At 37.6% G+C, this 40,804-nt stretch carries 32 protein-coding genes; 24 read left to right on the top strand and 8 right to left on the bottom strand.

Going from position 1 to position 40,804, the window contains the following annotated elements:
- Window positions 1–245: 245 nt before the first annotated feature.
- Window positions 246–2,621, bottom strand: coding sequence for a phosphoenolpyruvate synthase (gene ppsA, locus DC53_RS09070; RefSeq protein WP_033030106.1), 2,376 nt, complete (start codon window positions 2,619–2,621; stop codon window positions 246–248).
- A 157-nt stretch (window positions 2,622–2,778) separates the two neighbouring features.
- Between ppsA and ppsR the strand changes: the two genes are divergently transcribed.
- Window positions 2,779–3,588 carry a posphoenolpyruvate synthetase regulatory kinase/phosphorylase PpsR gene (gene ppsR / locus DC53_RS09075; protein WP_007583184.1) on the top strand — a complete coding sequence of 270 codons (810 nt, stop codon included), beginning with the start codon at window positions 2,779–2,781 and terminating at the stop codon, window positions 3,586–3,588.
- Window positions 3,589–3,651: 63 nt separating this feature from the next.
- Here the strand turns inward: ppsR and DC53_RS09080 are convergent, their stop codons facing one another.
- Complete coding sequence (locus DC53_RS09080; RefSeq protein ID WP_008134407.1) at window positions 3,652–5,001, bottom strand: class II 3-deoxy-7-phosphoheptulonate synthase; 1,350 nt, start codon at window positions 4,999–5,001, stop codon at window positions 3,652–3,654.
- A gap of 860 nt (window positions 5,002–5,861) precedes the next feature.
- On the opposite strand from DC53_RS09080, the gene DC53_RS09085 reads away from it, so the two are divergent.
- Window positions 5,862–6,737, top strand: a complete 876-nt coding sequence (locus DC53_RS09085; protein WP_007378806.1) for a DNA replication terminus site-binding protein — start codon at window positions 5,862–5,864, stop codon at window positions 6,735–6,737.
- A gap of 75 nt (window positions 6,738–6,812) precedes the next feature.
- Here the strand turns inward: DC53_RS09085 and DC53_RS09090 are convergent, their stop codons facing one another.
- Window positions 6,813–8,027: a hypothetical protein gene (locus tag DC53_RS09090; protein ID WP_008134405.1), complete on the bottom strand. Its 1,215-nt coding sequence runs from the start codon at window positions 8,025–8,027 to the stop codon at window positions 6,813–6,815.
- A gap of 774 nt (window positions 8,028–8,801) precedes the next feature.
- Between DC53_RS09090 and DC53_RS09095 the strand changes: the two genes are divergently transcribed.
- The 5 genes from DC53_RS09095 to DC53_RS09115 all read left to right on the top strand — a co-directional run bounded on the left by DC53_RS09095 (window position 8,802) and on the right by DC53_RS09115 (window position 17,296).
- Window positions 8,802–10,040: an AAA family ATPase gene (locus DC53_RS09095; RefSeq protein WP_007378808.1), complete on the top strand. Its 1,239-nt coding sequence runs from the start codon at window positions 8,802–8,804 to the stop codon at window positions 10,038–10,040.
- Between the two features lie 15 nt (window positions 10,041–10,055).
- A complete protein-coding gene (locus DC53_RS09100) occupies window positions 10,056–11,018 on the top strand; it encodes a transcriptional regulator (RefSeq protein ID WP_033030104.1) in 963 nt (320 codons plus the stop codon).
- 423 nt (window positions 11,019–11,441) lie between these two features.
- Window positions 11,442–14,588, top strand: coding sequence for a DEAD/DEAH box helicase (locus tag DC53_RS09105; protein ID WP_033030102.1), 3,147 nt, complete (start codon window positions 11,442–11,444; stop codon window positions 14,586–14,588).
- 946 nt (window positions 14,589–15,534) lie between these two features.
- On the top strand, window positions 15,535–17,001 hold the full coding sequence (locus DC53_RS09110; RefSeq protein WP_033030100.1) for a DNA recombination protein RmuC: 1,467 nt from the start codon (window positions 15,535–15,537) through the stop codon (window positions 16,999–17,001).
- Window positions 17,002–17,104: 103 nt separating this feature from the next.
- Entirely contained in the window at window positions 17,105–17,296 is a 192-nt protein-coding gene (locus DC53_RS09115; RefSeq protein ID WP_033030098.1) for a DUF3185 family protein, read from the top strand.
- 36 nt (window positions 17,297–17,332) lie between these two features.
- Here DC53_RS09115 and DC53_RS09120 read toward each other — a convergent pair whose 3' ends face one another.
- Entirely contained in the window at window positions 17,333–17,740 is a 408-nt protein-coding gene (locus DC53_RS09120; RefSeq protein ID WP_033030111.1) for a MerR family transcriptional regulator, read from the bottom strand.
- 100 nt (window positions 17,741–17,840) lie between these two features.
- Between DC53_RS09120 and DC53_RS09125 the strand changes: the two genes are divergently transcribed.
- Window positions 17,841–19,091, top strand: coding sequence for an NADH:flavin oxidoreductase/NADH oxidase family protein (locus tag DC53_RS09125; RefSeq protein ID WP_033030095.1), 1,251 nt, complete (start codon window positions 17,841–17,843; stop codon window positions 19,089–19,091).
- Window positions 19,092–19,177: 86 nt separating this feature from the next.
- Complete coding sequence (locus tag DC53_RS09130) at window positions 19,178–19,753, top strand: DJ-1/PfpI family protein (protein ID WP_033030093.1); 576 nt, start codon at window positions 19,178–19,180, stop codon at window positions 19,751–19,753.
- Window positions 19,754–19,798: 45 nt separating this feature from the next.
- Here DC53_RS09130 and DC53_RS09135 read toward each other — a convergent pair whose 3' ends face one another.
- On the bottom strand, window positions 19,799–20,704 hold the full coding sequence (locus DC53_RS09135) for a LysR family transcriptional regulator (RefSeq protein ID WP_033030090.1): 906 nt from the start codon (window positions 20,702–20,704) through the stop codon (window positions 19,799–19,801).
- Window positions 20,705–20,810: 106 nt separating this feature from the next.
- Here DC53_RS09135 and DC53_RS09140 point away from each other — a divergent pair, with 106 nt between their 5' ends.
- The 9 genes from DC53_RS09140 to DC53_RS09180 all read left to right on the top strand — a co-directional run bounded on the left by DC53_RS09140 (window position 20,811) and on the right by DC53_RS09180 (window position 31,495).
- Window positions 20,811–21,587 carry a DODA-type extradiol aromatic ring-opening family dioxygenase gene (locus DC53_RS09140; RefSeq protein ID WP_008134397.1) on the top strand — a complete coding sequence of 259 codons (777 nt, stop codon included), beginning with the start codon at window positions 20,811–20,813 and terminating at the stop codon, window positions 21,585–21,587.
- Between the two features lie 80 nt (window positions 21,588–21,667).
- On the top strand, window positions 21,668–22,345 hold the full coding sequence (locus DC53_RS09145; protein WP_033030088.1) for a haloacid dehalogenase type II: 678 nt from the start codon (window positions 21,668–21,670) through the stop codon (window positions 22,343–22,345).
- 526 nt (window positions 22,346–22,871) lie between these two features.
- The gene (locus DC53_RS09150) at window positions 22,872–23,729 is read left to right on the top strand and encodes a hypothetical protein (RefSeq protein ID WP_007378776.1); all 858 of its coding nucleotides are present in this window, start codon (window positions 22,872–22,874) and stop codon (window positions 23,727–23,729) included.
- Window positions 23,730–23,732: 3 nt separating this feature from the next.
- Window positions 23,733–25,241: a glycosyltransferase gene (locus DC53_RS09155; protein ID WP_007378777.1), complete on the top strand. Its 1,509-nt coding sequence runs from the start codon at window positions 23,733–23,735 to the stop codon at window positions 25,239–25,241.
- Between the two features lies 1 nt (window position 25,242).
- Window positions 25,243–26,637 carry an MptA/MptB family glycosyltransferase gene (locus DC53_RS09160; protein ID WP_007378778.1) on the top strand — a complete coding sequence of 465 codons (1,395 nt, stop codon included), beginning with the start codon at window positions 25,243–25,245 and terminating at the stop codon, window positions 26,635–26,637.
- A gap of 29 nt (window positions 26,638–26,666) precedes the next feature.
- A complete protein-coding gene (locus DC53_RS09165; RefSeq protein WP_033030086.1) occupies window positions 26,667–29,021 on the top strand; it encodes an NAD(P)-binding domain-containing protein in 2,355 nt (784 codons plus the stop codon).
- Window positions 29,014–29,766: a glycosyltransferase family 2 protein gene (locus DC53_RS09170; protein WP_033030085.1), complete on the top strand. Its 753-nt coding sequence runs from the start codon at window positions 29,014–29,016 to the stop codon at window positions 29,764–29,766. Before DC53_RS09165 ends, DC53_RS09170 begins: the two co-directional genes overlap by 8 nt.
- 241 nt (window positions 29,767–30,007) lie before the next feature.
- The gene (locus DC53_RS09175) at window positions 30,008–30,754 is read left to right on the top strand and encodes a TIGR04282 family arsenosugar biosynthesis glycosyltransferase (protein WP_007378781.1); all 747 of its coding nucleotides are present in this window, start codon (window positions 30,008–30,010) and stop codon (window positions 30,752–30,754) included.
- 27 nt (window positions 30,755–30,781) lie between these two features.
- A complete protein-coding gene (locus DC53_RS09180; RefSeq protein WP_007378782.1) occupies window positions 30,782–31,495 on the top strand; it encodes a glycosyltransferase in 714 nt (237 codons plus the stop codon).
- Window positions 31,496–31,505: 10 nt separating this feature from the next.
- On the opposite strand, the gene DC53_RS09185 is transcribed toward DC53_RS09180, so the two are convergent.
- Window positions 31,506–32,372, bottom strand: a complete 867-nt coding sequence (locus DC53_RS09185) for a LysR family transcriptional regulator (RefSeq protein WP_007378783.1) — start codon at window positions 32,370–32,372, stop codon at window positions 31,506–31,508.
- A 114-nt stretch (window positions 32,373–32,486) separates the two neighbouring features.
- Between DC53_RS09185 and DC53_RS09190 the strand changes: the two genes are divergently transcribed.
- On the top strand, window positions 32,487–32,987 hold the full coding sequence (locus tag DC53_RS09190) for a lactoylglutathione lyase family protein (protein ID WP_007583656.1): 501 nt from the start codon (window positions 32,487–32,489) through the stop codon (window positions 32,985–32,987).
- A 78-nt stretch (window positions 32,988–33,065) separates the two neighbouring features.
- On the opposite strand, the gene DC53_RS09195 is transcribed toward DC53_RS09190, so the two are convergent.
- Window positions 33,066–34,037 carry a hypothetical protein gene (locus tag DC53_RS09195; protein ID WP_131649246.1) on the bottom strand — a complete coding sequence of 324 codons (972 nt, stop codon included), beginning with the start codon at window positions 34,035–34,037 and terminating at the stop codon, window positions 33,066–33,068.
- Between the two features lie 186 nt (window positions 34,038–34,223).
- Window positions 34,224–34,829, bottom strand: a complete 606-nt coding sequence (locus tag DC53_RS09200; protein ID WP_204247259.1) for an RES family NAD+ phosphorylase — start codon at window positions 34,827–34,829, stop codon at window positions 34,224–34,226.
- Window positions 34,830–35,596: 767 nt separating this feature from the next.
- Between DC53_RS09200 and DC53_RS09205 the strand changes: the two genes are divergently transcribed.
- From DC53_RS09205 to DC53_RS09225, 5 genes are all read left to right on the top strand, one after another.
- Window positions 35,597–36,220: a fused MFS/spermidine synthase gene (locus tag DC53_RS09205; protein ID WP_033015969.1), complete on the top strand. Its 624-nt coding sequence runs from the start codon at window positions 35,597–35,599 to the stop codon at window positions 36,218–36,220.
- The gene (locus DC53_RS09210) at window positions 36,213–37,097 is read left to right on the top strand and encodes a spermidine synthase (RefSeq protein WP_033030079.1); all 885 of its coding nucleotides are present in this window, start codon (window positions 36,213–36,215) and stop codon (window positions 37,095–37,097) included. Before DC53_RS09205 ends, DC53_RS09210 begins: the two co-directional genes overlap by 8 nt.
- 808 nt (window positions 37,098–37,905) lie before the next feature.
- On the top strand, window positions 37,906–38,391 hold the full coding sequence (locus DC53_RS09215; protein ID WP_007378789.1) for a MarR family transcriptional regulator: 486 nt from the start codon (window positions 37,906–37,908) through the stop codon (window positions 38,389–38,391).
- Window positions 38,381–39,445 carry an HlyD family secretion protein gene (locus tag DC53_RS09220; RefSeq protein ID WP_033030077.1) on the top strand — a complete coding sequence of 355 codons (1,065 nt, stop codon included), beginning with the start codon at window positions 38,381–38,383 and terminating at the stop codon, window positions 39,443–39,445. The genes DC53_RS09215 and DC53_RS09220 overlap by 11 nt, the downstream gene beginning before the upstream one ends.
- Before the next feature lie 10 nt (window positions 39,446–39,455).
- Window positions 39,456–40,505 carry a DUF2955 domain-containing protein gene (locus tag DC53_RS09225; protein WP_033030109.1) on the top strand — a complete coding sequence of 350 codons (1,050 nt, stop codon included), beginning with the start codon at window positions 39,456–39,458 and terminating at the stop codon, window positions 40,503–40,505.
- The last annotated feature ends 299 nt before the right edge of the window (window positions 40,506–40,804 follow it).

Below are 40,804 nucleotides of genomic sequence, written 5' to 3'. Positions count from 1 at the left end.
TCCACAAAGATCAACACGCCCTTAGCCTTCACTTATATTTTTTATGGTGGGTTTATTATGCTTTTCGTTTTACTATCCTAAAGCGCGACATTACTTATCATTTTGTCAAAAGGCGTTAACTAAATCATGTGCCTATTTAGATAAAAAATTAGCCCGTTAACTTACTTTTAATTGGGTATAAAAAAATGCCAGCAATACATTGCTGGCATATTTTATAGCTTACCTATTTATAGCTTACATATTTATTACTTTGCTAATTTTTTAGCTAGGTATAACCATGTTTCTATTACTGTATCTGGATTTAGTGAAACAGAGTCAATGCCCTGCTCTACTAACCATGCTGCAAAGTCTTCGTGATCTGAAGGACCTTGACCACAAATACCTACGTACTTGCCTTTTTCTTTAGCTGTTTTAATTGCCATAGAAAGTAGTTTTTTAATTGCTGGGTTACGCTCATCAAATAAATGTGCGATTAAACCTGAATCACGATCAAGACCAAGCGTTAACTGTGTTAAATCGTTAGAGCCGATAGAAAAACCATCAAACATTTCTAAAAATTCATCAGCAAGTAATGCATTTGAAGGCAGCTCACACATCATGATTACTTTAAGACCATTTTCACCACGTTTAAGGCCATGCTCTTCTAGTAATTCAATTACGCGTTTACCTTCTTCAAGGGTACGTACGAATGGGATCATGATTTCAATGTTTGCCATATCCATGTCGTTTCTTACGCGTTTTATAGCTTCACATTCTAGTGCAAAACAATCGCGGAAGTCTTCAGAGATATAACGTGCGGCGCCACGAAAACCAATCATTGGGTTTTCTTCTTCTGGCTCGTATTGCTGGCCACCAACTAGGTTTGCGTATTCGTTTGATTTAAAATCAGACATACGCACAATTACACGCTCCGGTGCAAAAGCACAACCGAGCGTTGAAATACCTTCAACCAGTTTTGTTATGTAAAACTCTACTGGTGATTCGTAACCGGCAATCATGTCAGTAATTTCTGCTTTTAATGCATCGGTTTGCGCATCAAAATTTAATAACGCTTTAGGGTGAACGCCAATCATACGGTTGATAATAAATTCAACTCGCGCAAGGCCAACACCTGCATGCGGTAAGCGTGCAAAGTCAAAGGCGCGATCGGGGTTACCCACGTTCATCATGACTTTCATTGGTAGTTCTGGCATTTTATCAACGCGTGACGTTAGTATTTCAAAATCTAAAATACCTTCGTAAATAAAGCCGGTATCGCCTTCGGCGCACGATACTGTTACTTCTTGGCCCGCTTTAATTAAATCAGTTGCATTACCACAACCAACAACTGCCGGAATACCAAGTTCGCGTGCAATGATTGCAGCGTGACACGTACGGCCACCACGATTTGTAACAATCGCTGCTGCACGTTTCATGATTGGTTCCCAATCAGGGTCGGTCATATCGGTAACTAAAATATCGCCTACTTGTACCTGATCCATTTCTTTGATTGAATCAAGAACACGTACAACACCGCTACCAATTTTGTGACCAATTGCACGGCCTTCAACAAGTACATTACTTGTGCCATTTAATTGAAAACGTTCCATTACGTTTGAGTCTTCGTTTGAGCGGACAGTTTCTGGACGTGCTTGAACTATATATAGTTTGCCGTCGTTTCCGTCTTTTGCCCATTCGATGTCCATAGGACGACCGTAATGTTTTTCAATGATTACAGCTTGTTTGGCAAGATCTTGCACTTCTTCATCTGTAATCGAAAATTTATTAGAAAGTTCAGGGTCAACATCTACGATGTCTACTTGCTTACCGTGTGATTTGTCTTCTGAGTAAATCATTTGAATGGCTTTAGAGCCAATATTACGACGTACTACTGAAGGTTTGTTTTTAAGGAGTGTTGGTTTATGAACATAAAATTCATCAGGGTTAACCGCGCCCTGTACAACCATTTCACCTAAGCCATAGCTTGATGTAATAAATACAACGTCTTCAAAACCAGACTCTGTATCAATACTAAACATTACGCCAGATGCTGATTTATCTGAACGTACCATGCGCTGTATACCTGCTGATAACGCTACACCACGGTGATCGTAACCTTGGTGAACACGATATGAGATTGCGCGGTCGTTAAATAATGAAGAAAATACGTGTTTAATAGCGACCATGACTGAATCGATACCGACAACGTTAAGGAAAGTTTCTTGTTGGCCTGCGAATGATGCATCTGGCATATCTTCAGCGGTAGCTGATGAACGTACTGCAAATGAAACATCTGCTGCAGTATCGCCATGGAGCTGGCTATATGCGTCGCGAATGGCTTGCTCTAGGTTTGGTTGGAATGGTGTGTCGATTATCCATTGGCGGATATCGGCACCGACTTTAGCGAGTGTATTTACATCATCAACATCAAGTGTATCTAGGATGTCATGAATTTTGGCGGTGAGTCCTGATTGATCTAGAAACTCATTAAAAGCATCTGCGGTAGTTGCAAAACCACCCGGTACTTGTACACCTGCGTTTGCGAGGTTTGAAATCATTTCGCCAAGTGAAGCGTTTTTACCGCCAACTCGAGGAACATCTTGCATACCAAGCTCTTGATACCAGAGAACGTATTCTTGCACGGATCTTTCTCCAAAAAAAACAAATTGTAGGTCTAACTGTGAGAGTTAAGAAAGAAAACCTTTTATAAAGGTCGTCATCATTCTACACTGGCAACAGTCCTCACGTAAACCGTGGGAAACCCATTTTAGGGATTTAAACGCAATAAAAAGGTTAATTATGAGAACTGCTTTTTATATATCAGATGGAACAGCAATTACTTCAGAGGTATTTGGGCATGCGACTTTGTCGTTGTTTCCTATCGATTTTAATCATAAAACAATTCCATTTGTAGAAACTGAAGAAAAAGCGCACGAAATTAAAGCTTTAATTAATGCAACCGCTGCAAAAACAGGTGAAAAGCCTTTCGTGTTTTTTACTTTTGTGAATCACAATTTAAGTGAAATTATAAAATCGGCTGATGCAGTTACGTATGATTTTTTAACTACGTATAGCGAAAAAATAGAAAAAGAACTCAATGTAGCCCCTGTTCCAAAAATGCATCGTACGCATTCTATCCACGAAAAAAGTTATGATTTTAGAATTGATGCGGTTAACTATGCTCTTATGAATGATGATGGCGGAAATATTAAAAACTTTTCCGAAGCAGACATCATTTTAATTGGCGTTAGCAGAAGTGGTAAAACACCAACAAGCTTATACTTAGCACTGCAGTACGGCATTAAAGCGGCTAACTACCCTATTACAGAAGAAGATTTAGATAATGAAGGTTTGCCTAAATGTTTAGTCCCTTATAAACATAAGTTATTTGGACTCACGATTGACCCTGAGAGGCTTGCGGCTATAAGGCATCGACGTATGGCTAACTCTAAGTATGCGTCTATTAAACAGTGCCGTATTGAGGTGCGCGAAGTGGAAATGTTGTATAAGCGGCACAAAATAGCTTACTTTAATTCTACGCATCATTCTGTTGAAGAAATTTCTGCAAAAATACTGATAGAAACAGATTTAGAGCGACGTAAGTACTAACTCACTCATCAAAATTGAAATAAAAAAACCGCAATTAAGCGGTTTTTTTAGTATTAACAAATATTATTTACGTGCGTCTTTTAGTAAATCTGCGACTAAAAAGCCTAACTCTAATACTTGGTCGGCGTTAAGGCGTGGATCACACTGCGTTTTGTAACGCTGTGCTAGGTCATCGTCAGATAAACCGTAAGCACCGCCGGTACACTCTGTTACGTGCTGGCCTGTCATTTCTAGGTGAACACCACCTGCATATGAACCTTCTGATTTGTGTACAGCGAAGAACTGACTGATCTCACGCATGATATTATCGAAGTTACGCGTTTTGTAACCTGATGTCGCTTTTTCAGTATTGCCGTGCATTGGATCTGAGCTCCAAATTACTTTACGGCCTTCTTGTTGAACTCTTCTTACTAGCGCTGGGAGTTTTTCAGGAAGTACGTCTGCACCCATACGCGTAATTAGCGTTAAACGACCAGGAATGTTATCTGGGTTTAATGCATCAATTAAACGAATTAGGTCATCTGGGTCCATACCTGGGCCAACTTTAACACCAATTGGGTTTTTAATGCCTTTAAAAAATTCAATATGTGCATGGTCTAGTTGACGAGTACGTTCACCAATCCAAACAAAGTGAGCAGAACAATCGTACCAATCACCCGATAAATGGTCGCGACGAGTAAGCGCCTCTTCGTAACCAAGTAATAAAGCTTCGTGAGAAGTGTATAAATCGGTTTCTTTTAAGCTTGGCGCAATTGTAGAGTTAATTCCGCACACTTCCATAAACTCTAGTGCGTCTTGAATTTTATCTGCAAGTTGTTGGTATTTTTCTTTAAGTGGATTTGCAGCAACAAAGCCCATGTTCCAGCGGTTAACCTGGTGAAGATCGGCTAGGCCACCTTGTGCAAATGCACGTAATAAGTTTAACGTAGCGGCACTGTGATGATAAGCCGTCATTAAACGTTGTGGATCCGGTATACGTGCTTCTTCTGTAAACTCAATATTATTAATGATGTCGCCACGGTAAGATGGTAAAGACACGCCATTAATTGTTTCTAAGTCTGCTGAACGAGGTTTAGCGTATTGACCAGCCATACGCGCTATTTTAACTACAGGGCATTTACCGCCGTATGTTAATACAACTGCCATCTGTAAAATTGTTTTGAATGTATCGCGAATGTTAGCTGCATTAAAATCGCTAAACGACTCTGCACAGTCACCACCTTGAAGTAAAAATGCACGGCCTTCGCACACATCTTCAAGTTGTTTAAATAAGCTTCTTGTTTCTTCAGCAAAAACTAAAGGCGGAGCCGTCTTTAATTGGCCTTCTACTGATTTAAGTATTTCTTGATCTGGGTACTGTGGTTGCTGCAGTATTGGCAGCTCTCTCCAGCTATTTGGGTTCCACGATTGCATGTTCTTTCCTCATTCCTACATTACCTGATAAGAAGAAATTACCGTATGCAGGCCCCTATGTTCAAGGACTAAATTCACTATTTACCAATTATTTAGTTATGAGTTAAGTATAATAGTAATCTTATTTAATCCATGTGGTTATATAACATACACTTTAGTTTTATCTTTAATAAACTAAAGTGTTTAAATACAAGCAATTATAGAGCGCTAATTGCAATTTTAGCGCATTGAGAATAAATAGAGCATAAGGGTTTATTATATGTAACTTAATAAAGAACACATCATACTTAAATGGTAAGTAATGTAGCCTTAACTTTACAGTGAAATTTAATTAATAGTTAGCAACTACTATGTGCAGGCCTTAATGTATGATAAGGCGGATGTGTTAATCATTTATTTGCATGGTAAAGTATTCACAAAAAGAACTAGATTCACAAGCGCCAAAACGTAAAGGTGTGGTACGCAATTTACGTTTTCTCTACCAACACGATAGTGTTTATCATGATTAAAAACCCAAATGGTAGAGATATTTTTAGAATGATGCTGAAGTTAAAAACTTTTATATTTACTCTCATTACCGTGTTACTAATTACGATATAAGTTCGTTTAACTCATTTTCCCTACTCTTAGTTAATCAGCCAATTCAGAACTAAGCGCATTAACTGGTTGATGTAATACAAAGATCAAATATGTAAAAGTTTAATTCTTAGTTTAGGGATTTCACTTTAGACAAAGAACACATCATACTAAATTTAATTAATAAATATATGTAGAGCTGAGTGAATTTGATTATTTATTTAGACAAAGCAAAGTGCATGTAATAATATTTACCTAGTAAGATGTGTTCTTTGAGGTGGGTAATGGTAACTAAGGTACAAATTAGAAGTCAGTTTGATTTAATGAACGAGTTAACTTTAAGGTTAATTGAAGAACTGAAAGAGTGTGAATTTTCCAAAGCAGAGTACTATCAGTTACCTGATGTTAGTAGTATAGATGAAAGTAAAGTTCCAGAATCTATAATCGTTTCTAAAATATCGGGCGCTCCGGCTCAAAAAGCAATCCTTCACTCCTTTTCTGACATTTATAAAAAATCGGGCTTAAGCAGTCGTGTTTTAAAAAGGCACCCAGGCTTGCTTGTTATTAAAAATGCAGATAAACATGCTTTAAATAATCGTATAGCCCAAGTGAATAAAGCTAAAGCTACATTTAAAGAATGTATTTTAGCTATTGATAGCAACGATGCGCGATTTGAAGCTGTTCACAATGCTATACCAAATTTAATAACGCTTGCTGCATATCGTAAAATTCATAGTGAGAGTGAATCCCCATTTTCAGTTAGGTTTACCTGGATGCACAAACATGCAACAAAAACACTTACTAAAAAAATGGCACTAGAGATGCTCGATAAATCGGCCGGTTATCGAAACCCAAGAATGATCGATCAGCAAAAGTGGCAATTACTTGTAGCTCAAGAACAAGCACGAGTTGCTAGTTTAGGTGAAAAAGAAAAACTACGAATACGCCGCCCTACTCGCGTAAGTCCCCAAGTAAATGTAAGATACACGGCACAAAATAGGTATCACGTTAGTGCAGCATTGCCATTTATCTTAATTAATCCGGAACCCGATGTAAAACTTGGCATATTACAAAACTATGAAAAACCATTAAGCCATCCACGCAAACGAGATTATGACTTTTTAGTCAACAGACTTTACTTAGAACAAGTAGATAAATGATTATGTTAAAAAGGCCACATTAAGTGGCCTTTTAGGTAGTTATGGTAGTTATTGGATAATAAAATAAATTCGTTGCTATTTTTCTACTATCTCTTCAATTTTATCTTCATCTATCAAAACCGCATTTTCAACAATGCGTTTACCACCTTGAATCTCAATACGTTTGTTATGCTTATTTAATGTCAGTATTTCGTCACAAAACTGATCAGACGGGTGCATTTCGTATGTGTAATCAATAATGTTACCAGTTTTGTCATCTTTGACGTTTGTAATGCTGTATTCTGATATCGCACCTTTTTCAATCAAATCTTTCATTGTTGTTGTCATATCACGGCGTAATGCTTTTAATTTATTCTCAGTAATATTGTCAGTTGAATAAATAGAACCGTACTTTTCCATAATAGAAAGCAATCTAAAATGATATGTTTTACCTGGAGCAGCATATCGCCAAAGATGGTACAAACGAAGCATCATCCAACGCGACAATCCCCGTTTTAATTCTTGTGCGCTATTAAAGTAATACCCTTTGTATTCAAGGTTATCAATCATGTTATGAACAAATGCATTTAAACAAGCTACACATTTAACATTGCCGCCTTGACCTTTTTTCCCACTAAAATGTAGTGACGATAAAAAGTTCATGTTTGATTCGTAAAAGGAATCATCAATGTCAGAGTTTTTTGTATCTGTTGCCGAATATTTAAACGAAAGTTTAGAGCCTTGTAATGCTTCAAGTGATTCTTTAATTGCAGGATACGGCATTGATTGCCCTACCGCTTTGAGTTCTTGCGCTAACTCGTTCATAGAAAAAACCACGGCATATTGAATACCGGACTTAAAATTAATTTTTACTATTTTACCTTTTGAAGCCAAACGAATTAAGGCTCGCTCTACTTTTTCTTCTCTATCTGATGGCCAAACCAAATATTCTACGTCTTCGCCATCTTTACGAGTACTCACAACAGCAGGTGTTATTTTTATTTCGCCATCGTATAAAATACCGTCCACTTTTTCTGATATTTTACGTGTAATGATTGTTTTTTTCGGTGCTTCTTCAAGCGGCAATTTCTTATGGCCAGAACGAACAAAGCGTCCCCATAAATCATAGTGATTAAACGTATTTGAATAAGCACGTAATCCATGAGCAGCATTTTCAATAGAAATGCGAACATCTTTATTATCTGTAAATAGTGCTAAACTCTCGTTATCAATTGCACTTTCCACCCCGTGAATTTGGCCTCTTAGTGTATCAGGCAAGTTATCTACCGAGATGTTGACCTTTCGGCTCATTGTTCTTATTTCCATTTTTATTGCGACAGTTAATAACAACACATAAAACAAGAAAAGTTAAATGTTTAAGTTAGTATAAAAGTGATCTGACTTTAAATAAAACATTCAGATCACTTTTATACTAACTGTTGTCAATTTTTGGTGTTTTCAGATCATTATTATACTAACAAGTGAGTTATAAATCTCTTTTTTACTAACTCAGCTATTATTTTGTCCAGTGTAATTGATATTTTATTAAATTAAACACGACAAATTACGCTTTTAAGTAATTCTCCTGTGGATAAAGCAATATCGAGTTAGAATAGATCTGATCTGTACTTACTACAGATCAGATCTATACTAATTCAATGCCCCTTTTATCTAGTAGACCCGTGCATAACTTTATAATTTACTTAGTAAAAATCGGATCTCAAGAGGTGTTTTTGTTCATAACTTAATGAGTAAGCTGTGCATAACTATATATCTCAATTAGTCCTTAGTAAAAAGCTGATCTGAGTGTTAATAAAGATCTGATCTTAACCAAGTATAAAGGTGATCTGCTTTTTTTAATATTATTCATATTTATCATCAAGTTATATGCTAATTATACACCCTTAACCTTTATTACCTTATATATTTAACCACCTTTAAACTTCTTTATTTATACTAAGCAATATTAATGATGTAAAAATATTATTAGATGTCTTCTTTTTAAAATGCATGTCGCCATAAATAGTTGTTTACAGCAAATTGAATGGACATTATACTTACTGCCTAACTTTGAGGAAGGAAAGTATGTCTATCAACAATAATGCGCTAAATACCTATCGACTCTTAAAAGCGACTGCTGAAGTTGCAGAAAAGTCATTAGAAGGACGTATTCAACATTATCGCGCTCATCTTAAATCCGAAGAAAAAGAGTTAAGAACATACACCCAAAAAGCAGCAGCCGATTTACTAGGTTGTAATAATCGTACCTTAAAAAGACGCCATGATAATGGTGATTTTGATGATTTAAACATAAAACGCGGTGCAAATGGCCATTATGCTTACACACTTGTAAATATTTTTGCAATGGCTGATATTATGGATATCAAGCCTGATCACCGCACTAGCGACGACAAACTTCAAGTTATTGTTATAAACTCCCTCAAAGGCGGTTGTGGTAAAACAACCAGTATGGTTAATATTGCAGCGGCACTTGCTACAACCAATATTAAACGTTATCGCATTGGTATTATTGATTTAGATCCACAAGGTTCATCATCTAGCTTCTTCCCCTCTAGCGAACATGATCCAATTACTGTTGGTGATTTAATGCGCGATTGCATAGATCTAGACGAAGGCGAAACATGGCCTGAATTTGTATCAAACTCATTTTTACCTACGCATATTCCAAATATTCGCGTTTTACCATCGGGTATGGATGACTTTTATTTTGAGCACGAAACTGCCACTTTATTAAAAGATACTTCAAATTATGAGCAAACTCGCCATTATCATAAGTTATTAGAAAAAGTAATCGAGCCGGTTCAAGATGAGTTTGATATTTTACTTATTGATACAGCTCCAACTCTTAACTTTATGTTTTATAATGCATTAATGGCATCTACAGCGATGCTTATTCCTGTTCATCCTGAAGCTGTCGATTTTGATGCAAACAATAAATATCTAAAAAGGTTAGGCGAGATTTATCATACTGTTGCTGCGCTTGGACATGAAGGTTGGGACTTTATGCAGTTTCTTGTGACCAATTATGTAAAAGGTAACCATTCACAACGCGATATTGTTAAAGATGTTCGAAGTGCATTTGGCCGCCAAGTTATGAGTTACCCAATTAACCACAGTTCTGCAATTACAGCGAGCTCTTCATCTTTTAATACTATTTTTGATCAAAAAGCGTCTGATAGTTTAGCCAGTCGTGAATCGCTTATGCGTGCACAAGAAAACATTAAAGATGTTGTTGACGAACTTGAAATGCTAATTCGATCTAATTGGCAATCCACACAATCAAAATTAAATACGCCTAAGTAAGGATGTTAAATAAAAATGGCTAAAAAACGTAAAAATGACACCCGCTTAGATCCATTTGCAACAGCTGTGGGCAGCAGTAGTCTTGATGCATTACTAGAACAAGCGAATGCTGGCGATGTAATTAGAATGCCTGCACCGAGCGACCCTGCTCGTCAAATTACGCTTGTTTGTAAAGTGATCGCACATGCTGATATTGAATCTACCACTGGTGTATATGGCAAAAATCGTCGCGTACAGGCACTTCTTAACGAAAAGTCAGTATCAGATATTCTTCCTACAATTAGCGATGATGGTCGAAATCAGCACCCTGCTTTGCTTTGGGATCAAGGTGACAAAAGTTTAGTTCTTGCAGGTTCACGTCGTCGTATGGCCTGTATTCTAGGTAACGCTGATTATTTAGTGCTTAGCTCAAGTGACTTTACTGAACAAGATGCAAAAATTTTAGCTGTTTCATCTGATCAATACATAGCACCAAGTTTATGGGAGTTAGGACAAGCTTATCAACAAACTAAAAATGAATTAATTGAACAAGGTAAAAAAGGATCTTACCGAGAAATAGCTGCTCTTGAAGGTGTTTCGCATACTGCCATTGCAGATGCAATTAAAGCCTATGAACAAATACCAGCTGAGGTTATTGCGCTTTATCCTACGGCTAATCATGTTGGTAGAGAAGTTGCTAAAAAGCTTGTTATTGCAAAGGAGCGTGATCCTGAGAGCTTTAATCGGTTGGTTCAAGAGCTAGCAAGTAACAATGACATTAACGCGATTACAAGCGACGACAAGCGTGCAATGGCTGTTACTAAATGCTTAACAGCTGAACCGCAAACTACAGTAAAACGCGAAGCTGTTCTCGAAAATGATTTTGTTTCACTTCAACGAAATCTTAAAAGTGGCGATGTTTCTATAAAAATAAACAACAAAGTGATGACAGACAAGCGCTTAGAGCAACTTACAAAGCTATTAAGTGCTTTTAATTAGTTAGTAAAATAGCGATCTATCCAGTTTGTTTTGTTAGTTAAATATTGATCTGCAATATTGTTTAGTTAGTATAAATCTGATCTGTACACGCCGTTAATGTGCTTATTTAGCCTGTTTTATTGCGTAGATCATTTTTTTACTAACTATTCGCCTCTTTTTTATCTATTCACCATATGTTTTAAAAAGTGTTAGTAAAATTCTGATCTAAAAGCGCTCTAACTATTGTTTAAGTTGTTTTTATTTTTTGAATCAGCAACATTTTGCAATTTATTCAACAAAATCCATTCTAAATTTAGTTATAAACCAATTTTTTACTAACCAATCAACTCCAACCAGTTTATATTGCGTTAATATAGCTTTAGCTCAGAGCACATAAGGCATATACTGGCAGAATTATTTTTAAAAACTAATCCTTAGAGTGACATGTCTGCTAACTTATCAAAAAATGATTTACTGGCTATTTTTGAAGAAATTAAAAATGAGCAGGCTACTCAGTTTCCTCTTTCAGAACGCTTTATAAATAAGCTGTTTCGACCCAATGTGCTAGCCAAAGGTAAAGAGTATTACAAAAACGGAAAAATCAGTTGGTTAGAGCATACTTCTAACTTTTCTGTTGTTGATTCAACTGTGCAAGGTGATAACGGTACACCGTTCAATCAGCGTATAGAGATCAGTAAAATACCAACTGGTTATTCGGTTGATACACATTGTACGTGTAATATAAAAACTAAATGCCGTCACCTAGCAGCAATTTTATTAAAACTAAAAATAGAGCACTCTGGTGAATACGGAGAAGATTACTTTATTAATGATTGGTTTAGTGAGTTAAGCGCACTCAAAAGCGCCGAGCAAACAATACCGTCGCAAGTTTTACTCTTTGTATTAGATATTGAAAATAACAAAGTATTTTTATCACCTAAAATAGCTAATTATGATAAAGATCAAAATTACACATTAGGTCGTAACCTTACCGATCAGCAACTTAATAGCTTTATAACCCCGAATGATTTACTCGAAAGTGATTTTAGACTTTATAGTTGGATCCGTTCACAAAATGCTGTAGGTAATATTGAACTCAAAGGTTTATGGGGTTTTAATGCGTTGCAACAACTTATTGCTACAGAACGATTATTTTTACAACGCTCTCGTGTTGCAATTAAGCCACAAAGTGCCCAAGCGCTGAACTTTAATTGGAAACAAGAAAAAGATTTAACGCAGTTGGGTATTAATTTGGAGCAAAGCAAAAATTGGGCACTGATTAAAACAACGCCACCTACATACATAGATTTAGATTATTTAAAAATAGGGCGTATACGTACGCCATTAAGCGCTGATGAAATCTCACATTTGCAAACAATACCCGCTTTACATAGTGCTAACTTCGATCGAATTTATAAGCAGTTAGCAGATAATTTTGGTGCGGGCGTTATACCACATCCAACAAATTCACAAACAACGCTACCTAAAGCAGCTAGTAATGCTGTTTTAAAAGTAACTACGGGTGAACAAGGCTTAACGCTTTCATTGTTATTTAAGTATAAAAACAAGAATTATTTAGCAGGTGCAGCGCCTGCTAGCTTAATAAACAATGCGTTTGAAAATACCGTTAAAAATGAATTAGTGAATTTAGGTTTTGAGTTTTGTAAAGGGGGTTTACAAAGTGAGTTTGTTTTTACCAAGCAGTCCCCTATTCATCTACATTGGCTTACCTATGAAGTATTTCCAAGTTTTAAAGAGCGCGGTTGGAAAGTAGCGATTAGCAAAATGACAGTTGCTAATCCACAAAGCGAAGTTACACTTTATGCGAATAGAGCCGCAGGGCATCAAATGCATTGTAAAGTATTACTTAGTGGTGCAAAAGCTGCGCTACTTTTTAATAATGAAGATTTAACTTATCAATCATTAAATCGTCAAAGTGAGCTATTTCATTACTATCCAATGGGTCGTCAATTTGGCGTTATCAATAAATCAGCTATTAATTTACTAACTGAATTTAAGCAACGCTTTGAGTTTGTAAAAACAAGAGATGAATTTAATATTCCGCTTTCGTACTTGCCTGAGCTTGTAAAACACACCGCAATAAATGTTGAGCTTCATGACGACTCTTTAGAGCTTTACTTACAAGAACTAAATAATACCGACCACGCTATGCCAAAGGTATCTTTACATGGCTTAAATGAGTCGGTAGAGCTTAGAGAATACCAACAACAGGGCGTTGATTGGTTAAGCTTTTTAAAACGTCATAAGCTTGGTGGTATTTTAGCTGACGATATGGGTTTAGGGAAAACACTGCAAGTGATTGCTTTTTTAACTAGCACGTATAATCGTCCGCAAGCTGGCCCTACTTTAATCGTGTGTCCGACAAGTTTGGTAAGTAATTGGGAAAATGAAATAACTAAGTTTGCTAAAGGCTTAAAAGTGACAACTATTTTTGGTTCTCATCGAAACGAGTCACTACAGCACCTTGCTCAATCGCAATGCATACTGACAACTTATCCGCTGTTAAAACGTGATATAGCATATTACTCGCCATTATATTTCGAAAATATAATTCTCGATGAAGCGCAATACATTAAGAATGACACAGCACAAGTATCGCGCTTAGTTAAACGACTTAATGCTGATTTTAAGTTATGTTTAAGTGGTACGCCAATCGAAAATAATTTACTTGAGCTTAAATCTTTACTCGATTTTGCTATGCCATCATTACTTGGTTCACAAGCCCATTTTAAGCAACATTTTCAAACTCCAATTGAACGTGAAGCTGACATGGAACGTGCTGAACAGTTAAAAGCGTTGATTATGCCTTTTATATTGCGCCGTACTAAAGCGCAAGTAGCTCAAGAGTTACCTGAAAAAACAGAGATAACAAAAGAGTTTGAGTTTGAACCTAAACAAAAAGAAATGTATCAGGGGATTACACGCTCTCTTGAAGAAAAGTTAATAGACTTATTTGCAGAGCAAGGTGTTCAAAAAAGTAAACTAGCCTTTTTAGAAGCATTATTAAAGCTTAGGCAAATTTGTTGTCACCCTAAATTAATAGAGCCTGATACGCAAGCTGGCTCTGCTAAATTAGAATGGCTCACGACCCATTTACCATTGATGCTGAGCCTTGGTCGTAAAGTAATTATATTCAGCCAGTTTACTTCGGCACTCGACTTAATTGCTAAGCGCCTAGATGAAATAAATATAGATTTTAGTCTACTTACAGGACAAACTCGCCATCGAGATAAAGTAATTGATGAATTTACTAGCGGTAAAACATCGGTATTTTTAATTAGTTTAAAGGCCGGCGGCACAGGTCTTAACCTTACACAAGCCGATACAGTTATTCACTTTGATCCATGGTGGAACCCTGCTGTAGAAAAACAAGCGACTGATAGAGCTTACCGTATTGGCCAAACTAACCCTGTGTTTGTATATAAACTCATAATGAGTAACTCAATTGAGCAAAAAGTATTTAAAATGCAAGAAGATAAGCAAGCTTTAGTTGATGCATTATTTACTGATAAATCAATGAGTTTTACCCAGTTTGATGAACAGCAAATGTTGTCATTAATAAAAAACTAGAATCTTTTTTGAACTTAATTAATTAAAGTGCGTCTACTACTTTGCTTGTTGTTAAATTGCAGTTTACACAAGCGATAATGTTGATTTCCCTATTTAGTTACTAATTTTAGTAATGATTGAGCCAGCCCATTTTGAGTTGGCTTTTTTTATGTCTAAAATTTAGCGTTAAGCACTTATTTTAAAATTTTTTATTTTTTTATGAACTTAATTTAAAAGCAGGCGTCTACTATTATGCTTGTTGATTAATTGCAGTTAATACAAGTTTTATGTTGATTTCCCCCTATTTAATTACTAACTTTAGTAATAATTAAGCCACTTCATTTTGAACTGGCTTTTTTTATGGTCAAAATTCATCATTTAAATATTATTTAAATTTTTTTGAGTTTTTACTGAACTTAATTTAAAAACAGGCGTCTACTATTATGCTTGTTGATTAATTGCAGTTAATACAAGTTTTCATGTTGATTCCCCCCTATTTAATTACTAATTTTAGTAATAATTAAGCCACTTCATTTTGAACTGGCTTTTTTTATGCCTAAAATTTGCCAATTCCAATCAAACACTACTCAGATAAACGAATTTGTACCAATCTGCTTTGGTATGAAGTGATTTAATTCGTTCAGTTGTTCAAATACTTATGCTGATTGGTATCACTGAAAGTTATTAAATTATTTTTGAATTAATTACTTCATTTACCGGTCTACTGTAATACCTGTTGTTATACAACTTAGCCAAATAATGTAATTTATTTTGGCAAATGCGTATTTAAGTTGCAGCTTGCTCGGGTACATGTTGATTTTCCCTTTGATTACTTAATTTAGTAATATTTAGCCAGCTTATTTGAGCTGGTTTTTTTATGCCTGTAATTTCTTTGCTCCTCTACTCTACTTCTATTGCTTGTTATTGGTTATGATGGCATGTCTCTAAATTTTATAAGTTTATTTTTATGCTCACTCAAATACTCACTAACATCGATTGGTTAAGTGCAGGCGCTGGTGCTATTTTAGGTATTGTATTTTATGGTGTTATATCTGCGCAGCTTAGCAAAAAGCTACACCTAAAAATAAGCGAACAACAACAACAGCTTTCACTCTTACAAAATCAGTTTGATAATAAAGAGCTACAATACAGCACCTTACTTGAGGATCACGAACTACTCGAACATACTCACCAAGAGCAGCGCGATGAGGCGCAGCATTTTAAAACGCGTTTTAGCGAACAAGAAAAACAAAGCATTCAATACAACCATTTTTGGCGCAAAGCCGAAGACGAGCTTGCAGCGCTTCGTGAGCAATATAATCAACGCGATGTTGAGTATAATAATATGCGCACCACCCTTGAGCAGAAACAGCAAAGCTTTAGCGAGCAACTCGCGCAAATTGAGCAAAGTAAAAATATGCTCAAAAAAGAGTTTGAAAATCTAGCCAATAAAATTCTAGAAGAAAAATCACAAAGCTTTAAAACCTTAAATCAAGAAAGCATTGAGCAATTATTAAAACCAGTTCAAGGCGAGCTAAAAGGCTTTAGAGAAAAAATGGAATCAATACACGTTGAAGATATAAAGCAACGCACCGCGCTAAAAACTGAGCTACTGCATTTACAAGCCAAAAGCCAAGCTATAACAGATCAAGCCGACAAGCTCAGTAACGCGCTACAAGGGCAAAAGAAGACTCAAGGTAATTGGGGCGAGCTTATGCTCGAAAACGTATTAGATAGTGCTGGCTTACGTGCAGGGGTTGATTATAAGCGCGAAGTGTCGTTTAACACTGAAGATGGCCGCTTGCGCCCTGATGTAGTTGTGTACTTACCACAAGGTCGCCACTTAGTTATTGATGCTAAAACATCATTAAATGCCTATACACGCTATGTGAACGCTGAAAATGAGCTAGATGCTAATCAAGCAATTAAAGAGCATGTAAACGCCGTTACAGCGCGTATTAATGAACTTGCGAGTAAATCGTACGACCGTTTGCCAGGTATTAACTCGCCAGAAGTGGTGGTTATGTTTGTACCAATAGAATCAGCTTTTGTCGAAGCACTTAAATATCAAAGCGATATTTACCAACAAGCAATCGAAAAAAATATACTGGTAGCCACACCCACGACCCTGCTTACTAGTTTAAATATTGTTAAACAGCTTTGGCGTTTTGAAGAGCAAACCAAATATTCAAAAGAGTTGGCAAATCGAGCTGAGCGTTTTTATAACAAGCTCAATGGTTTTTTATTGAGTATGGAAGGCGTAGGTAAGCAGCTTGATAAAGCGAAAGAAAGTTACGACAAAGCGTTCTCGCAATTATACCGAGGTAAAGGTAATTTAATTAAACAAGCATCAGAGTTTAAAGAGCTTGGTGTATCAGTACAAAAAGAGTTACCTAGTGAGAGCGTTGAACGTGCGCAGCTAGAGCTCGATTAAATTATTTTAAGTGTTTTGACTTAAAATAAAAACTTACCTTAAGTTTTAAAGCACACTTAAGTAAATATTATTAAATAATGTACGTTAGAGATTAGAGGTGTTTATGAGTAATAAGATTATAGGTATTGTTTTAATCGTTATAGGTATCGCTTTAATTATGTGGGGATATGACGTGTATGATGCGGCGGCTTCGCAGTTAAGCCGTGCATTCAGTGGTGATACACCAATAGAAGCATGGGGGGGTATTATTGGCGGTGCCATCTGTGTATTAATTGGCATTAAAAAGCTTAAGTAATATAAAATACAGCTTATTTTAGTAAGCTGTATTCATTTATTCGTAATCTATCACTTTTAGTAATTCATTCAATTTGCCTTCTGGCAGGCATTCGCCTTTATCCCAATAAGAGTTGAGTAACGTAGTTAAACTGCCAATACGTTGTGACTTTTTCTGCATTTGCTCAATCAAAATGTCAGCTTCTTTTTGTTTTTTTTCTAAACGTTCAATTATTACTGTGTGGTTTAGCTCGTCGTTTTCGTTACGTAATAAAGGTATTTCGTTGAGTGAAAACCCCAAGCTTTGTGAAAATTTAATTAACTGCAATTTTTCTAAGTTTTGTTGGGTGTACAGCCTATAACCATTAGCACTGCGAGTGGTTGGTGTTAATAACCCTTTGCTTTCGTAAAAGCGAATAGTACTGGCGGGTATGTTGGTAAGTTTTGCAAGTTCGCCTATTTTCATAACTAATAATAACTCCACTTTACATAAACTTAGTAGGTTGACCTTCAAGCTAACTTTAAGGTTATAGTCGCTTTAATGTCAATTTAATTAGCCCATAACTATGCGTAACCCTGTATTTACCCCTTTTACCTTGCCAAGTGGTTTAGTATTAAAAAACCGTATTGCCAAAGCCGCTATGGAAGAAAACCTTGCGCAAGAGGATCAAACGCCCTCCCAAATACTCAAAAATGTTTATAGCGCATGGGCAGTGGGGGGAGCTGGGCTAATTATTACTGGCAATGTAATGATTGATCATTTAGCGATGACAGGCCCAGGCGGCCTTGTGCTTGAAAAAAGTACCGATATTACTGCCTTTGCAGAGCTTGCTCGTTTATCGCAGCAAAATAATTGCAAAGTGGTGATGCAAATTAATCACCCTGGTAGGCAAGTATTTAAAAAAATGGGTGGAAAGGCTCTATCAGCGTCAAGTGTTGCACTTAATATGGGTAAGCACTCGCACTTGTTTGGCGTACCAAAAGCGATGACGAAAACTGATATTGACGATGTTATTACCCGCTTTACACAAACTGCGCAGCAAGCTGAAAAAGCAGGTTTTAATGGCGTACAAATACATGCAGCGCATGGTTATTTACTGGCTCAGTTTTTATCGCCACTAACCAATAAGCGCGACGATAAATGGGGAGGGAGTTTACAAAATAGAGCTCGCTTACTCCTCGAAATAACCCGCAGTATTAAAGCTACTTGCTCACTTACCTTTTCGGTTTCGGTAAAGTTAAACTCTGCTGATTTTCAACGAGGTGGGTTTGAACCCAGTGACGCGCAAGTTGTAGTGGACTTATTGAATAAACTCAATGTTGATTTTGTAGAGCTTTCGGGTGGTAGTTACGAAGCACCTGCCATGCAAGGAAAAACAGGTGATCAGCGCACACTTGCCCGCGAAGCGTATTTTTTAGAGTTTGCAAAAGCGATTAGCCAACGCTCATCAGTCCCAATAATGACTACAGGCGGTATTAGTCGCTTATCTATTGCCAACAACGTGATTGAAAGTGGCGTTGCCCTCGTGGGTATTGCCACTGCGCTTGCATACCAACCAAATTTACCAAACAAATGGCAAAATGAGCCACTGCAATTAGCCGTGTTACCCAATATTACTTGGCAAGATAAAACCCTCGCAGGACTTGCCACTATGGCACTGGTTAAAAGACAAATACGCCGTATAGGCCAAGGCAAACCCGTAAAAATAAATGCCTCACCAGTATTTACTTTAATTAGCGACCAACTACGCTCGGTTAAATTAACTAAGCGTTACCGTAAACGCTTTGCTCATGAGCTTAATGTTGAGGCTAAGTAGGGTTTTTTAAATTAAAATAATACACCAATGATGATTTTATAGGCTAAGGTAAAGCTTCATATTAATTTGAGCTTTTTGAGACCTAAATGAATATAGGCATTTATATTTATGATAACGCAGAAGTACTCGACTTTTCAGGCCCTTTTGAAGTTTTCAGTACCGCTAAGCGTTTAGCTGAAAATAACTGGAATGTATTTTTTATTGCGGAGCAAAGTAAGCCTGTAATAGCGCGCGGAGGTTTTAGTGTAAACCCCCATTACAACTTTTTAGATCACCCTCATATTGATTTATTAATTGTGGTAGGTGGCGATCACACCGCCGAATTTAATAAAAAGCAGGTGATTGATTGGATCAGTAAAAGTGCAAAAACAGCTACTCGTGTTGCGTCTGTATGTACGGGCGCGTTTTTGCTCGCAAAAGCCGATTTATTACATGGCTTAAATGTAACAACGCATTGGGAAGATCAAAATGAATTGGCGTTATTATTTCCTGATTTAAATGTAATTAGTGATAAACGTTGGGTGCAGCATAATCAATTTATCACATCAGGGGGGATCTCGGCTGGCATAGATATGAGCCTGCAATTAGTCGCATTGTGCAGTACTGATGAATTTGCTTGCTTAACAGCAAAACAAATGGAATATCAGTGGCATAAAAAATAACAGGCCCAAGTAAAACTACTTATACAACTGTTTGTAATCGACATATCACTCCCCTAAGTCCCAGTATGGGGTATCGCCATAAAAGTCGCTCGCAAAATCAACAAAAGCACGCACTTTGCTCGGTAAAAACTGTCTATTAGCATACACCATGTAAAGCCCCATTGGGTCGGGTTCATAGTCTTGTAAAATGCGCACTACTTTACCTTGAGCCAGCGCTTCGCCTGCAATAAATGTGGGCTGCATAGCAATACCACTTCCCGCAATGGCTGTATTTAGTAGTAAGTCACCATTGTTAGCCACAAAGTTACTTTCAAGCTTTAGCTCGCTTTTTAGCTCATTAACTCCAAATAGGCATTTTGTGGGCTCGCTAAGGGAATAGCGTAAATAATTATGCGACTGTAAATCTAAAAGCGTTTGTGGCGTGCCATGGTGTTTTAAATAATCGGGTGACGCAAATACCGCTAGGTGTATAGGGGCAATTTTTTTAGCTATGAGCGTTGAGTTTTTTAATACGCCAATGCGCAGCGCAATATCAATACCTTGCTCTACTATGTCTACATATTGGTCTGTGAGCCGTAAGTCTAACTTTAAATTTGGATACTGCTTTTGAAAATCAACCAGCAAACCTGCTAAATGCTTAGTACCAAATGACATAGGTGCACTAATACTAAGCACACCCGAAACATTCTCGCTTAAGTTATTTAGTGAGTTTTCCATGTCTTCAATATCAACAAGCACCTGCTGACAACGCTGATAATATTGGTTCCCAGCCTCTGTTACACTTACTTTTCGCGTTGTACGGTGTAATAAACGCGTGTGTAGATTATCTTCCAGCGCAGAAATATATTTGCTGACTAACTGCGGGGAAATATCGAGCTTATCGGCCGCTTTTGAAAACGATCCTTCTTGCACAACGGCCAAAAAGGTTTTCATGGTGGTGAGTTTATCCATTTTTAACAATACTTTATTGATAATGTATAAATAAATACCATATTTATCATCAAAATAAAAACTAATATAGTGCTTAATAACACATCTATTTGTTTAAGGCTTTAGCATGACTCAGCCCGCTTTATTTATATCTCACGGTTCGCCAATGATGGCTGTACAGCAATCGGCTACGTCAGATTTTCTTGTATCATTAGGTCAAACGCTTAGTAAACCACGAGCTATTGTGGTGTTTTCTGCCCACTTTGATGAAGCGCACGATATAGTTATTACATCGGGAGATGCGCCGCAGACTATTCACGACTTTTATAACTTCCCCAAGCCCCTATATGAAATTCAATACCCAGCACCGGGGGACCCTAAGCTCGCTAATACTATTAGTGAGTACTTTTACAAGGCGGGTATTAAAGCCGTGCAAAGTGCCAAGCAAGGTTGGGATCATGGTGTGTGGATCCCGCTGCGCTTAATGTACCCAGCAGCTAATATTCCTATAGTTCAGGTATCTATTAATACACGTCTTGGCACTAAAGCGATGTATAAATACGGACAGTTACTTGCACCATTGCGCAGCGATAACGTATTAATTATTGGCTCAGGCGGTATTAGTCACAATCTACGTGAAATATTTAAAAGCCCCGCTACACCTAACCGTGTTCAAATGGTTAATGAGTTTACCCATTGGGTTGAGCAAAAGTTAATAACGCAAAACACCCAAGCGTTACTTAACTATTTAAATGAAGCACCCAATGCTTTATTTAACCACCCTACTGCAGAGCACTTTTTACCTCTTTTTGCTGCGCTTGGTAGTGGTGACGGTCAAGTTGAAAAAATACATAAAGACATCGAAATGGATATTTTAGCGCTTGATGCATACAAGTTTTATTAAATTGAGCGTTCGTTCAAATTAAGTTAAGCTGTAAGCAAGTACTCTAAAACCAACTTAATTTATTTTATTGCGGAGCAAACATGGCAACTACACTTGCATTTGACGTATACGGTACGCTAATAAACACTCACGGCGTACTGTCCTTACTCGACGACATGATTGGCGATAACGCCCAAGCATTTTCAAATACATGGCGCGAAAAGCAATTAGAGTATTCATTTAGACGTGGATTAATGCAAAATTATATTCCCTTTTCGCTATGTACAAAACACGCACTCGATTACGCCTGCTTAGCGCACAAAACCGAGCTAAGTGAAGGTCAAAAAGAGCAACTGCTAGAGCTTTATAAAACGCTTCCTGCGTTCGATGATGTAAAAGCGGGCCTTGAGCAACTAAAAGCAAAAGATTACCGTTTGTTTGCATTTTCAAATGGGGCTGCCGACGCAGTTCATACCTTATTAGAAACCGCTGGCATTAGTGAGCTTTTTGAAGGGGTAGTAAGTGCCGACGATGTTAAAACCTTTAAACCAAACCCAGGGGTTTATAGCCACTTTTTACGCGAAACCAATTCGACAGGCGCAAACACGTGGCTTGTATCAAGTAATCCGTTTGATGTAACCGGTGCTATATCACATGGTATGCGTGCAGCGTGGATTCAACGATCTGAAGAGTCTATTTTCGATCCGTGGGAAATACAGCCAAATACAATCGCAACCGATTTACTCGATTTAAAAGTAAAATTAGAAAGCGTTAACTAATTTTAATCATACCCTTTATACCTTTGGTGCTTGTGCATTTTAGGTGTAAAGGGGGTTTACGTTTGAACCACTATTAATGCTATATTTTTAAGCAAGTGTTTATTTACTCGTCTAGTTTTTTACCCCTACCCTCTTAACTTAATCTCTGTATTAATAAGCGCAATTAATGCCCTATTTCATCTGAATTAGAGCTGATATCAGAGCGCTCATTCCCTATTGATAAAATGTGATAATTTTGTGATTAATTCGTGACACAGTTGCGAAACTTACCTTCCATAATGTTCCTAAATTAAATAACAAACTTTAGGTTTTAGCTTAGAACAACAGCATTACTTGATATCAACAGGTTTAGATTAATTAAAAAAATTATCAGTTTTTGATTTTTTTCATAAATAAGCATTATTTATTTTATAAACGTCTGGTTTTTTAAACTTAAAGCGAAATAAAACATGCTAATTGAAAATCACGATAAAAATTTAGTTAATTACTTCAAAATTTAAATTTAATAAATTAGTGGAAAATAAAAATGAAATTTAAAAAAGATCACAATGAAAAAAGTTACATATTAAAGGGAATATCTTTTTCAGCCATCGCTCTATCTATCAGCTTAGCGTCAGTTAACGTGTCGGCTGGGGCATGGGTTGGTGAAGAAGGAAGTGGTTATATTAAGTTAGGTTACGCTGATTATACGTCGAGCAAATATCGTGGAAACAACCCAACCTTTGAGCGTTTTGAAGGGCAAAATACATCACTTTACTTGGAGCATGGTTTAGGGAATAACTTCTCTATTTATGGCTCATTATTACATCAAAGCTATGAACAAGAAGATTCTGTAACGGGCACAAGTAGCGCCAGCGGTTTTGGTGATACCGAGGTTGGTATTCGATATCAATGGCAGGCAGAACCTTTTGTTCTATCTACTTCTTTTTTAGTTAAAACCCCTTTTTTATATGATGAGGATGATGGGTTAGGAAATAACCAAGAAGACTACGAAGCCAAAATATTGTTAGGTAAAGGGCTGGATAAGTTTGGTTATATTGGGGCTGAAGTTGGTTATCGGGTTCGTACCGCAGAGCCTTCTGACGAATACAGATACTTGCTTGAGTATGGTTTTAACGTTAATAAAAACATTTATATGCGTGCCAAACTTGACGGAATACTAAGTGCAGAAAATGCAGATTCGTCAACTTCAATCAATGCTGCAAATTTATCAAATCCTTTAGAGTTTGACTCAGGAAAATTTGAACTAGCTACAGGTTGGAATTTTGATAAAAACTCGTCATTAGCTGGCTTTGGTATTGAGCTTACTTTTACACGTGAAATTTACGGTAGCAATATCCTGCAAGGTAATAATATTCAATTTGGTATTACTAAGGTTTATTAAATTATGTCGTTAATTGGTTCGTTAGTACTTGTTGTTCATTTTTTATTATTAGCTATTTTATCTTTATTTGGTTTGCACCGTTTGTCTATGGTATTTCGATGGTTTAAATATCGAAATTTTACACCTCAATCACCTAAAATGTTTGAGAAATTACCAAAGATAACAGTTCAAATTCCACTTTATAATGAAAGGTTAGTTGCCAAAAGGATTGTTGATTCAATTGTATTATTGGAGTATCCGGCTGATCGTTTACAAATACAAATTGTTGATGATTCTAATGACGATACAAGTGAGGTTATTGCTGAACGTGTATCGCATTATAAGCTACAAGGCATAAATATTGAGCACGTACAGCGAACCAATCGTCATGGTTTTAAAGCTGGTGCATTAAAAGAGGCAATGACAACGGCCGATGGTGAATTTATTGCTATCTTTGATGCTGACTTTATACCTACTCCGGATACATTATTAAAAAGTATTCATTTTTTCACTCAAACTGATATTGCCATGGTGCAGTTGCGATGGGAGCATTTAAATCGTCGTAGTAGCTTATTAACAAAAACACAGGCTGTAATGCTCGATGCTCATTTTGGGTTAGAACAGCATGTGCGCTGTGCGAGTGATATGCTTTTTAACTTTAATGGGACTGCAGGTATCTGGCGTACTTCAGCCATTATTGATGCAGGCCATTGGAGTGCTGATACTTTAACTGAGGATTTAGATTTAAGTTATAGAGCTCAACTAGCTGGTTGGAAAATGCAGTATTTAAATCATATAACATGTCCAGGTGAGCTGCCTGCTGATATGAATGCGTTTAAAACTCAGCAGTACCGTTGGGCTAAAGGTGGCGTACAAGTCATGCTTAAAATGCTAAAAACAGTATGGAAAGCAAAAATACCGCTTGTTAAAAAACTTGAATCAACGTTTCATTTATCAAATAACCTAGCTTATTTAGTCATGATGCTAGATACATTATTTTTCTTATTACCTAGCTTATATTTACGTGCGCAATATGATTACATAAACGTTTGGTGGATTGATATTGCCTTATTATTGATGTCTTCAGGCGGACACATTGCATACCTATATTTTGGTCAAGTAGTTTTAGGTCGCTCAAAAATACGTGCATTAGCAAAATTACCTAACTTAGTATTGTTAGGTATACAGTTGGCAATTAATAATTCTAAGGCTGGTTTTGAAGCTTTAATGGGCAAAGAAAGTGAATTTGTCCGCACACCTAAAACAGGTGAACTACAAAAAGCAGAACATACTTATAAAAGTGAAAATCAAGCTTCGCAGGGCTTTAAAAATAAGCCGCACTATAAACCTTTACCTCCTAAAGGTGCCATTTTTGAATTTTTAGTTGCAGCTATCTATGTCGTAGTTTTAGTGTGGGCTGTTATTTACCAATATTGGTTTATATTGCCATTTGTATCGTTGTTAGCTCTTGGGTTTGTTATGTCTGCAGTTAATAGCTTTTATAGTCATTATCAGCTATCTAGACACGCTTAAAATGAACCTGCAATTGTTTAAGCCAAGTTTCACAACTAAAAGTAAATCTTGGCTTTATTTTATAAGCTTAGCTAGTTTAATTGCCCTGAGTTTTTCGAGTTATTTTTTAGCAAATACGTCGCAAAGCAATACTGAATTTCCTGTTAGCAGTATTGGAGTTTATACCATTATTCAATATTGTTTAATGGCATTTTTTATGTTGGTAGCTTGGTCTTTATCTCCTAAATCACGTTATTTAAAAAATTATAAGCTGCTACTAATCACCGCTTTTCTAATGCGTATTGTATTGATTGACGTTGAGCCTTATACCTCTAATGACACAAGTCGTTACCTATTTGATGGGCGAATAGCATATGAAGGCTACGACCCTTATAGCATCAGCCATGACGCGATTGAATTAACACAATTGCGAGAACAGTGGCAACCACCTAAAGAGCATGCAGCTTATGTCACTATTTATCCTCCATTAGCGTTGGCTTTATTTACTTTTTCATCATCATTTGGAGTTGAAAAGGCACAGTTGGTATGGCGGTTTTTGCTATTACTTGCAGGGTTATTAACGGTGTACGTGTCGGCTTTAGTATTAAAAAAGGCCAACAAATTAAATAATTTAGCACTTGTTGCGTTGTCGCCACTGCTGATTTTAGAAACTGGTGTTGGGTTACACATAGATGCTTTTTCTGCATTGGCAGTTGTTGTCGCAATTTATTTTTGGCAGCGACAATTACTTTTATATTGCGGTATCGCTATTGGTATTGGTATGTCGCTGAAAATTTTACCCGTTATGTTATTACTGCCATTATTTTTTTTACAAAAATCATTAAAACCCGCTCTAATGTTGGTGCTCAGCTGGGTTACGACTGTCGCGCTAATTTATGGTACTACCATTGCGCTTGGGTACGTACCCGTAGGCAGTATTAGTGTGTTTTTTGAAAAATGGCGTAATGCGTCCCCTATTTTTACTGCACTTGATTCTCTATTAACTAATTCACAGGTTGTTTTAGCGCTTTTTGTTATGGGAGTTATTGCGGTGTTGTTTATTGCTTATACAAGTTTTAGATACAGTAAAGCCCGCTACATGAGTACATCGGTTATTTATTTTTGTATGCAAGCAGCCTTGGCTTTACCTCTTATGTTAAGCCCTGTGCTTTTTCCTTGGTATTTACTCCCGTTAGTTCCCTTGCTTGCCTTGCGCCCAAATATTTATTTACTTACTTGGTTATTACTTATGCCCATGACATACGAAGTGCTCGGTAATTTCCTTTGCTGTCAACAATGGCAACCTGCGCTTTGGCCTGTTGTACTTTTAGGTGTTTTATACGCGTTAACGTTATTGAGGCTGATTTATCACGGCATCAAAAAGACTTCAAAGCTGAATCACATTGATAATTCATAAACATAAAACTTTATATTGGAATATACAAATTGAATATTATTAATAATTATTATCACTGGTTGCACGGACAATGGCCTGATCGCACTGCAGAAAAGCAACCATTAGTGAATGCCGATGGCACAACCAATATTAAAGGTGTGTATGTTGTTGGTGATTTAACGGGTATTCCTTTACTTAAATTCTCCAGCGATACGGGCGCTAAAGCTATTCGCTCCATTATTGCTGATACTACTTTTAGTACCCGTACGCAAACAGCTGATGTTGTAGATATTATTGTTATTGGTGGTGGTGTTAGTGGGTATTCTGCCGCTATTGAAGGTAAAAAACAGCAGCTTAATGTTACGTTGTTAGAAGGTAATAAACCATTTTCAACGATTGAAAATTTTCCTAATAATAAACCTATTTATACTTACCCCACTGACATGAAGCCTGAAGGCGAATTACAATTTTCAAATAAAGTAAGTCATAAAGAAAACCTGTTGAGCGAACTTAAAGAGCAAACTACTGCCCACAGTATTGAAGCTAAACTGGCGCAAGTTAGCCATGTAAATAAAGAGGGCAACAAACTACGTGTTACTTTAGAGAATGGTGATAGCTTAGTGGCTCACCGTGTGATTGTTGCTATTGGGCGCTCTGGAAATTATCGAAAATTAAATGTTGAAGGTGAAGATTTACCAAAGGTAGCAAATCGTTTTATTGACGCACAATACTATAAAGATAAAGAACTATTAATCGTTGGCGGAGGTGATAGCGCATTAGAGGCTGCGATTGCAACAGCAGAGGAAGGCGCTAAAGTTACTTTATCTTATCGACAAACTCAGTTTAACCGGGCAAAACCAGAGAATGTCGAACAAGTAACACAATTAGTAAAAGATGACAAAGTGACGCTTAAAATGGCGACTCAAGTCAGTAAAATTTCACCACGGTCTGTGCAGTTAAAAAATAAAGATGGTACAGATGAAATATTAGATAACGATAGCGTGTTGTTAGCGACTGGTCGTGAAGCCCCGCTAGATTTCTTCAGACGTTCAAAAATCAATATCAGTGGTGAAAGCACATGGTCTGGCTGGGCTTTCTTTGCCCTGTTTTTAGTCGCATTAACTGCATTATACGATTGGAAAGGCTATGGTTTTTTAAATTCATTTTGGAGTACTTTTTCTTATCCCGATCAAATGCCAACCTTAATTGCAGGCTTTGGCGAATGGTGGCAGTTGCAAGTGAATGATCGCAGTACCTTAATTGGCACAATAGCGGTTTCTTTAAAAAGTCGTTCGTTTTACTACACCGTTCTTTATACCCTATTAATTGGTATTTTTGGTTGGCAACGAATTAAACGACGCAAAACACCTTATGTAACAGTACAAACGTCAGTTTTGTTTGCTATTCAATTGTTTCCATTATTTTTATTGCCAGAAATAATTTTACCATTACTTGGCTATAACGGTGTATTTGATGCAGGAATAGGCAAAAGCTTTGCCGATGCGTTGTTTCCCAGTTATATCTCAGCGCAAGAACTTGCGACGCATACATGGCCTGAATGGGGACACCCACGCGCTTATTGGCATGCATATAGTTTTATCTTCGCTTGGCCGTTAGGTGTGTATACCGTATTTACCGACACTCCCCAAGTTGCTTGGTTAGTTATTGGGGCTATTCAAACATTCGTTATTATTCCAATTATTGTGATGAAGTGGGGCAAAGGCGCTTATTGTAGTTGGATTTGCTCTTGCGGTGCTATGGCTGAAACTATGGGAGATCAGCAACGCCATAAAATGCCACACGGTTCTAAGTGGAATAAGCTAAATATGCTTGGTCAGTTCATTTTATTAATAGCTGCAGTGTTATTAGTCATTCGTGTTTTAGGGTGGATATATCCTGAGTCATGGATGAACCATATGTTTAATCTGTTTTTAAAAGGCGAGAACAAGGACTACCAATTAGTAAACGCATTTAGTTATAAGTGGGTTGTTGATATTTTATTAGCCGGTATTTTAGGGTTTGGCCTTTATTTTAAATATTCAGGGCGTACATGGTGTCGGTTTGCTTGTCCATTAGCGGCATTAATGCATATATACAGTCGCTTTGGTCGCTTTGCTATTGTTAGTGAAAAATCGAAATGTATTAGTTGTAATCAATGTACAACTGTATGCCATCAAGGCATTGATGTTATGGCTTTTGCAAGTAAAGGCCAACCAATGACCGATCCACAATGCGTTCGTTGCTCCGCCTGTGTACAAACCTGCCCAACAGGCACATTGTCTTTTGCTGAAATAAACCGAAAAACTTCCGCCATTATCAAAAAAGATACACTCGCAGCTAGCCCTGTGCAAATGTCTGAAAAATCACGTGGCGGCGTTAACATTATTGAGATTAAAAATGTATAAAGGTCATAAAGTTGCCGTTGTTATTCCTGCTCTTAACGAAGAGCAAGCTATTTCCATTGTGGTCAGAAATTTGATTACTTTAATGTTTGATGAGCAGGCGGTTATTGATAACGTTATTGTTTGTGACAATGGTTCCACAGACAACACTGCAAAAGTAGCAACCGCTAATGGTGCTCAAGTTGTTCATCAAAGTACACCTGGTTATGGTATTGCCTGCTTAACCGCTATTGCTAAGCTTCCCTCATGCGATATTGTACTTTTTGTAGATGGTGATGATTCTTGCTTTGTAGATCAAGCCCTTTCATTACTAAATGGGATTGTTAATGGTGACGATCTTGCTATTGGATCAAGAACCTTAGGCACCATTGAAAATGGAGCTTTAACTAAACCACAACTCTTTGGTAACTGGCTATCTAGCCACTTAATAACACTATTTTGGCAGCAAAAAATAACTGATTTAGGGCCATTTAGGGCCATTCGCTTCTCGTCGCTGCACACTTTAAATATGGCTGATACCTCGTTTGGCTGGACTGTAGAAATGCAGGTTAAAGCGATCATTCTTGGTATGCAAGTGAGCGAATACGCTGTTGACTCTAAAGTGCGAATAGGACAATCAAAAATTAGCGGCACAGTAATGGGCTCATTTAAAGCTGGTATCGGTATTTTATCCATGATTGCAACGTTATTTATTCGCCAATCCAGTGTTAAAAATACAGCGCAGCTTAAAGGTAGTGAGTATGAATAAGCGTGGGCTAAGTAATAACCGAGCAACAAAGAGTAAGTCGTCTTTAGGACGACCTAAGGGCAGTACATGCTTGGCATTGATGTTGCGTTATTGCCTCTTTATGGGAAATAACAACACCACATAGGCTCAGCCCTACCTAAAAACCAAACATACGGCTGCAAACTCAGCCTAGAAAGATAAACAAGCCCTAGTTATAAATGCGAATTACAAAATTATTAGTGCTACGTGAGCTGTGATTAAAATGAATAAAATAAACCAAAGTAATAAAGCGTCAAAACAAACAATTAGATTAGTTATAAATCAAGCGACGTTAGTTGTTTTTTGTAAACGGCCTAAACTCAACCAAGGTAAGCAGCGGCTTGCTGAAGGCTCGAATGCGCAATGCGCACTTAAAATTGCACATGCATTATTAGCATGCGCAATAGAAGATGCTAATAATTGGCAAGGGCCTGTTGTTATTGCTTGTTCAAGCGAAAGCGATATTCAGTGGGCGCATTCTTTAGTAAGTAATGCCCACGTAATAACGCAATTACCGCTTGGGCAGTTAGGCAACTTAGGCGATAGATTAAACTATGTTGATAATCAGCTGCGAGCACAAGGGCATGAGCAACTAGTGTTCATAGGTACTGATGCTCCAATACTTAACCATCAATATTTTGAGGCAACGATTAGTGCATTACAAAGTAATGACGTAGCTTTGCATCATGCTGATGATGGTGGCGTCATCATTATGGCTAACAAAGTAGCTTGGCCAGTACTAACCCATTTACCTTGGAGCACGAATGAATTATCACAATCATTATCACAACAGTGTAGGCAGAATAAATTATCGGTGAAGTATTGCTTACCAGGTTACGATATTGATTATGTCAGCGATCTTAAAAAATTATTTATTGATCTACAGTCAGATACTCGCCCAGCACGTAAAGCTCTATTACATACAATTAATGATCTATTCTCGCTCGCTAAAGTGAGTTTTCATGAGTAATATTCTGAACTATGAGGTTATAAAAGTATGTTAAGTATTATTATTCCTACTTTAAATGAAGAAAAAACAGGGTATTTACAACGGATCCTCAAGGCGTATCAACATTTAAAAAACTGCGAAATAATTTGTGTGGATGGGGGAAGCACCGATAACACCATCGATATAATTAATGCTGCGGGCGTGTGCTTAATTAAAACCGATATAGCATCACGAGCAGGCCGGCTCAATGCGGGTATTGTGCAAGCAAATGCTGACACAATTGTGCTTCATCACCCTCGTAGCATAATTGATATTGCAGGGTTGAATGCGTTAAACAAACACGCAGATCAGATGTCGTGGGGGGCTTTTACCCATAAATTTAATATACGCCATCCATTACTTCAGTTTACCTCTTGGTATTCTAATTATATTCGCGGTGATAAACGGGGAGTGTATTATTTAGACCATTGTTTATTTGCAAAAAAACAACTTCTACTCGACGTAGGTATGTTGCCGCTAATAGATATTTTTGAAGATACAGAGCTATGTTTACGGCTTAAACTCAAATGTAAAGCAAAGCGTCTACCGTTTATTAGCGAAACCTCTGCGATACGCTTTCAAGTTAACGGACTCTATCGACAGGCTTTAACTAATCAGTACATGAAGTGGTTATATTATTTTAACCGTTCAGATACTGCGATGAATCAGCGCTATGAAAAAGGTATTCAGCTTAATACTCAATACGACGAAAGACAAAAATAAGGTATTTACCTTAACTTGACTTAATTAACTCAATCACTGTATTCATCCGTTTTGCCAGTGGCCTATTTCGATGGTGACATGCATAAATAGTCTCATTAACGGGATTGGCTAAATAGTGCGTTTTAATAAGCTCAGGCTTATTAAAAGCACCTACCGCATTGGCAGGTAATACCGTAAAACCTAAGCCTAAACTTACAGGCTCTAGTATTAAGCTAATTTGGTTGGAAAACCCCGTCTGCTTTATTTGCTCAATATGTTCAAATTCATCGTAGTTTTCGCTAAGTAGTAGTTGCGCATGATGGTTTGCATCAGGATGAGCAATAAAACCCAGCTCACACAGTGTTTGCCAATTCGGTGTATTTATACCCGCAGGTGTAATAAGTAATAGCGCTTCTTTATCAATTTTATAACTGATCACTTCGCTAAGTGTAGGGGCTTGGGTTAAAAAGCCAATATCGGCACTGTAATTTGCCACAGCTTGCTCCACACTCACATTTGGCGCAAAGCGGTAATCAATAGTTAGTGCTTTATGCTCACATTGCAGTGCTAATAATTGATTGTAAAACTTTAAACCACAACTGCCCGGCGATTGAATTTTTACTGCTCCGCTAAAAGGTGAATCATCTTTTAATTGCTGCTCTAAAAACTGCCAGTCTTTGATAAGTTGGCTACCCTGCTGATATAAGTTTTGACCCTGTGGCGTGAGTGAAAACTGCTTACCGTGGCGCTCAAGTAAAGCACAATCAACTTGTTGCTCTAGCTTTTTAATATGCTGGCTTACACCAGACTGCGTCATATAAAGGCGCTCAGCTGTTTTGGTAAAATGATTTACCTCAACCAAGGTGCAAAATGTGTTTAACCATGTCGGATTTATCATTACAAAACGTACTCAAAGTTATGATTAATGATAATTTTACTTAATGTTTGTCGATTCGTAAACTAACTCCATCAACGAGTCACAAGATAAGTCACAAGTTAAAGAGGAAGCATTATGAGTCATACATACCCACGTAGTTTTTCGCACATTGGTATTTCGGTTCCCGACGTTGAAAAAGCCGTTGAGTTTTACACTAAGGTTATGGGTTGGTACACCATTATGGAACCCACTTTAATAACCGAAGACAAAAGCCCCATTGGCGAAATGTGTACCGAAGTATTTGGTGAAAAATGGGAAAAATTCAAAATAGCGCACCTTTCAACGGGCGATCGTATTGGTGTAGAAATTTTTGAATTTAAAAACCAAGAAAACCCAAAAGACAACTTTGAATACTGGAAAACAGGGATCTTTCATTTTTGTGTTCAAGACCCTGATGTAGAAGGCTTAGCAGAGCGTATTGTAGAAGCTGGCGGTAAAAAGCGTATGCAAGCCCCGCGCTATTACTACCCTGGCGAAAAGCCATACCGCATGATCTACATGGAAGACCCGTTTGGCAACATCCTTGAGATTTACAGCCACAGCTACGAGCTAATTTACAGCGCAGGCGCTTATTAAAAGCATTGAGCTAAAAACAAAGGCCGCAGTATTTATTAGTGCAGCCTTTTTGTTTCAGCTATAGCGCTTTTATTTTTACTAATCGTGAGGGTATACGGTGCCGTTTTTATTTATGATTGCGCTCCACTGCTCTATTATTTCATTTGCACTGGCAAGTTCACTTTCGCTAAGTTGCGGATACTGTCGCTGCTCAAACCACGCATAGCGATTATAAATATCATTATTATCGGTGATTTCCATAATTAATCGGTTTAGCGCGTAAGACTTTGCAAAACTTTTTTCACCAAGCTGCTGTGAATAATACACATTAGATAAAGAGATTAATGCCTTTTCACTACCATGTTGAGCAGCGTATTCTAAAAATACTATTTTTTGTTTATTAAAATTATCTCTTTTTTTAATGAACTCAGCGCGTTTTAGTGTCGAAAAACCTTGCGACTTCATAAAAAACTCAGCCGTTAGATTAACAAATGACTCTTGTGCGGCGACAAACCCATTTTTCGCTGCATCTTCTAAATACGCATAAAATTGGTGACGCTCAATACTATTAATGCCCTTACAATAATCAAACTTTTCTATTTTTCTATCAGCGGCTTCGCCGACATCACTGTACTGAGAGATCTGTTCTAACTCAGCCTGTAGAGCGTTGTCATCAATTGGTGCCGACAAACAATACCTTAAGTTTGTAGCGATGATATATTTTGCTTCGTTATCACCATCGTTTGCTGCCGCTTGTAAACGTTTAAAGTGCTCCCTAAACTCCCCTTGCAGTTTCCATTGCGGTCTGGTCATAATAACTCGCTGATACTTACCTTCCCTTGATGAAAGGGCACTGTTAGTCACCTTTTTGTTTGTCAGTAAGTCAGTATTGACTGCTTTTTCAGGAGTTTTTTGAGGTAATACAGTTAAATAATTAGAGGTTTGCTCTGCTGAAGTCGGTGGAGCCGACGCTTTATTGTAAAAATAACCAACAGTACATAACATTAGAGAGACTATTAAAAATATAGATAGATAAACCCACCCTAGCTTATGCATGTTATTGTTTTTCAAATCACTTACCTTATAAAAAGAACATAAGAATGGTAATTAAGACGGGTGTCTTGATTATAGATTATTCATTACGGGAGATGAACCGCCCATTGCACTTCCTGCCAATAAAAAGCGCATGATGGTTGGTATGGGCGCTGGAGGTTAGAGACCTCCGGCTACCCGATTAGGTGTTACCACGCTCAGCTGTCAGGATGAGCTTCCATCCAACTTCTCGAAGTCAAATTTAGCCTTGGATACTACAAATAAGTCACACTGAACAACAGCCGCATCATTTAAATTAAAAAGAACATAATTACGCCCTTTAGTTAAAGAGCTTTTATAAATAATCCCGTCATACCCTTTCGATTTAATAAACTCTGATATTATTTGCGTCGGCACATATTCTGACTTGGAATCAGATCCCATTACAGGCCAAGAAAAAGCAATATCCATTGCAGCCCACACAGCGGCAATTCTCTGATTAATAGAAGGTTCGTCGAAGGAGAAATATGGGTACTGTTCAGCATCAGCCGTCTCCGAAAAATCAATCAACTTCACATCCTTTGTCAAATGCAATTGGGCGATTGTTAAGGTTAATCCAGGCCAAGGTCTCACTTCGTGTATCGCAGTTTCCGCATCTGCTGCTACATATAAACAAGGAATCCCTTTTGAATTCGCCCTCCCCTCAGAGGCGTTATTGGTCAATGGCTTCATTCGTTCGAATGGGAAAGGAATACGCTTATCAACATGGAACTCTTGCTCTACATTATCAGAAGCCTTCTCCTCACCACATCCAGTTTGTGCGCGCCACACCACAGAACCAACTTTTAAGGTTTTAACCCTGTCACTACAAGTGTCATTAATTGAATTTAGAAATTCACTCGACTCATTATCTAAAATGTAGCGCAGCTTAGCTTAGAGCACGCTTTTTCAGAAAAGTCAGAATAGCTTAACCAAGATTTGAAGCTCATTCATATTCCTTAGTTTGTAGTAACACATAACATTTTAGTATTTATGCGACACGCAGTTTGTGTTGCAGTGTCGCTTATTGGACTGAGGCGCCACCTGCTCGGTGTTGTTTATGCTATGAACTTTACATTTAAAGAAAGGCTTTTTGTGACATCAACTACATTAAGCCTATTTAATCGGCGCGCCTGTCGTATCTGAGCTGTCCCTGCATTGAACAGTGTTTATTATGTTGTTATTACACCTAAATTTTGTTTGATAAGCAACCAGGTTATTTAAACACACAGCCGCTACTAGCCTGAACAATTAAGCAGGTTAGCTCATTGAATGTTTGGTTATCGCTTAAGATCATAGTGCTGGGTAGCTCAACATGATCGTACTTTGTTTATTAAGTAACGATTACTCTAAAACATCTACTACGAGTCACCTTTGCCTGCGCTGCGTGTTTCACCACGATAAACTTAGGTTATTACTAAATTACTCTGTTGCGCACCGCTAATATGAAACACGGTTAATTTGCTTTTAAAAGGTTTGCCTTGAGTGATTTTTACACTAGCGGGCATGTTTACATCACGTTAGTATGGAACTCTATTAAGTTACAAAACGATAATTACATGACTTTAAAAACAAACGCATTAATTTATTTTTTAGCCTTTTGCAGTGGTTTTTGCATTATGGGGATTGAGCTTTTAGGAGGGCGAATACTTGCGCCTTTTTTTGGGAGCAGTGTACATATTTGGGGCAGCATAATAACGGTGTTTATGCTCAGCTTATCATTTGGTTATTTACTTGGCGGTAAGCTAAGTACTAAAAATGCATCGCTTACTAAATATGGTTTAATATTTTTAGTCGCCAGCATTATGGTGGTGCCTATTACGTTATTTTCGCAGCCAATAATGGAGTTTATATTCACGCATATTGAAGATAGCCGTTATGGTTCGCTGTTAGCTTCAACTGCATTATTTTTTATTCCAACCGTTATTTTAGGTATGATTTCGCCCTACTCAGTACGTTTATTGGTAACCGATAGCGATAAAAGTGGTCAAGTAGCGGGGCGTTTATACTTTGTAAGTACGCTTGGCAGTGCGCTGGGTACTATTATCACCTCTTTTTACTTTGTGCTCGCGTTTGACGTAAATACAATTATTGGCGCTTTTGCTTTAACGCTTGGGTCACTTGGTTTAGTGGCTATTGTTGTTAATAGCTTGGTGAATAACAAGGAGCTTGCTCATGCTTAAATATTTACTACTGCCGTTAATCGTGTTTTCGGGGGTTGCGTTTAGTAAGGTTATTCATGAAGAGCGCTCGCTTTATCGCAATATTATTGTTGAAGACACTAGCGACTTACGTTGTCTTAAATTTAATACTAAAAGTAGCCAAACAAGCCAAAGCTGCATGTACAAAAATGACCCTGACAAACTTGTTTTTAACTACACTAAACTTACTTTTGCCAGCCTTTTAGTAGCCGATAACCCTAAAAATGTACTTATTATAGGATTAGGTGGCGGTACGCTTTCTAATGTTATTCATGAACTATATCCAGAGGCAAAAATTCATAATGTTGAAATAGATCCCGCTGTAACTAAAGTTGCACGCGATTACTTTAACTTTATAGAAAATGACTTAGTGACATCAAGCGTGCAAGATGGCCGTATTTTTATAAAACGCGCCGCTATTAAAAAGCAAATGTACGATTGGATAATTTTAGATGCCTTTAACGGCGACTATATTCCGGAGCATTTACTCACTAAAGAGTTTTTTGAAGAGGTACAAAGCGTATTGGCCGAAGGTGGTGTTATAGCTGCAAATACATTTTCAAGTAGTAAGCTTTATGAGCATGAGTCGGCAACTTACCACGCTGTATTTGGCGACTTTATAAATGTAAGCCGTGAAAATCGTAGTAACCGTATTATTTTAGCGGGACTTAAAGCGCCGCCAACTAACGAGCAAATAAAGGCACAGGTTAAAATACTTGAGCCTCGCTTGGCAAAATACGGCATTGATATAAAAGCAATTAGCGAATTTATGCATTTTACAAAAGACGGTCAAGATTGGCCTGCTGATACGAAAGTGCTTACAGACCAATATTCTCCCGCTAATTTACTTAATTTTTAAGGTGCTTTTATAAAGCGCGAAGTAATAGATAAGTTACTTGAGCGCGAAGTAAATTCGCACCTACAAGTTCGGCGTTTATTTATGTAGGTGAGGTTTTATACCTCGCTTATATTTTTATTGGAAGGCAAGCGCGATGTAAATTCGCACCTACAAGTTCGGCGTTTATTTATGTAGGTGGGGTTTTATACCTCGCTTATATTTTTATTTGCAGGCAAGCGCGATGTAAATTCGCACCTACAAGTTCGGCGTTTATTTATGTAGGTGAGGTTTTATACCTCGCTTATATTTTTATTTGCAGGCAAACGCGAAGTAAATTCGCACCTACAAGTTCGGCTTTTATTTAGGTAGGTGAGGTTTTATACCTCGCTTATATTTTTATTTGCAGGCAAGCGCGAAGTAAATTCGCACCTACAAGTTCGGCGTTTATTTATGTAGGTGAGGTTTTATACCTCGCTTATATTTTTATTTGCAGGCAAACGCGAAGTAAATTCGCACCTACAAGTTCGGCTTTTATTTTTAGGTAGGTGAGGTTTTATACCTCGCTTATATTTTTATTTACAGGCAAGCGTGAAGTAAATTCGCACCTACAAGTTCGGCTTTTATTTATGTAGGTGAGGTTTTATACCTCGCTTATATTTTTATTTGAAGTCAAGCGTGAAGTAAATTCGCATCTACAAGTTCGGCGTTTATTTTGAGACACCTCGCTTTATGCCTTACTGCACATCTTTAATCCATTTTTAACTAATATATTTACGTTGTTTATTAAGTAGTGATATTATAGTTAGCCTGCTAACTAATTAAGTGCGCTATGGTTAAAAACATTCCATTTTATGAAACTCTTGATTTAACACTTTGCGGCAATATGGGCCGTGTGCATCGCTTATGCCGTGAAGCGGTAACTATTGCTGTTGAGCCTTTAGGGTTAACACAGTCGCGCTGGACTGCCTTAATGCATATAAATATGCTCAAAGAGGGCGTTACTCAATTAGCGCTTTCACAGAGCTTAGGCATAGAGATGCCGTCGCTTACGCGCACGCTCAAACAGTTAGAAGAGCAATCGCTGATTGTGCGCCGCGTAGATGAGCACGATAAACGCAGTAAAAAGCTTTATTTTACCGAGCAAGGTCGCAGCATTTTACACACCTTAAATGAGCGAATAACAGATATTAAAGCGCAGTTATATAATGGTTTTAGTCATGCACAATTAGATGCAATGGCATACGGCTTGGTAAAAATGGAAGAAAACGCACTCAATTGCATTAAATCTCAAACAAAGGCTAAAAATGACACCTGATCAAAAATTTGCCCGCTATGTAAGACTCTCCCTCATTGGGTTTGTTTTAGTGTTTATTTACTATTTAATGGCTGATATTTTTTTACCTGTAACGCCTCAAGCGCGGGTGTATCATCCTGTTGTGCAAATATCGCCACAAATAAGTGGCCGAGTAACTAGTGTATTAGTAAGTAATAACAAACCTGTGAAAGCAGGCGATATTTTGTTTCATATTGACCAAGGACCTTACAACTTAGCGTACGAACAAGCTAAGCTGGCACTTGACGATGCTAAATTACAAAACAAACGACTCGATACAAATGTAAAAGCGCTTGAGGCGCAAATAAGTGCTGCAAAAGCCAAACAACATGAGCAAAGATTATTAAAAAACCGAGGCGAAAAGCTCTACAAACAAAACTCCATATCAGAGCAAGAGCTTGAAAGTATTCGTGCTAATTATCAAGCAAGCAAAGCAAATGTAGCAGCGTATGAGGCGCAATTATCGGAAGCTATTTTAGCCCGTGGCGAGTCAGGTGATAAAAACTTAGCAATGCGCCATGCTGCAAATCAGTTAGCGCAAGCTGAGTTGAATTTATCGTATACGCAAGTGCGTGCATTGAGTGATGGCATAGTTGCTAACTTACAATTGCTTGATGGTGCATATGCCGTTGCAGGTAAACCGTTATTAGCGATTGTGGCTAAAAAAGCCGACTTAGTTGCCGATTTTAGAGAAAAATCACTGCTGCACATGAAGCGCGGTAGCCTAGCAAAAGTCGTTTTTGATAGTCGCCCTGGAGAGGTTTATGACGCGACACTTGAGGCGTTTGAGGCCGGTGTAAGCAATGGTCAGTTAAGTGCCAATGGTTTGCTCAGTACTACAGAGATCAGTAACCGCTGGGTGCGCGATGCGCAGCGACAACGTATTCATCTAAAATTAGTTAACAACCAAAATTTAATTGAAAATATGCCAAGTGGTGCACGTGCTACAGTGCAATTATTGCCAGAGTCAACTATTGGGCAGTGGTTTGGCGCAGCGCAAATTAGGTTTATTAGTTGGTTACACTACATTTATTAATGGAGGAGGTATGACTCAAGTTGTTAGCCAAGGACCACAATTAGATTCTAATGGCCTTCGCCAAGCACTGCGTATCGCTGGCGGATGTACTATCGGTTTTGCCATTAGTAAATTGATGAATTGGCCAAACGGTATATTTTTTACTGTTTATCCTATGTTGTTACTCGGTATGGTGCCTACATTAAGCCGAGGTGTTATCAATCAATTTATAGCGTCGGCGGCTTTTAGTGCATTTATAGTACTTGTAATACAGGGGCTATTTTCTCATTTGCCTGTCGTTATGACGCTACTTGTATTTGGCATATTTTGTTTTTTATTTCATAAAATGAGTAGCGGTAGCGCCTTTTTATTTGGTGCTTTAGGCGTGGTTAGCCTTTCAATTCAACTGCATTTTTTGAGCTATGTTGATCAAGGCAGTAGTATTTATCCGCTGATTTTAAGTAACGGTTTGGCTATCCTATTAACTGTGATTATTGCCGCGATAATGCATGGGGTATTTCCTGATGTAACCGCAAGGCCTGGTCGAGTAATGCCAGCTAAACCTAAAGAAAGCATTCGCCATGAGGTACTACTTTGCGCCAGTGTGGCAACGCTTTCGTTTGTGGTTTTTCAGGTGCTTGATTTACAAGATTCAATTTCAGCACAAGCAGCCTCAGTACTTATTTTATTTTCATTGTGTTGGAAAGCAGCAGGTATGGCAGGCTGGCAACGTGCAATTGGTACATTGATTGGTTGCAATGCAGCGCTGTTATCACAGTTGTTTTTGTACAACCATAGCGATTTTTTACTTTTTCCGGTTGCTATATTGTGGATTTTATCCTTTGTGTTTGCACGGTTTCACATTTTAGGCGGCGGTATTCCTGGTATCGGGTTTGGTGTATTAACCACATTTGGTATTTTATTTGGGCAGTCGTTGGGCCCAGGACAAGACTTAATTTACAGTGCGTTGTATCGATTTAGTTCGGTATCGGTGGCGATTATTTTAAGCTTGTGCGCTGTATATGTTATGCATCATTTACTTAATCGCTTTAGTGCAACGCGCCATCATACCTTTGATTAAATAAATTTTAATTATTAAGCCATTTTAAAAACTGCGTTTTTACACGCCAGCAAGCTGTGCGTCTACCAGTTAACAAGGTTACACCGTTTTGTAGACGTAGAGCTTGCTCACGTGAGAAGCAAGGCTTCTAATTATTAAGTTATTTTAAAAACTGCGTTTTTACACGCCAGCAAGCTGTGCGTCTACCAGTTAACAAGGCTGCACGTTTTGTAGACGTAGAGCTTGCTCACGTGAGAAGCAAGGCTTCTAATTATTAAGTTATTTTAAAACTGCGTTTTTATACGCCAGCAAGCTGTGCG

It is taken from the genome of Pseudoalteromonas fuliginea, assembly GCF_000690055.1.
Lineage (GTDB): Bacteria > Pseudomonadota > Gammaproteobacteria > Enterobacterales > Alteromonadaceae > Pseudoalteromonas > Pseudoalteromonas fuliginea.
The sequence above is the reverse complement of the archived record's forward strand: the minus strand, read 5'-3'. Positions and strand labels throughout refer to the sequence as shown.

What these genes read in the sequence shown, in the direction of transcription:
- DC53_RS09215 (WP_007378789.1), top strand. Translation starts at nt 37,906, where the DNA reads ATGGTTAAAAACATTCCATTTTATGAAACTCTTGATTTAACACTTTGC.
- DC53_RS09090 (WP_008134405.1), bottom strand. Translation starts at nt 8,027, where the DNA reads ATGAGCCGAAAGGTCAACATCTCGGTAGATAACTTGCCTGATACACTA.
- DC53_RS09205 (WP_033015969.1), top strand. Translation starts at nt 35,597, where the DNA reads ATGACTTTAAAAACAAACGCATTAATTTATTTTTTAGCCTTTTGCAGT.
- DC53_RS09105 (WP_033030102.1), top strand. Translation starts at nt 11,442, where the DNA reads ATGTCTGCTAACTTATCAAAAAATGATTTACTGGCTATTTTTGAAGAA.
- DC53_RS09085 (WP_007378806.1), top strand. Translation starts at nt 5,862, where the DNA reads ATGGTAACTAAGGTACAAATTAGAAGTCAGTTTGATTTAATGAACGAG.
- DC53_RS09190 (WP_007583656.1), top strand. Translation starts at nt 32,487, where the DNA reads ATGAGTCATACATACCCACGTAGTTTTTCGCACATTGGTATTTCGGTT.
- DC53_RS09110 (WP_033030100.1), top strand. Translation starts at nt 15,535, where the DNA reads ATGCTCACTCAAATACTCACTAACATCGATTGGTTAAGTGCAGGCGCT.
- DC53_RS09155 (WP_007378777.1), top strand. Translation starts at nt 23,733, where the DNA reads ATGTCGTTAATTGGTTCGTTAGTACTTGTTGTTCATTTTTTATTATTA.
- DC53_RS09220 (WP_033030077.1), top strand. Translation starts at nt 38,381, where the DNA reads ATGACACCTGATCAAAAATTTGCCCGCTATGTAAGACTCTCCCTCATT.
- DC53_RS09125 (WP_033030095.1), top strand. Translation starts at nt 17,841, where the DNA reads ATGCGTAACCCTGTATTTACCCCTTTTACCTTGCCAAGTGGTTTAGTA.
- ppsR (WP_007583184.1), top strand. Translation starts at nt 2,779, where the DNA reads ATGAGAACTGCTTTTTATATATCAGATGGAACAGCAATTACTTCAGAG.
- DC53_RS09130 (WP_033030093.1), top strand. Translation starts at nt 19,178, where the DNA reads ATGAATATAGGCATTTATATTTATGATAACGCAGAAGTACTCGACTTT.
- DC53_RS09135 (WP_033030090.1), bottom strand. Translation starts at nt 20,704, where the DNA reads ATGGATAAACTCACCACCATGAAAACCTTTTTGGCCGTTGTGCAAGAA.
- DC53_RS09180 (WP_007378782.1), top strand. Translation starts at nt 30,782, where the DNA reads ATGTTAAGTATTATTATTCCTACTTTAAATGAAGAAAAAACAGGGTAT.
- DC53_RS09175 (WP_007378781.1), top strand. Translation starts at nt 30,008, where the DNA reads ATGAATAAAATAAACCAAAGTAATAAAGCGTCAAAACAAACAATTAGA.
- DC53_RS09225 (WP_033030109.1), top strand. Translation starts at nt 39,456, where the DNA reads ATGACTCAAGTTGTTAGCCAAGGACCACAATTAGATTCTAATGGCCTT.
- DC53_RS09170 (WP_033030085.1), top strand. Translation starts at nt 29,014, where the DNA reads ATGTATAAAGGTCATAAAGTTGCCGTTGTTATTCCTGCTCTTAACGAA.
- DC53_RS09140 (WP_008134397.1), top strand. Translation starts at nt 20,811, where the DNA reads ATGACTCAGCCCGCTTTATTTATATCTCACGGTTCGCCAATGATGGCT.
- DC53_RS09160 (WP_007378778.1), top strand. Translation starts at nt 25,243, where the DNA reads ATGAACCTGCAATTGTTTAAGCCAAGTTTCACAACTAAAAGTAAATCT.
- DC53_RS09100 (WP_033030104.1), top strand. Translation starts at nt 10,056, where the DNA reads ATGGCTAAAAAACGTAAAAATGACACCCGCTTAGATCCATTTGCAACA.
- DC53_RS09115 (WP_033030098.1), top strand. Translation starts at nt 17,105, where the DNA reads ATGAGTAATAAGATTATAGGTATTGTTTTAATCGTTATAGGTATCGCT.
- DC53_RS09150 (WP_007378776.1), top strand. Translation starts at nt 22,872, where the DNA reads ATGAAATTTAAAAAAGATCACAATGAAAAAAGTTACATATTAAAGGGA.
- DC53_RS09080 (WP_008134407.1), bottom strand. Translation starts at nt 5,001, where the DNA reads ATGCAATCGTGGAACCCAAATAGCTGGAGAGAGCTGCCAATACTGCAG.
- DC53_RS09120 (WP_033030111.1), bottom strand. Translation starts at nt 17,740, where the DNA reads ATGAAAATAGGCGAACTTGCAAAACTTACCAACATACCCGCCAGTACT.
- DC53_RS09185 (WP_007378783.1), bottom strand. Translation starts at nt 32,372, where the DNA reads ATGATAAATCCGACATGGTTAAACACATTTTGCACCTTGGTTGAGGTA.
- DC53_RS09210 (WP_033030079.1), top strand. Translation starts at nt 36,213, where the DNA reads ATGCTTAAATATTTACTACTGCCGTTAATCGTGTTTTCGGGGGTTGCG.
- DC53_RS09145 (WP_033030088.1), top strand. Translation starts at nt 21,668, where the DNA reads ATGGCAACTACACTTGCATTTGACGTATACGGTACGCTAATAAACACT.
- DC53_RS09095 (WP_007378808.1), top strand. Translation starts at nt 8,802, where the DNA reads ATGTCTATCAACAATAATGCGCTAAATACCTATCGACTCTTAAAAGCG.